This window comes from Pseudomonas sp. CBZ-4, assembly GCF_000346755.1.
Taxonomy (GTDB): Bacteria; Pseudomonadota; Gammaproteobacteria; order Pseudomonadales; family Pseudomonadaceae; genus Aquipseudomonas.
Genome location: NZ_ANNV01000009.1, coordinates 1 through 56,795, shown reverse-complemented (window position 1 = coordinate 56,795; position 56,795 = coordinate 1). Strand labels below are relative to the sequence as shown.

Sequence of the window (56,795 nt, the reverse complement as noted above, 5' to 3'; positions counted from 1 at the left end):
GGTAATTGAGGTTGCCGCAGTGGCCGCCCAGTGGGTAGACGGTCAAGCGATCGCCGAAGGTTTTACGCAGGAAACCGAGGTCGCCAGGGCCGAGGATCACGTCGTCGGCGTTGTGCATGACGGCGATTTTCTTGCTGCTGTGCAGGTAGTCCTTGAGGGCGTACAGGCTGACCTGGTCGACCAGTTGCAGCAGGCTGCCGCCGTCGGTGCGGGCACGCCACATCGGGATCACCTGTTCGGTGAGGTAGCAGTCGAAGTCACATTGCAGCGCGCGCTTGAGGAACGGCGTGAGGCTGGTGCTTTCGGTGATCGGGTACTTCGGCGGGATGATCAGGCCGCGACGGTTGATCAGGTCCGAGGTAAAGGCAATGTCGGCCGCCGAGAAGCGGAACGAAGTGCCGATCAGCATCGCCATCTGTTCGTTGGTCAGGTGCTGTTTGGACTGCTGGAAGTCGTAGAGCAGGGCGTCATTGAGGTCGATGTAGCCCTTCTGCTGGAAGTAGCGGGTCAGCTTGTTCAACACCAGTTCATAGAAGGTGGTGGTGTTGTTGATGCCCTTGACCTCGGTCTGCACCAGCTTGTCGAGGTTGGTGATCGAGGTGTAGAGGTTGACCGGCGGGTTCAGCAGCAAGACTTTCTTGAAGTTGAAGCTGCGCCGGGTTTCGTCCAGTTTGGCCACGAATGCCGCATCCAGGCCGCCGAGGCTGTAGCCGGTGAGGTAGAAGTCGGTCACCGGCAGTGAGGCGTTTTGCGCACGCACGGCTTGCATCACGCGGTACATGTCTTCGGCGTCTTCCTGGGTGATCCCCGGGGTGGCGAAGCGTGAGGCGGCGCTGATGAAGTCAAAGCTGGTGGGCGATGACAGTTGCACCACGTGGTAGCCGGCCTGGTAATACAGTTTTTTCAGGTATTCGTTGATGCTGCTGTCGAACCGCGCACCGGTGCCGGCGATCAGGAAGATCAGCGGCGCGGCGCGGTCTTGCTTGGCGATGCGGTAAGTGAGCTTCTTCACCGGCCAGAAGTTGTCGGGCAGGCTGAACTCGCGCTCGGGGCGCATCGTCAGGGTGTAGTCGGATTGGTTGATCTCGTCGTTGCTCGGCAATTTGGGCCGAAGGTCGGGCGGGGTGGTGGCGATGGTCGCTTCAAACGGGTTGGTCAAAGGGTAGCCATAGCTGGCTTGGTCGATATCGACCGCCAGTGCTGACGCACTCAGAAAAAGGCTGCCCAATAGGGCGGCACAGCGCAAGGAACGGAGCATGACTAAATCCCTAAGAGGAAACGTGCTAAATGAAGTTCGCAGGCTATGACCACCGCGCTGTCGCCGAAGTGCCATCACGCGGCACGAAATGTCGGAAAATAACGTCGGAATCGGGGTAATAGTAGCCAGACGATACACTTTGCCACGCGCTGATGGACACTAATTGTGTGTATGCGCCTTGCTAACGGCTACTGGGGCATTAAGCTGAGCGCCGTTTTTGCCTATCGGAGTGCCCCATGTCCCGTCGCTTGCCGTTGATTTTGCTGCTTATTGCCCTGCCGCTGTGGTTGGCTGCCAGTTATGGCGCGCGCTACGGTTTTATGGAGGATGGCAGTTGGGTGGGGATCTGTGCCGACGAAGCCGGGCGGTGGGAATGCCAGTTGCGTTCGAACCTGGGCTTGATGATCCACTTCAAGGTGCTGGGTTGGGTGGCGTTGGTTGCGTCGGTTGTCGCGTTTTTTGTGCCGGGCCGTGTGGGCTGGTGGCTGGCGGTGTTGGGGATGGTGTTCGGGTTGCCGGCGCTGGCGTTGTACAACACCGCGTTTGCGGTGTTTGCGCTGGTGATTGCGGGGTTGCGGTTGGTCAGGAAGCCTCGGGTTGCCTGATAGGGCCTCATCGCAGGCAAGCCAGCTCCCACACTTGACCGAGTACATCCTTTGGAATGCGCTCAAGTGTGGGAGCTGGCTCGCCTGCGATAGCGATCTTAAGCCTTGCGCACCCGCAAGCACCGCCACAAAGCCCCAACCATCAGCACGCTGACTACCGCCCAACCCCAGGCCTGCTGATTCAACAAGCCCTCACGGTACAACTGCGGCGCAACGCCGGCACCGATGATAAACGCCAGCAAGGCAATCTCCCGGCGCGGGCCGGTGACCGGGCGAACCAGGTACACCAAGGCCGGCAATACCAGTGCCGCACTCGGGAAGCTGCGATAACGCGGTTCGAACACCAACGCCAACATCATGACTGCCCCTGCGAAGCCAGCGATTGCCACCAGCCAGCCTGCACGCTGCTCCAGCCAGTTGAACGCCCGCTCGCGCCAGCCTTCGCGAGCACTCAAGGCCAGGGCGGCATGGGCCAGCACCAACAGGTTCAGCACCAGCAGCAAACCTGCCCACACCCATTCATCATTGAAGCGTGCGGTGATGCGGGTCAGTTCGGCCCAGCTGCCGATGGAACAGGCCGCCAACGCACCCAGCAGCGGCAGGGCCAGCGCGGCACGGGTGCTGCGCACGCGGCCGCCCAGCGCCAAGGTCCCCAGCAGGATCAACCCGCCCACGCCCAGCCACAACGGCCAGTACGGCACATTGGTCACCGGCCCGGCGAGGATGCCCTTGTCCTGGCGGTCTGCATCGAACAGGCCCCAATAGCCGCCGACCGCGCCTTCGCTGGCGCGTTTCCACGGCTGGTCGAAGGCTTCGATCAGGTTGTAGTGCCAGCCATTGGCTTCGGCCATGGCCACGAAGCCGCGCATGAACTTGGCTTCGTTTACGCGGCTGGGCACCGCGGTTTCACGCTGGCGGCCTTCGCTGGGCCAGCCGGTTTCGCCGATCAAGATGTCCTTGGGCGCGAACTTGGTGCCGAAGGTCTGGCGCACATCGCCTACGTGCTTGAGCGCCTGGTCGATCCCGGACGGGTCATCTTCCCAGTACGGCAGCAAGTGAATGGTCAGGAAGTCCACTGCCGGGGCGATTTCCGGGTGCTGCAGCCAGAATTCCCACACGTCGGCGTAGGTCACTGGCTGTTTGATCTGGCTTTTGACCGTCTGGATCAGCTTGACCAACTGCGTGGCCGTGACTTCCTTGCGCAGCAGCGCTTCGTTGCCGACGATCACCGACGTGACGACATCCGGATGGGCGTTGGCCGAGGCGATCAGTTCGTTGATTTCCTTTTCGGTGGCCACCGGGTCACTGCTGACCCAGGCACCGGCCATCACCTTCAAGCCGTGCTTGCGCGCCATGTCCGGCAAGGCTTCCAGGCCGGTCATGGAGTAGGTGCGGATACATTCGAAACGGGTGGCCAGCAAGGCCAGGTCGGCGTCCATGCGCTCCGGGCGCAGCTTGAAGGGCTGGTCGAACGGGGATTGGTCTTTATCGAAAGGTGTGTAGGACGCGCACTGCATTTTGTGCGAAGCACTGGCGACGTCGGGCAGCACCACCGGCCGGCCGAGGCTGTACCAGTAGCCAGCCAGGGCCAGCAGGCCAAGGATCAAGGCGAAGAAATAGGGCAGGGCAGGAAAGCGGGCAGTCGCGGGCATGGTCGGCTTATCTGGGGGAGCAAAGGCGCGCATCTTACCCGGATTTGTCCCGTCCCAGTGGGGCTGCATGATTTTGACATGCAAAGTTCGGGCGGGATTTTGACGCCAATTCCTGCAAAGCGTCCTGCTGGCGTTGTGATGTCGTTTCTTGCTCGGGTGAGGTCGCTGACAGAGCAGGTTCCAAGTCCCGGCAGGTTGATTATCCAAGTGTCAGCACTCCACTGATGCCGCAGCAGCCGGATCGATGCGCGTGAAGGGGGCGCGGCGCACCACATAACAACAGGTTGACGTCGCTCGGCATCCGTCGGGCGCAGCACTTTCGGGGAAGTACGATGAAGATGCGACGACTCTTGGGCGCAGCTGCCACTCTGGTAGTTGCGATGAGCTCCACACTGGCCAGCGCCGACAGCAAAACCCTGAGCATCGGCTACGTGGATGGCTGGTCCGACAGCGTTGCCACCACCCATGTGGCGGCAGAGGTGATCAAGGCCAAGCTCGGTTATGACGTGAAACTGCAAGCCGTCGCCACCGGGATCATGTGGCAAGGCGTGGCCACCGGCAAACTCGACGCCATGCTCTCCGCTTGGCTGCCGGTGACCCACGGTGAGTACTGGACCAAGAACAAGGACAAGGTGGTCGACTACGGCCCTAACTTCAAGGATGCGAAAATCGGCCTGATCGTGCCGGAGTACGTGAAAGCCAAATCCATCGAAGACCTCAAGACCGACACCACCTTCAAGAACAAAATCGTCGGCATCGACGCCGGTTCGGGCGTGATGCTCAAGACCGACGAAGCCATCAAGCAGTACGACCTCGACTACAAACTGCAAGCCAGTTCGGGCGCAGCGATGATCGCCGAACTGACCCGTGCCGAAGACAAGCAGGAATCCATTGCGGTCACCGGTTGGGTGCCGCACTGGATGTTCGCCAAGTGGAAACTGCGTTTCCTGGAAGATCCAAAAGGCGTGTATGGCGCTGCGGAAACCGTCAACAGCATCGGCAGCAAGGGCCTGGAGAAGAAAGCGCCGGAAGTTGCGGCGTTCCTGAAGAAATTCCAGTGGGCTTCCAAGGATGAAATCGGCGAAGTCATGCTGGCCATTCAAGAGGGCGCCAAGCCGGATGCGGCGGCCAAGGATTGGGTGGCCAAGCACCCAGAGCGTGTAGCCGAGTGGATCGGTAAATAACCTGTAGCAAGTACGCCACACACCTAATGTGGGAGCGGGCTTGCCCGCGATAGCAGTGTGTCAGTCGATAGATTCGGTACTGACACGCCGCCATCGCGGGCAAGCCCGCTCCCACATTACTTTTACCGTCTGTAAATCCTTCTGCGCTCTGACAATCCCTCGCTACACTCGATCTAAGACTAAGGTCGTCTGGAACCTCTACGGCAGCCGCATACAGTGGATACGTTCCAAAATAATAAAAAAGCTGTGCTGCGAGGATAAAAACAATGAACGACAGCATTTACCTCTCGATTCAAAACAGCCCGCGTTTCAAGGAGCTGGTGAGAAAAAGGGAACGATTCGCCTGGATTCTCTCGGCGATCATGCTCGGGCTTTACTCCGCTTTCATCCTGTTGATCGCCTACGGGCCACAAGTGCTGGGGGCCAAGATCAGCCCCGGTTCTTCGATTACCTGGGGCATTCCCCTGGGCGTCGGACTGATTGTGTCCGCCTTCATCCTGACCGGCATCTACGTGCGCCGGGCCAATGGCGAATTTGACGACCTGAACAATGCGATTCTCAAGGAGGCTGCGCAATGATCGGTCGTCTACTGGCACTACTCGGCGCTTCGTTCTTCGCTCCGGCCCTTTGGGCAGCGGACGCATTGACCGGTGAAGTGCACAAGCAACCCCTGAACGTGTCGGCCATCGTGATGTTTGTCGCGTTTGTCGGTGCCACCCTGTGCATCACTTACTGGGCGTCCAAGCGCAACAAGTCGGCGGCCGACTACTATGCGGCCGGTGGCAAGATCACCGGTTTCCAGAATGGCCTGGCGATTGCCGGTGACTACATGTCGGCGGCGTCCTTCCTGGGGATTTCCGCGCTGGTCTACACCTCCGGTTATGACGGCCTGATCTACTCGATCGGCTTCCTGGTGGGCTGGCCGATCATTCTGTTCCTGATCGCCGAGCGCCTGCGCAACCTGGGCAAGTACACCTTTGCCGACGTGGCGTCCTACCGTCTCGGGCAAACCCAGATCCGCAGCCTGTCGGCCTGTGGTTCCCTGGTGGTGGTGGCGTTCTACCTGATCGCGCAGATGGTTGGCGCGGGCAAGCTGATCCAGCTGCTGTTCGGCCTGGACTACCACGTTGCGGTGATCCTGGTGGGTATCCTGATGTGCATGTACGTGCTGTTCGGCGGCATGCTGGCGACCACCTGGGTACAGATCATCAAGGCGGTGTTGCTGTTGTCCGGTGCTTCGTTCATGGCGCTGATGGTGATGAAGCACGTCAACTTCGACTTCAACACACTGTTCTCCGAGGCAATCAAGGTTCACGCCAAAGGCGAGGCGATCATGAGCCCGGGTGGCTTGGTCAAAGATCCGATCTCGGCGTTCTCCCTGGGCCTGGCCCTGATGTTCGGTACCGCTGGCCTGCCTCACATCCTGATGCGCTTCTTCACCGTCAGCGACGCTAAAGAAGCCCGCAAGAGTGTGTTCTACGCCACGGGTTTCATCGGTTACTTCTATATCCTGACCTTTATCATCGGCTTCGGCGCGATCCTGCTGGTCAGCACCAACCCGGCGTTCAAGGATGCAGCAGGCGCCTTGCTCGGTGGCAACAACATGGCAGCGGTGCACCTGGCCAACGCGGTGGGTGGCAGTATCTTCCTGGGCTTCATCTCGGCCGTGGCGTTCGCCACCATCCTCGCGGTGGTTGCCGGCTTGACCCTGGCCGGTGCGTCGGCGGTGTCCCATGACCTGTACGCCAGCGTGATCAAGAAAGGCAAGGCCAACGAGAAAGATGAGATTCGTGTGTCGAAGATCACCACCGTAGCCTTGGGTGTATTGGCAATCGGCCTGGGTATCCTGTTCGAAAGCCAGAACATTGCGTTCATGGTGGGCCTGGCGTTCTCCATCGCGGCCAGCTGTAACTTCCCGGTGTTGCTGCTTTCCATGTACTGGAAAAACCTCACCACCCGTGGCGCCATGATTGGCGGCTGGCTGGGCTTGATCAGTGCCGTGGGCCTGATGATCCTTGGCCCGACCATCTGGGTCTCGATCCTGCACCATGAAAAAGCCATCTTCCCTTACGAGTACCCAGCGCTGTTCTCGATGATCATTGCGTTCGTCGGCATCTGGTTCTTCTCCATCACCGACAAGTCGGCGGCGGCAGAGAAAGAGCGTGCGCTGTACTTCCCGCAGTTTGTGCGTTCGCAGACTGGCCTGGGGGCGAGTGGGGCGGTTTCTCACTAAGGTTGTAGTTGGATAGAGAAATGCCCCGGTCGCAAGGCCGGGGTATTTTTTTGCCTGGGGTTCTGTGTTGTCTGGGCTGTCGCCATCGCAGGCAAGCCAGCTCCCACAGTCGACCGGGTACATCCCTTGGAATGCAGTCAAATGTGGGAGCTGGCTTGCCTGCGATGGCGGTGGAGCAGGCGACACAAACAAAAACGGCCTCCACTAAGGGAGGCCGTTTTCAGTGCAGCTAAGCGATGCTTACTTGCGATCTTCCAGCTTGGTGATGTCACGCGACTCGTAGCCGGTGTACAGCTGGCGCGGGCGGCCAATCTTGTACGGGCTGGAGAGCATTTCTTTCCAGTGGGAGATCCAGCCCACGGTCCGCGCCAGGGCGAAGATCACGGTGAACATGCTGGTTGGAATGCCGATTGCCTTGAGGATGATCCCCGAGTAGAAGTCGACGTTCGGGTACAGCGAGCGTTCGATGAAGTACGGGTCGGTCAGGGCGATCTCTTCCAGGCGCATGGCCAGTTCGAGTTGCGGATCGTTCTTGATGCCCAGCTCCTTCAACACTTCGTCGCAGGTCTTTTTCATCACGGTGGCGCGCGGGTCGCGGTTCTTGTAGACCCGGTGACCGAAGCCCATCAGCTTGAACGGGTCGTTCTTGTCCTTGGCCTTGGCGATGAACTTGTCGATGTTCGAGACATCGCCGATTTCATCGAGCATGGTCAATACGGCTTCGTTCGCACCGCCGTGGGCAGGGCCCCACAGTGCAGCGATACCGGCGGCGATACAGGCGAACGGGTTGGCACCCGAGGAACCTGCCAGGCGCACGGTGGAGGTCGATGCGTTCTGCTCGTGATCGGCGTGGAGGATGAAGATCTTGTCCATCGCTGCGGCCAGCACCGGGCTGATCGGTTTGATCTCGCACGGGGTGTTGAACATCATGTGCAGGAAGTTTTCCGCGTACGTCAGGTCGTTGCGCGGGTACATCATGGGTTGGCCCATGGAGTACTTGTAAACCATTGCGGCCAGGGTCGGCATCTTGGCAACCAGGCGGATCGCGGAAATTTCGCGATGCTGCGGGTTATTGATGTCGAGGGAGTCGTGATAGAAGGCCGACAGGGCGCCGACCACACCGCACATGACGGCCATCGGGTGGGCGTCGCGACGGAAGCCGTTGAAGAAGGTCTTCAACTGCTCGTGAACCATGGTGTGGTTCTTCACGGTGCTGACGAACTGGGCTTTCTGCTCGGCTGTTGGCAGTTCGCCATTTAGCAGCAGGTAGCAGGTTTCCAGGTAGTCCGATTTCTCGGCCAGTTGCTCGATCGGGTAGCCGCGATGCAGCAAAATGCCATTATCACCATCGATATAGGTGATCTTCGACTCGCAAGAGGCGGTCGACATGAAGCCTGGGTCGAATGTAAAACGGCCCGTGGCCGTCAGGCCCCGTACGTCGATAACATCGGGACCAACGGTGCCGGTTAAAATGGGCAGCTCGACGGGGGCTGCGCCCTCGATGATCAACTGCGCTTTTTTGTCAGCCATGTGGCCTCCTATTTATGCTTCAAATCATCAGACAGACCCCCCACGCAGGGCCCGCACCACTATATTGATATAAATCCAGATGTCAATTTGCCTAAAGTCTTGCACCAGAAGGCTTTAACCGTACTTTTTCCTCGAAATTGCCTGCCATTTACGCCTTTTATACCGCCAGCGCAATCAGCTATTAGGGTGAGGTGCGCGCGTTGTCATTAGTAACCTAACTGTCTATACTCGGCCACCGACCGCCAAGGGCTTTTGGGCTTGCTTTCATTGGGGGTCGCACTCCCTGGGTGGTGCTTACCTGACCAGTGCACTCCCCAACAACTTTGCCCTGATTGTTAGGGGCTCTTCAGTGTGAAAAAAAGCCGTGAATAGCCAACGACCTGTAAACCTAGACCTAAGGACCATCAAACTCCCCATCACCGGCGTTACGTCGTTCCTGCACCGTGTTTCCGGCATCATCCTGTTCCTGGGCTTGGGCATCATGCTTTATGCATTGAGCAAATCCCTGGGTTCCGAGGAAGGTTACGCCGAGGTGAAGGCATGCTTGACCAGCCCGCTGGCCAAGTTCGTAGCATGGGGCCTCCTGTCCGCTCTGCTGTATCACCTGGTAGCCGGTGTGCGCCACTTGATCATGGATGCGGGTATCGGTGAGACGCTGGAAGGCGGCCGCCTGGGCTCGAAAATCATCATCGCCATTTCCGTGGTGCTGATCGTTCTGGCAGGAGTTTGGATATGGTAACCAGCGTTACGAACCTTTCGCGTTCGGGCCTCTATGACTGGATGGCACAGCGTGTGTCTGCGGTCGTTCTCGCGGCTTATTTCATTTTCCTGATCGGATACCTCGTCGCAAATCCAGGCATCAGCTATGAGCAATGGCATGGCCTGTTTTCCCACAATGCGATGCGAATCTTCAGTCTGCTGGCCCTTGTAGCCCTGGGCGCACACGCCTGGGTTGGCATGTGGACCATCGCGACCGACTACCTGACGCCGATGGCGCTGGGCAAGTCCGCGACTGCAGTACGTTTTCTCTTCCAGGCAGTCTGCGGCGTCGCGATGTTCGCTTACTTCGTCTGGGGTGTGCAGATTCTTTGGGGTATCTGATTCATGGCTAACATTCCAACTATTTCATTCGACGCCATCATTATTGGTGGCGGCGGTGCTGGCATGCGCGCAGCGCTGCAGCTGGCCCAGGGCGGTCACAAGACTGCCGTGATCACCAAGGTGTTCCCGACCCGTTCCCACACCGTATCGGCCCAGGGTGGCATCACCTGCGCCATCGCCTCTGCCGATCCAAACGATGACTGGCGCTGGCACATGTACGATACCGTCAAGGGTTCCGACTATATCGGTGACCAGGACGCTATCGAATACATGTGTCAGGAAGGCCCGGCTGCGGTGTTCGAACTGGACCACATGGGTCTGCCGTTCTCCCGTACCGAACAAGGCCGTATCTACCAGCGTCCATTCGGCGGCCAGTCGAAGGATTACGGCAAAGGCGGGCAGGCTGCCCGTACGTGCGCCGCTTCCGACCGTACCGGTCACGCGCTGCTGCACACTCTTTATCAGGGCAACCTGAAAGCCGGTACTACGTTCCTGAACGAGTACTACGCTGTGGACCTGGTGAAGAACGCTGACGGTGCATTCGTCGGTGTGATCGCCATCTGCATCGAAACCGGTGAAACCACCTACATCCGCGCCAAGGCGACTGTGCTGGCGACTGGCGGTGCAGGCCGTATCTACGCGTCGACCACCAACGCCCTGATCAACACCGGTGACGGCGTCGGCATGGCCTTGCGTGCTGGCGTGCCGGTACAAGACATCGAAATGTGGCAGTTCCACCCGACCGGCATCGCCGGCGCCGGTGTACTGGTTACCGAAGGTTGCCGTGGAGAAGGTGGATACCTGATCAACAAGCACGGCGAGCGTTTCATGGAGCGTTATGCTCCGAACGCGAAAGACCTTGCTGGTCGTGACGTTGTTGCCCGTTCGATGGTTAAGGAAATCATCGCCGGCAACGGCTGTGGCCCGAACGGCGACCACGTGATGCTCAAGCTCGACCACCTGGGTGAGGAAGTGCTGCACAGCCGCCTGCCAGGTATCTGCGAGCTGTCCAAGACCTTTGCGCACGTTGACCCGGTGCTGGCTCCAGTGCCAGTGGTTCCAACCTGCCACTATATGATGGGCGGCGTGCCGACCAACATTCATGGCCAGGCGATCACCCAGAACGCCGAAGGCGTCGACGAGATCATCCACGGTCTGTTCGCCGTAGGCGAAGTGGCTTGCGTATCGGTACACGGTGCCAACCGCCTGGGCGGCAACTCGCTGCTCGACCTGGTGGTATTCGGCCGTGCTGCTGGCCTGCACCTGGAAAAAGCGCTGACTGACGGCATCGAATACGATGACGCCACCGACGCCAACATCGAAACCGCCCTGGCGCGCCTGAACGCTCTGAACGAGCGGACTGACGGCGAAGACGTGGCAACCCTGCGTCGCGAGCTGCAAAGCTGCATGCAGAACTACTTCGGTGTGTTCCGTACCGGCGAATACATGCAGAAGGGTATTGCCCAGTTGGCCGACCTGCGTACGCGCATCGCCAACGTCAAGATCAACGATAAGAGCCAGGCGTTCAACACCGCGCGTATCGAAGCCCTTGAGCTGCAAAACCTGTTGGAAGTGGCCGAAGCGACTGCCATCGCTGCCGAGGTTCGTAAAGAATCCCGTGGTGCCCACGCCCGTGAAGACTTTGAAGATCGCGACGACGAAAACTGGTTGTGCCACACCCTGTACTTCCCGGGTGACAAGCGCGTAACCAAGCGTGCCGTGAACTTCTCGCCGAAGACGGTGCCGACGTTTGAACCGAAGATTCGGACTTACTAAGGGTGGCTGCCATGTTGAAAGTCAGTGTTTATCGCTACAACCCTGATCAGGACGCCGCGCCGTTCATGCAGGAATTCCAGGTCGATACCGGTGGTAAAGACCTGATGGTGCTGGATGTATTGGCACTGATCAAAGAGCAGGACGAGGGTTTCTCGTATCGTCGCTCTTGCCGTGAAGGTGTGTGCGGTTCCGACGGCATGAACATCAACGGCAAAAACGGCCTGGCGTGCATCACGCCGCTGTCCGCCGTGGTCAAAGGCAACAAGCTGATCGTTCGTCCACTGCCAGGTTTGCCGGTTATCCGTGACCTGGTCGTCGATATGAGCATCTTCTACAAGCAATACGAGAAAGTTAAGCCGTTCCTGCAGAACGACACGCCGGCTCCGGCCATCGAACGTCTGCAGTCCCCGGAAGAGCGTGAGAAGCTTGACGGTCTGTACGAGTGCATCCTGTGCGCTTGCTGCTCGACCTCTTGCCCATCCTTCTGGTGGAACCCGGATAAATTCCTGGGTCCAGCTGCCCTGCTGCAAGCGTACCGCTTCCTGGCAGACAGCCGTGACACCAAGACCTCCGAGCGTCTGGCTTCACTGGATGACCCGTTCAGCGTATTCCGCTGCCGCGGGATCATGAACTGCGTCAACGTATGTCCCAAAGGCCTGAACCCGACTAAGGCCATTGGTCACATCCGTAACATGCTGCTGCAAAGCGGCGTGTAACCGACGTTGTAGCAAAGCAGGACCGTTGTGCCCGTAAATGCTACGGCGCAGGCTTCAACCGGCGCCGTAGTTTTAACTTGAGCAGCGACTTACAAAGCCGCAGCTCTTATTTTGAAGAAATGAGACAAGCAGGGGCATTCGGGTTGGTACCCGAACTATCAGCGTGATCCTAAGTGGCTTGTTTTGGTCGCTGCACTTGGCCTTTTGCAAGCAAACTCGGTGTTTTCGCCGGTGGTGTCCCCAAATCGAGGGTGACCAAGCATGCAAGAAAGCGTGATGCAGCGCATGTGGAACAGCGGCTATCTTTCAGGTGGTAACGCTGCCTATGTGGAAGAGCTTTATGAGCTCTACCTGCACGACCCTAACGCTGTGCCAGAAGAATGGCGCACCAAATTTCAGACGTTGTCTTCAGACGGCAACGCTGCCACCGATGTATCGCACGCAACAATTCGCGATCAATTTGTGCTGCTGGCAAAGAACCAGCGCCGCGCCCAACCGGTTTCCGCCGGCAGCGTGAGCAGTGAGCATGAGAAGAAGCAAGTTGAAGTACTGCGACTGATCCAGGCTTACCGGATGCGCGGCCACCAGGCGGCCCAGCTTGACCCGCTGGGGCTCTGGAAGCGTCCTGCACCTGCTGACCTGTCGATCAATCATTACGGCTTGACCAATGCCGATCTTGATACGACCTTCCGTGCCGGCGACCTGTTCATCGGCAAAGAGGAAGCGAGCCTACGCGAAATTCACGAAGCGTTGCAGCAGACATATTGCCGCACCATTGGCGCCGAGTTCACGCACATCACCGATTCCGAGCAACGCCACTGGTTCCAGCATCGTCTGGAAGGTGTGCGCGGCCGTCCGGTGTTGTCCGCTGACGTACGCAGCCATCTGCTTGAGCGCGTAACCGCTGCCGAAGGCCTGGAAAAATACCTGGGCACCAAATACCCGGGCACCAAGCGTTTCGGCCTGGAAGGCGGCGAAAGCCTGATCCCGATGCTCGACGAGCTGATCCAGCGTTCCGGTTCCTACGGCACCAAGGAAATCGTGATCGGCATGGCTCACCGTGGTCGCCTGAACGTGTTGGTCAACACCTTCGGCAAGAACCCGCGTGAACTGTTCGACGAGTTCGAAGGCAAGAAGAAGGTCGAGCTGGGTTCCGGTGACGTTAAATACCACCAGGGCTTCTCGTCCAACGTGATGACCACCGGCGGTGAAGTTCACCTGGCCATGGCCTTCAACCCATCCCACCTGGAAATCGTTTCTCCAGTGGTCGAGGGTTCGGTCCGTGCCCGCCAGGATCGTCGTAACGACGCTACCGGTGAAAAAGTCCTGCCGATTTCCATCCACGGTGACGCGGCATTCGCCGGTCAAGGCGTGGTCCTGGAAACGTTCCAGATGTCGCAGACCCGCGGCTTCAAGACCGGTGGCACGATTCACATCGTGATCAACAACCAGGTTGGCTTCACCATCAGCAACCCGCTGGACGCGCGCTCTACCGAGTACGCCACCGACGTGGCCAAGATGATCCAGGCGCCGATCCTCCATGTGAATGGTGATGATCCGGAAGCCGTGCTGTTCGTGACCCAGCTCGCCATTGACTACCGCATGCAGTTCAAGCGTGACGTGGTGATCGACCTGGTTTGCTACCGCCGTCGCGGTCACAACGAAGCGGATGAGCCTAGCGGCACCCAGCCGTTGATGTACCAGCAGATCACGAAGCAGCGCACCACCCGTGAGCTGTACGCCGAAAGCCTGACCAAGGCCGGCGTGGTTGACGATGCGCGTGTTCAGGCGAAGATCGACGAATACCGCAACGCCTTGGACAACGGCCTGCACGTCGTGAAGAGCCTGGTCAAAGAGCCGAACAAAGAGCTGTTCGTGGACTGGCGTCCGTACCTGGGTCACACCTGGACTGCGCGTCACGACACCTCGTTCGATCTGAAAACCTTGCAGGAACTGTCTGCCAAGCTGCTGGAAATTCCAGAAGGCTTCGTCGTACAGCGCCAGGTTGCCAAGATCTACGAAGACCGTCAGAAGATGCAAGCCGGCGGCCTGCCGATCAACTGGGGTTACGCCGAAACCATGGCGTACGCGACCCTGGCGTTCGAAGGTCACCCGATCCGCATGACCGGCCAGGACATCGGCCGTGGTACGTTCTCGCACCGTCACGCGGTATTGCACAACCAGAAAGACGCGGGCACCTACATCCCGTTGCAGAACCTGTACGAAGGCCAGCCACGTTTCGACCTGTACGATTCGTTCCTGTCCGAAGAAGCCGTACTGGCGTTCGAATACGGCTACTCGACCACCACGCCAAACGCGCTGGTGATCTGGGAAGCCCAGTTCGGCGACTTCGCCAACGGTGCCCAGGTGGTTATCGACCAGTTCATCACCAGCGGCGAACACAAGTGGGGCCGTCTGTGCGGTCTGACCATGTTGCTGCCACACGGTTATGAAGGTCAGGGTCCGGAGCACTCCTCGGCCCGTCTGGAGCGTTACCTGCAGCTGTGCGCCGAGCACAACATCCAGGTGTGCGTGCCGACTACCCCGGCCCAGATCTACCACTTGCTGCGTCGCCAGGTGATCCGCCCGCTGCGCAAGCCGCTGGTAGTGCTGACCCCGAAATCGCTGTTGCGTCACAAATTGGCCATCTCGACCCTGGAAGATCTGGCCGAAGGCTCGTTCCAGACCGTGATTCCAGAAATCGATGCATTGGATGCAGCCAAGGTGACTCGCCTGGTCCTGTGCAGCGGCAAGGTCTACTACGACCTGCTGGAAAAACGTCGTGCCGAAGGCCGCGAAGACATCGCCATCGTGCGTATCGAGCAGCTTTACCCGTTCCCGGAAGACGACCTGATGGAAGCCATCGCGGCTTACACCAACCTCACCAATGTGGTGTGGTGCCAGGAAGAACCGATGAACCAGGGCGCGTGGTACAGCAGCCAGCATCACCTGCGTCGCAGTATCGGCAACCACAAAGCAGGCCTGGGCCTGGAGTACGCCGGTCGTGATGCTTCTGCTGCACCTGCGTGTGGTTATGCGTCGATGCACGCCGAGCAGCAGGAAAAACTGCTGCAAGATGCTTTCACTGTTTAACGCCTTCGCGCTGACTGAAACCGAATTTTAAGGACACACAGATAATGGCTATCGAAATCAAAGCCCCGTCATTCCCGGAATCGGTTGCCGATGGCACCGTTGCCACCTGGCACAAGAAACCAGGCGAGGCCGTCAAGCGTGACGACCTGATCGTCGACATCGAGACCGACAAAGTCGTGCTGGAAGTGTTGGCCGAGGCTGACGGCGTACTGGGCGCAATCGTGGCTGAAGAGGGCGCTACCGTCCTGTCGAACCAGGTGCTGGGTTCGATCGAAGAGGGCAGCGCTGCTGCCGCTGCTCCAGCCGCCGCTGCACCGGCTGCTTCGGCTCCTGCTGCCGCTCCGGCTGCTGGCGCTGAAGACCCGATCGCTGCTCCAGCCGCGCGTCAACTGGCTGAAGAAAACGGCATCAACCTGGCTTCCATCAAAGGCACCGGCAAAGACGGCCGCGTGACCAAGGAAGACGTGGTTGCTGCTGTTGAAGCGAAGAAAAACGCTCCAGCCGCCGCACCGGCCAAGGCTGCTGCCCCGGCTGCCGCTGCGCCTGTGTTCGCTGCTGGCGACCGCACCGAGAAGCGCGTACCGATGACCCGCGTTCGTGCCACCGTGGCCAAGCGCCTGGTTGAAGCACAGTCGAACATGGCGATGCTGACCACCTTCAACGAAGTCGACATGACCGAAGTCATGGCCCTGCGTTCGAAGTACAAGGATCTGTTCGAGAAGTCCCACAACGGCGTGCGCCTGGGCTTCATGTCGTTCTTCGTGAAAGCGGCCACCGAAGCGCTGAAACGCTTCCCGGCCGTCAACGCTTCGATCGACGGCAGCGACATCGTTTATCACGGCTATGCAGATATCGGCGTTGCCGTGTCCAGCGACCGTGGCCTGGTAGTACCGGTTCTGCGTAACGCCGAGCTGATGAGCCTGGCTGAAATCGAAGGCGGCATCGCCGGCTACGGCAAGAAAGCCCGTGACGGCAAGCTGAGCATCGACGAGATGACCGGCGGTACGTTCACCATCACCAACGGTGGTACTTTCGGTTCGATGATGTCGACCCCGATCGTCAACCCGCCGCAAGCTGCGATCCTGGGCATGCACAACATCATCCAGCGTCCGATGGCCATCAACGGCCAAGTCGTGATCCGCCCGATGATGTACCTGGCACTGTCCTACGATCACCGCCTGATCGATGGTAAAGAAGCCGTGACGTTCCTGGTGACCATCAAGAACCTGCTGGAAGACCCGGCTCGCCTGCTGCTGGATATCTGATATAAGCAGCTGCAAGTTGCGAGCTACAAGCTGTAGGAAAAAGCAGCTTGGCTTGCGGCTTGCGGCTAAAAGCTTGTCGCAAATAGAGGATCTATTTTCATGACACAGAAATTTGACGTCGTAGTGATTGGTGCAGGCCCTGGCGGCTACGTTGCCGCGATCAAGGCCGCACAACTGGGCCTCTCGACTGCTTGCATCGAAAAATACACCGACAAGGAAGGCAAACTGGCGCTGGGCGGTACTTGCCTGAACGTCGGTTGCATTCCTTCCAAGGCGCTGCTGGACAGCTCCTGGAAATTCCACGAAGCCCAAGACGGCTTCGCGATCCACGGCATCAACCATGCTGGCGTGACCATGGACGTGCCAGCAATGGTCGGCCGTAAAGCCAACATCGTTAAGGGCCTGACTTCCGGCGTTGCGACCTTGTTCAAGGCCAACGGCGTGACTTCCCTGCAAGGCCACGGCAAGCTGCTGGCCGGCAAGAAAGTTGAAATCACCAAGCCAGACGGTTCGACCGAAATCATCGAAGCCGAGAACGTGATCCTGGCACCAGGTTCGCGCCCAATCGACATTCCACCGGCTCCAGTCGACAACAACGTGATCGTTGATTCGACCGGTGCCCTGGAATTCCAGGCTGTACCTAAGCGTCTGGGCGTGATCGGCGCTGGCGTGATCGGCCTGGAACTGGGTTCGGTATGGTCCCGCCTGGGCGCTGAAGTGACTGTTCTGGAAGCCCTGGACACGTTCCTGCTGGCTGCCGACACCGCTGTCTCCAAGGAAGCGCTGAAAACCCTGACCAAACAAGGCCTGGACATCAAACTGGGCGCTCGCGTGACCGGTTCGAAAGTCAACGGCGAAGAAGTTGTGGTCAACTACACCGACAAGGATGGCGAAAAAACCATCACTTTCGACAAGCTGATCGTAGCCGTTGGTCGCCGTCCAGTGACCACCGACCTGCTGGCCGCTGACAGCGGCGTGAGCCTCGACGAGCGCGGCTACGTGCACGTTGACGATCACTGCGCAACCTCCGTGCCTGGCGTCTACGCCATTGGTGACGTGGTTCGCGGCATGATGCTGGCGCACAAGGCTTCCGAAGAAGGCATCATGGTTGTCGAGCGCATCAAGGGCCACAAAACCCAGATGAACTACGACCTGATCCCATCGGTTATCTACACCCACCCGGAAATTGCATGGGTCGGCAAGAACGAACAGCAGTTGAAAGCTGAAGGCGTTGAAGTTAACGTCGGCACCTTCCCGTTTGCCGCTTCTGGCCGTGCCATGGCAGCGAACGACACCGGTGGTTTTGTCAAAGTCATCGCTGATGCCAAGACTGACCGCGTATTGGGCGTCCACGTGATTGGCCCGAGCGCTGCAGAACTGGTTCAGCAAGGCGCGATCGGTATGGAATTCGGCACCAGTGCCGAGGACCTGGGCATGATGGTCTTCTCCCATCCGACCCTGTCCGAAGCGTTGCACGAAGCGGCGTTGGCAGTGAATGGCGGCGCCATCCACATCGCCAACCGCAAGAAGCGCTAAGCGAGATAATAAGAAACCACGGCGGAGTTGCCCGTCGTGAGCCTTGCGCGCAAGACTCACCGCGGAATATCCGCTGGACGCAGCCTTGCGCAGCTTTACGGGCCTTGAGCCCCGCAAGTTGCGCAAGCAGCAGTCACAGGTGGCGCGGCACTCATAATGAGCGCAGCGCCGAATGCGCAGTACCTAACGAAGACGGTAAAAAGCATGAATCTTCACGAGTATCAGGGTAAGCAGCTGTTCGCTGAATACGGCCTGCCAGTATCCCAGGGTTTCGCAGTCGACACCCCGGAAGCAGCAGCAGAAGCTTGCGACAAAATCGGTGGTACCGAGTGGGTTGTCAAAGCCCAGGTCCACGCTGGTGGTCGCGGTAAAGCGGGCGGCGTTAAGCTGGTTCGCAGCAAAGAAGACGCCAAGGCCTTCGCACAGCAGTGGCTGGGCAAGCGTCTGGTGACTTACCAGACTGATGCCAATGGCCAGCCAGTCACCAAGATCCTGGTTGAATCGTGCACTGATATCGCTAAAGAGCTGTACCTGGGCGCTGTCGTTGACCGTTCGAGCCGTCGCATCGTGTTCATGGCTTCCACCGAAGGTGGCGTGGACATCGAGAAGATCGCCCATGACACCCCAGAAAAAATTCTGAAAGCCACTATCGATCCACTGGTTGGCGCTCAGCCATTCCAGGGTCGCGAGCTGGCTTTCCAGCTGGGTCTGGAAGGCAAGCAAGTTGCCCAGTTCGCCAAGATCTTCGTAGGTCTGGCCAAACTGTTCCAGGATCACGATCTGGCCCTGCTGGAAGTGAACCCGCTGGTGATCAAGGCTGACGGCGATCTGCATTGCCTCGACGCCAAGATCAACATCGACGCCAACGCCATGTACCGTCAGCCTAAGCTGAAGACTTTCCACGATCCGTCGCAAGACGATCCGCGCGAAGCGCACGCTGCCAAGTTCGAACTGAACTACGTAGCCCTGGAAGGTAACATCGGTTGCATGGTCAACGGTGCTGGCCTGGCCATGGGTACCATGGACATCGTCAACCTGCATGGCGGCAAACCAGCCAACTTCCTCGACGTGGGCGGTGGTGCTACCAAAGAACGCGTAACCGAAGCCTTCAAGATCATCCTGTCCGACTCCAACGTCGCTGCAGTACTGGTCAACATCTTCGGCGGCATCGTTCGTTGCGACATGATTGCCGAAGGCATCATCGGTGCAGTGAAAGAAGTCGGCGTGAAAATCCCGGTTGTTGTTCGCCTTGAAGGCAACAACGCTGAACTGGGCGCTAAAGTACTGGCAGAAAGCGGTTTGAACATCATCGCGGCTACCAGCCTGACCGACGCTGCTCAACAAGTTGTTAAAGCTGCGGAGGGCAAATAATGAGCGTCCTGATCAATAAAGACACCAAAGTTATCTGCCAGGGCATTACCGGTTCCCAAGGTAGTTTCCACACCCAGCAAGCCATCGAGTACGGCACCAAGATGGTTGGTGGTGTAACTCCTGGCAAAGGCGGCACCGAGCACCTGGGCCTGCCAGTGTTCAACACCGTGAAAGACGCTGTAGCTGCCACTGGCGCCACCGCCAGCGTGATCTACGTTCCAGCTCCTTTCTGCAAGGACTCGATCCTGGAAGCAGCCTTCGGCGGCATCAAGCTGATCGTTTGCATCACCGAAGGCATTCCTACCCTGGACATGCTGGACGCTAAAGTTAAGTGCGACGAGCTGGGCGTAGTCCTGATCGGCCCTAACTGCCCAGGCGTGATCACTCCAGGCGAATGCAAGATCGGCATCATGCCAGGTCACATTCACTTGCCAGGTAAAGTCGGTATCGTTTCCCGTTCCGGCACCCTGACCTACGAAGCTGTTAAGCAGACTACTGACGCCGGTTTCGGTCAGTCGACTTGCGTCGGCATCGGCGGTGACCCGATCCCAGGTTCGAACTTCATCGACATCCTGAAACTGTTCCAGGAAGACCCGAAGACCGAAGCGATCGTGATGATCGGTGAGATCGGCGGTTCGGCTGAAGAAGAAGCGGCTGCCTACATCAAGGCACACGTGACCAAGCCGGTTGTTTCCTACATCGCTGGTGTGACTGCCCCTGCTGGCAAGCGCATGGGCCATGCTGGCGCAATCATCTCTGGCGGCAAAGGCACTGCAGACGAGAAATTCGCTGCACTGCAAGACGCAGGCGTTAAAACCGTGCGTTCGCTGGCAGACATCGGCAAGGCCCTGGCCGAGCTGACTGGTTGGGCTGTCAAGTAAGCCTCGCGCTTAGCTGACGCGTTACCAAGCAAAGGCCACCTTCGGGTGGCCTTTGTGCTTTCTGGGTTTACCCATTTGTTGTGGGATCTACTCGGTCAAATGTGGGAGCTGGCTTGAACTTGCCTGCGATAGCGGTGTGTCAGCCAACACATTTGGCACAGACAGATCGCTATCGCAGGCAAGCCGGCTCCCACAGGGGAATGTATTGCCACGTTAAGTATGAAAACGCGACATTTGAATGTCGGTTATCGGACAGTGCGCCCCGCAACAGTGCGTTTGTCAGCCAAATTCTGTAACCTAGCCGCCTCTTTATGCGTGTGCCTCCCAAAAGGAAGCCCCGCGCTAGACCGGTCGGCCCCCATCAGGGCTGGCAGTATTTCCCTCATCCATAGGGAATCCCTCTCTAAATTCCGATTCAGTAGTGTGGTATTTCCCGAAATGAAAGTGTTGAAAAGCCAGGATATCCTGGCGTTGGGCTTTATGACCTTTGCCCTGTTCGTGGGCGCCGGCAACATCATCTTCCCGCCTATCGTTGGTTTGCAGTCCGGGCCTCATGTCTGGATGGCAGCGCTGGGCTTCCTGATCACCGCAGTGGGTTTGCCGGTGGTCACCGTGATCGCCCTGGCCAAGGTCGGCGGCGGCATGGACGCGTTGAGCAGCCCGATCGGCAAGATCGCCGGTGGCCTGCTCGCGGCGGCGGCGTATCTGGCGGTAGGGCCGCTGTTCGCCACCCCGCGTACCGCGACCGTGTCCTTTGAAGTGGGCCTGGCGCCGCTGACTGGCGAAAGCCCGCTGGCGCTGTTCCTCTACAGCTCGGTGTACTTCCTGGTGGTGTTCTTCGTTTCCCTGTACCCAGGTCGACTCCTGGATACCGTGGGTCGCTTCCTCGCCCCACTGAAGATCATCGCCTTGGCGATCCTCGGTATCGCTGCATTCGCCTTGCCGGCCGGTGACGTGGGTGTCGCTACCCCGGAATATGTGGCCGCGCCGTTTTCCCAAGGCTTTATCCAGGGCTACCTGACCATGGATACCCTGGGCGCCCTGGTGTTTGGCATCGTGATCGTCAATGCCATCCGCTCCCGTGGCGTCGAGTCGCCCAAGCTCATCACCCGTTACGCCATCATTGCGGGCTTGATTGCCGGCGTGGGCCTGGCCCTGGTGTACTTCAGCCTGTTCCGCCTGGGCTCGGGCAGCCATGCCGTTGCCGCCGGCGCGACCAACGGCGCAGCGGTGCTGCATGCTTACGTGCAGCACACCTTCGGTTCCCTGGGCAGCGGTTTCCTGGCCGTGTTGATCTCCCTGGCGTGCCTGGTCACTGCCGTAGGCCTGACCTGTGCCTGCGCCGAGTACTTCAGCCGTGTCCTGCCGCTTTCCTACAAGACTCTGGTGGTGATCCTGGCGCTGTTCTCGCTGTTCGTGTCCAACCTGGGCCTGACCAAGCTGATCGCGTTCTCGATCCCGGTACTGACGGCGATCTACCCGCCGTGCATCGTGCTGGTGGCCTTGAGCTTCTGCAAAGACTTCTGGAATGAACAGGGCCGCATTGTCGGCCCGGTGATGCTGGTGTCGTTCATCTTTGGTTGCATCGATGCGCTCAAAGGCGCTGGCCTGGCCGACTGGATGCCGGCGCAATTGGCGCATCTGCCGCTGAGCGAGCAGGGCCTGGCGTGGCTGGTGCCGTCGTTTTTGACCCTGGTGGTGGCGTTTGGGGTTGATCTGCTGCTCGGCAAGCGCAGTGAAGCGATCGCTTGATCGGCTAAAAGGCGCTACCGAAATGCCCCGTATCAATCGATACGGGGCATTTTTTTTGGTTGTCAGGCAGTGTCTTTTCGCTTGGGCTAACGTCGAACAGGTTAAGAAAATTTCAAGTTGAAACGCAGTCAGTGTGGGAGCTGGCTTGCCTGCGATAGCGGTATGCCAGTTAACTCAGCAGTGACTGAACAGACGCCATCGCAGGCAAGCCAGCTCCCCCATTGATCGCGCTCGTCATAGGGGCCCGCATGTCGTTCATCGAAACCAATCTGATCCACCTGCTTGCCGCGCTCTGGTTCGTCTTGTGCTGGGGCGGCTACACCCGTTATGCCACCTGGAAAGCACGGGACACGGCTTGCCTGGCCAGCGTGCTGCACCTGTATCGCGAAGACTGGATGCGCCGCATGCTGATGCGCGACAACCGCATCGCCGACGCCAGCGTGATCGGCAACCTGGAGCGGAACGCCTCGTTCTTCGCCTCCAGCACCTTGATCATCCTTGCCGGTATTCTCACCGTGCTCGGGGCCTCGGAGCGGGCGGTGTCGTTGCTGGCGGACATTCCCATGGTGCAGCAGGCGTCCCAGGGCATGTCGGAGATCAAGTTGCTGTGCCTGGCACTGGTGTTTGTCTACGCCTTCTTCACCTTCAGCTGGTGCATGCGCCAGTACAACTTCGCGGCCGTGCTGGTGGGTTCGGCACCGATGATCGGTGAGCGGCATGTGTCGGAGCAGGAGCGCAAGGCGTTCGCCCTGCGGGCGGCGCGGGTGATTTCCATGGCGGCCAACCAGTTCAACTTTGGCCTGCGCTCTTATTATTTTGGCATGACCATGTTGGCGTGGTTTGTCAGCCCCTGGTTGTTCATGTTGATGAGCAGCGGGGTGGTGTTGGTGCTTTACCGCCGGGAGTTTCATTCCGACGTATTGCAAGTGATGGTGTATACGCAGACCGACACGCCGCTGCCAGAGGCGGTAAAAGAGGCGGTTTAACTAACGCTTCAAGTAAAAACGGCAGACAAAGTAAAGCCCGCTATCTAAGCGGGCTTTCTTTTTGCAGCAGTGCTATTGCTAGCCGCGGTCTCAAGAACCGGTGGCTGGTGTAGCAGGTGCAGCTTCTTTTGCAGCGGCGGCGTTCGATTCAGCCTGAGCTTTGGCAGCTTCGGCGTTTTCTTTCGCAGCGTCGTTCACTTTATCCTGAGCCTTCGCCATGTCTTTCTGAGCTTGCTCGGAATGTGCAGCGGCGTCTTGGGCTTTGTCTTCGGATTTTTTGTCGCAGGCAGCGAGACCGAGGGCAGCAGCGAGCATCATGGAAATAGCTAAAGTCTTGCGCATGGGGTGTTTCTCCTTATTGAAGATATCTACTGGCCTTTCGAGCATGGGGCTCCGGCATTAGTTCCTTTTGTTTCACAGATATATAAACCGCTGACTTAAAGGAACTTTTGCCCGCGCCACCGATTTTGTCGATCCACACTAATAAGAGTCCCGAACGAATGACCGAAAACCCTTTGTTAGAGCGCGCGACGCGCTTTGTATCGGCCTTGCGCCATTGCCAGGTGTTGGGTATTACCGCTTATCACGCGAGCGGGGAGGGCATCACGTTGATCATGCCCTACGCCCCCCATCTCGTCGGTGATCCCAATACCGGTGTGATCCATGGTGGCGCCTTGACCTCCCTGATGGACACCGCCTGCGGCATGGCGACCTTATGTGTCTTGCCCGAGTTCGAGGTGTGCCCGACCCTCGACCTGCGTATCGACTACATGCACCCGGCCGAGCCCCATAAACCCGTGTTTGGCTTCGCCCAATGCTACCGCGTCACCACCGACGTGATTTTCACCCGTGGCTTCGCCTACCAGGACGATCCACAGCAGCCCATCGCCCATGTAGTGGGCACGTTCATGCGTATGGGCAAGCGTCTCAAGGGCACGCAAGGACTGGGCAGCGCGATCAAGGGAGAGCAGGCATGACACATCGATTCAAGACCCGCCTGGAACAGGCCCATGCGCGCGGCAACTACGACGAACTGCTGGGCCTGATCCCCTACGCCAAGCTGATCGGCATCGAATGCACCCGCCTCGGGGATGAGCTGCTGTTTCGCCTGCCGGCAAGCAAGGACAATATTGGTAACCCGATATTGCCGGCGCTCCACGGCGGGGTGATTGCCGGCTTTATGGAGCTGTCGGCGGCGCTGCACCTGCTGGTATTCACCGGTGCGCCGGGCCTGCCGAAAATCATCGACTTCTCCCTGGATTACCTGCGCGCCGGGCAGTTTCGCGACACTTACGCCAAATGCCAGGTGTGGCGCCAAGGCCGGCGGGTGGCGAATGTCGCGATCACCGCCTGGCAGAGCACGGCGGCGGAACCGATTGCCACGGCTCGCGCGCATTTCAAGATCGAGGAACCAAGCCGCCCTTGAAATCCTGGCCTTAGCCCCCAACTTGGATGACAACCCGCCGCCAATCATTGAGAACGCGGCCACTGCCATCCAATTGGAGTTTGATGACCATGAGCGTGGAAACTCAAAAGGAAACCCTGGGCTTCCAGACCGAGGTGAAGCAACTGCTGCACCTCATGATCCATTCGCTGTATTCCAACAAGGAAATCTTCCTTCGCGAATTGATCTCCAACGCCTCTGACGCTGTCGACAAATTACGTTTCGAAGCCCTGTCCAAGCCTGAGTTGCTGGAAGGCGGCGCCGAACTGAAAATCCGTGTGAGCTTCGACAAGGACGCCAAGACCGTCACCCTCGAAGACAGCGGCATCGGCATGAGCCGTGAAGACGCGATTACCCACCTGGGCACCATCGCCAAATCCGGCACCGCTGATTTCATGAAGAGCCTGTCGGGCGACCAGAAGAAAGATTCGCACCTGATCGGCCAGTTCGGCGTGGGCTTCTACTCGGCCTTTATCGTTGCCGACAGGGTTGAAGTGTTCAGCCGTCGCGCCGGCCTCGACGCCAGCCAGGGCGTGCACTGGTCGTCCAAAGGTGAGGGCGAATTTGAAATCGCCACTATCGACAAGGCTGACCGTGGCACCCGCATCGTGCTGCACCTCAAAGCCGCTGAAGATGAGTTCGCCGACGGCTACCGCCTGCGCAACATCATCAAGAAGTATTCCGACCATATCGCTTTGCCCATCGAGCTGCCGAAAGAACAGGCTGTTGCCGAAGGTGAAGAAAAACCTGCCCAGGAATGGGAAGTGATCAACCGCGCCAGCGCTCTGTGGACCCGTCCTCGTACCGAAGTCAAAGACGAGGAATACCAGGAGTTCTACAAGCACATCGCCCATGACTACGAGAACCCGCTGAGCTGGAGCCACAACAAGGTCGAAGGCAAGCTGGAATACAGCTCGCTGCTCTACGTACCGGCCCGCGCGCCGTTCGACCTGTACCAGCGTGAAGCGCCGAAGGGCCTCAAACTCTACGTGCAGCGCGTGTTCGTGATGGACCAGGCGGAATCCTTCCTGCCGCTGTACCTGCGCTTTATCAAAGGCGTGGTCGACTCCAATGACCTGTCGCTGAACGTGTCGCGGGAAATCCTGCAGAAAGACCCGATCATCGACTCCATGAAGTCGGCGCTGACCAAGCGCGTGCTCGACATGCTGGAAAAGCTGGCGAAGAACGAGCCTGAGCAATACAAGGGCTTCTGGAAAAACTTCGGTCAGGTCATGAAAGAAGGCCCGGCTGAAGATTTCGCCAACAAGGAAAAAATCGCCGGCCTGCTGCGCTTTGCTTCGACCCACGAAGAGGGCGGCGAGCAGGTGGTGTCCCTGGCCGAGTACCTGGCCCGCGCCAAGGAAGGTCAGGACAAGATCTACTACCTGACCGGCGAAACCTACGCCCAGGTCAAGAACAGCCCGCACCTGGAAGTCTTCCGCAAGAAAGGCATCGAAGTGCTGCTGCTGACCGACCGTATCGACGAGTGGCTGATGAGCTACCTCAGCGAGTTCGACGGCAAGTCGTTCGTCGACGTGGCCCGTGGTGACCTGGACCTGGGTAACCTGGACTCCGCAGAAGAGAAGAAGGAAGCCGAAGAAGTCGCCAAGGCCAAAGAAGGCCTGGTTGAACGAATCAAGACCGCCCTGGGCGATGCCGTCAGTGAAGTGCGGGTTTCCCACCGTCTGACCGATTCCCCGGCGATCCTGGCCATCGGCGAGCAGGACCTGGGCATGCAGATGCGCCAGATCCTCGAAGCCAGCGGGCAGAAGGTTCCAGATTCCAAGCCGATCTTCGAATTCAACCCGGCTCACCCGCTGATCGAGAAACTCGATGGCGAGCAGAGCGAAGAGCGGTTTGGCGACCTGTCGCACATCCTCTTCGACCAGGCGGCCCTGGCCGCTGGCGACAGCTTGAAGGACCCGGCCGCCTACGTGCGCCGCCTGAACAAGCTGTTGGTTGAACTGTCGGTCTGACACCGTTGTAGAAAAGCCCGCTTCGGCGGGCTTTTTCGTTCTCGTGCACCTCAACTGGAGTAAATGATGAGCCAAGTCACTGTGCGTTCCGTGGTCTATCAGCTTGATGGCCAGTCCTACGAAAGCCGCCTGGCGTTCGATGCCAGCCACCAGGGCCCGCTGCCGGGCCTGTTGATGGCGCCGAACTGGATGGGGGTGAGTGCGGGTGCCGAAGAGATCGCCAAGAGCGTGGCCAGTAAAGGCTACGTGGTGCTGATCGCCGACCTGTACGGGCAAACCGTGCGTCCGTCGAATGGCGATGAAGCCGGCGCGGCGATGATGCCGTTGAAGAATGACAATCCGGAACTGCTCAAGCGCATGCAGGCGGCCTTTGCACAACTGCAGGCCCAGGCCGAGGTGGATACGGCGAAGCTGGCGACCTTTGGTTTCTGCTTCGGTGGTTTCTGCTCGCTGGAGCTGGCGCGTACCGGTGCACCGCTGAAGGCTGCCGTATCGTTCCACGGCACCATCGACACCCAGAACCCGGCAGGTGCCAAGCACATCCAGGGGTCAGTGCTGGTGCTGCATGGCGCGTCCGATCCATTGGTGCCGAGAGAGCAACTGCCAGCGTTTGAAGCAGAAATGAACGCGGCTGGGGTGGATTGGCAATTGCTGAGCTACGGCGGCGCGGTGCATTCCTTCACCGACCCGCACGCCAATGTGCCGGGCAAGATGATGTACGACGCGAAGACGGCCAAGCGGGCGTTCAAGTCGATGCATGATTTGTTGGATGAAGTGTTCGCGGGCTGATTTTTCGGCGCCTGTACTGGCCTCATCGCAGGCAAGCCAGCTCCCACATTTGAATGCGTTCACAAATCAAAATGTGGGAGTGTTTCAGGGCTGATTTTTTTGGCCCTATTGCAGGCAAGCCAGCTCCCACATTTGAATGTGTTCACAAATCAAAATGTGGGAGCGGGCTTGCCCGCGATGGCTATCTCACCGGCAACTCAATCCTTTCAGATTCCCCCAGCACCGTCGGCCAATCCCCCGCCGCCCAACGCTGCCTTGCCTGCTCGATCACCGCCGGATCACTCGCCACGAAATTCCAATTGATCCGCCGCGGCCCATCCAATGGCGCACCGCCGAACACCACCAGATGGCACTCCGTCTCGGCAAACAGCGCCATCTCCTGACCCTGTGGCAACACCACCAGGCTGTGTACCTCCAGCGGCTCACCGTCCAGTTGCGCTTCGCCGTCCAGCACATACACCGCCCGTTCCTCATGCTCGTCAGGAATCAGCAGGGTGGTGGCCGTCTGCATCCGCACTTCGGCATACAGGGTCGGCGACAGCACCGGCACCGGTGACTTCAGGCAGAAGCCATTGCCCGCGATCAGGCGAACCTGTACCCCCAGGTTGTCACTGAGCGGCAGACTCGCCGCCGGGTGATGGCTGTAGTGGCCCGGCCCGGTCTCGTGATCCTTGGGCGACGCCAGCCATACTTGCAGGCCGTGCAGGCTGAATCCTGCGGCCTTGACGGCCTCGGGCGTGCGTTCGACGTGGGCAATCGCGCTGCCGGCGGTCATCCAGCTGACGTCGCCGGCCTGCACCACCTGGTCCGAACCCAGGCTGTCCTTGTGCTGCAAGGCGCCTTCGAACAGGTAGGTGAGGGTAGACAGGCCAATATGCGGGTGCTGGCGGATATTCATGCCGCTGCCCGGCGCATAGCGGGTTGGCAGCATATGGTCGAAAAACACGAAAGGCCCGACGCTGCGGCATTCGCGCGAGGGCAGCGGGCGCAGGATCGGCTGGCCTTCCACGTCTTCGGGGCGTGGGCGGATCACGGTAAGGGGGGTCATGGCAGGTCCCAGTCTGAGCGGGTTAGATGGCGTTGAGCATAACCCGCTCGCCGGGATGTTGCTGCTACTGGCTGAAGGCGCCTTCCGACAAGGTGGTGTCGATGCTGATCTCGGCGGTGGTCATCAGCTTGTGCACCGGGCAACGGTCGGCCACGCGATGCAGCTCGTCGCGCTGGGCATCGGTGAGCACGCCTTTGAGGGTCAGCTTGACGTTGAGCTTGTATTTGCCTTTTTGCTCTTCGGTGGCGTCGTGGGTGACTTCCACGGTCACGCCGGTGAGCGGGATGTCCTTTTTCTGCGCGTAGAGCTTCACGGTCAAGGCTTTGCAGGAGGCGAGGGCGGCGTCGAAGTAGTCGTGAGGGGAAGGCGCCGAGTCATCGCCACCCAGGCTCTTGGGCAGGTCGGTGAACAGCTCGTGGTGGTTGATATTCACGCTGTGGCGAAAGTTGTCGTGGTTGAGCGTATTGACGGTAACGGGCATGGCAAACCTCACAAGATGGGCAGGATGAAGGTCATGCAGTTATAGAGCATGGGCGCGTGCGGGTGTTCCCTGTTTTCTACAATCAGTTTCGTCGCGATTGTGCTAGGGGTTTATATCGCGTTTTCGTCTTACGCAAAGTGGCGCAAGGGCCGATACCTTCAAGAGCAGCCAGCTGCAAATGGATGCAGCGCATTTGGAAGGAACCAAGGCATGAGTATCAGAAGTCTGAATATCGCCCCGCGCGCCGGCCTGGGCTTTGGTGTGTTGGCGTTGATGGTGTTCGCGTTGGGCGGCTTCGCCCTGTTGCAGATGGCCAATATGCGCCAGCAGTCGGACCAGGTGGAGAACAACTGGCTACCCAGCGTGATGGCGGTGGGGGAGATGAGCCAGGACCTGTTGCGCGTGCGTGCGCTGACCCTGCGCCTGTTGCTCAACCGCGACCCCCAGGCGCTGGCACAGAACGAGCAGAAGCTCGGCGACCTCAAGAACGGCCTGCACCAGGCCCAGGGCTTGTACGAAGCGTTGATCGTGCTGCCCGAGGAGCGCACGCTGTTCGACCGCTTCAAGGCCCAGGAGCTGCAATACCTGCAACGTCAGGAGCAGGTGATGGGTTTTTCCAAGGCCGATCAACTGGACGATGCGATCAAGGTGGTCAACGGTGAGATGAATCGCCTTGCCGACGAAATGGCCGTCACCCTGCATGACCTGGTCAACCTCAACAAAACCAATGCCAACCTGGCCGCCAGCGTGGCGCAGAGTGTGTTCAGCCAGTCGCGCAGCTGGGTGGTGGGCATGATTGCCCTGACAGCGCTGATCACCATCGGCCTGGCCGTGTGGCTGACCCGCAGCATCGTGCTGCCCCTGGCGCAGTCGCTGAAAGTCGCCCAGGGCGTGGCCAGCGGCGATTTGACCGGCGAGATCAACATCACCGGCAAGGACGAGCCCGCGCGGTTGCAGCAAGCGCTCAAGGGCATGCAGGAACACCTGCGGGACACCATCCGGCAGATCGCCGAATCGTCGAACCAACTGGCCTCCGCCTCCGAGGAACTCAGCTGCGTGACCGAGGATGCCACCCGTGGCCTGCACCAGCAGAACCAGGAAATCGAGCAGGCGGCGACGGCGGTCAATCAGATGACGGCAGCGGTGGAGGAGGTGGCGAGCAACGCGGTGGCCACGTCCCAGGCGTCTCGCGAGTCCGACCGCATCGCCCAACAGGGGCGCGAGCAGGTGCAGCAGACGGTGGTGTCAATCGAGGCGCTGGCCTCGGATGTGACCGCCAACGCCACGCAGGTCGAGGACTTGGCGCAAAAGGTCTATGGCATCAGCAAGGTGTTGGATGTGATTCGTTCGATTGCCGAGCAGACCAACCTGTTGGCGCTCAACGCGGCCATCGAAGCGGCACGGGCCGGGGACGCCGGGCGCGGGTTTGCGGTGGTGGCCGATGAAGTGCGGGCGCTGGCCCATCGCACACAGCAGTCGACCCAGGAAATCGAGCTGATGATCAGCGGGATCCAGCAGGGCACCGATCAAGCGGTCAGTTCCATGCAGCACAGCAACACGCGGGCACACGCCACGCTGGATATCGCTAAATCGGCGGGGACAGCGTTGGAGGCGATTGCGTCAGCGTTTACCCTGATCAATGAGCGCAACCTGGTGATCGCCAGTGCGTCAGAGCAGCAGGCGGCGGTGGCGCGGGAGGTGGATCGCAACCTGATGAATATTCGTGATCTGGCGCATCAGACGTCTACCGGGGCGAACCAGACGAGTGCGGCGAGCCAGGAGTTGTCGCGGTTGGCGGTGGACTTGAACACCCTGGTGGCGCGGTTTTCGGTGTAGGGCGGGAGGGCCCCATCGCAGGCAAGCCAGCTCCCACCTTTGAATGTATTCACAAATCAAAATGTGGGAGCTGGCTTGCCTGCGATGCAGGCGACTCGGTCCAGAAACCTTCACCCGTAAAAAAGCCCCGAACCAGTCGGGGCTTTTTCATGCAATCAAGCGACAGGTCTTACTTGCCCTGCCAGCGTTTCAGCACCAGGGTGGCGTTGGTGCCACCGAAGCCGAAGCTGTTGCTCATCACGGTGTCGATCTTGGCGTTTTCAACGGTCTTGAGCTGGATCGGCATGTCAGCGACGGCCGGGTCCAGTTCATCGATGTTGGCCGAGCCGGCAATGAAATTGCCTTCCATCATCAGCAGGCAGTAGATCGCTTCGTGAACGCCGGCGGCGCCCAGGGAGTGACCCGACAGGCTCTTGGTGGAGCTGATGGCCGGGGCCTTGTCGCCGAATACCGCACGCACGCCTTCCATTTCCTTGGCGTCGCCGACCGGAGTCGAGGTGCCGTGGGTGTTCAGGTAGTCGATTGGGGTATCCACGGTGGACATTGCCATCTGCATGCAGCGGATGGCGCCTTCACCGCTTGGCGCAACCATGTCGTAGCCGTCGGAAGTGGCGCCGTAACCGACGATTTCCGCGTAGATCTTGGCACCACGGGCCAGAGCGTGTTCCAGCTCCTCGACCACCACCATGCCGCCACCGCCGGCGATGACAAAACCGTCACGCTTGGCGTCGTAGGCGCGGGAGGCCTTTTCCGGGGTTTCGTTGTACTGGGTGGACAGTGCGCCCATGGCGTCGAACAGGAACGATTGGCTCCAATGTTCTTCTTCACCGCCGCCGGCGAACACGATGTCCTGCTTGCCCAACTGGATCTGCTCAACCGCAGTACCGATGCAGTGAGCACTGGTGGCGCAGGCAGAGGAGATCGAGTAGTTCACGCCCTTGATGGCAAATGGCGTGGCCAGGCAGGCCGAAACGGTGCTGCCCATGGTCCGTGTGACACGGTACGGGCCAACGCGCTTCACGCCTTTTTCGCGCAGGATGTCCAGCGCTTCCATCTGGTTGAGGGTCGATGCGCCGCCCGAACCGGCGATCAGGCCGGTGCGTACGTTGGAAACCTGGTCTTCGCTCAGGCCGGAGTCGGCGATGGCGTCTTTCATGGCCAGGTAGGCGTAGGCGGCAGCGTGGCCGACGAAGCGATAGATCTTGCGATCGATCAGTTCTTCGAGGGGCAGGTCGATGGAGCCGGAAACCTGGCTACGCAGACCCATTTCGGCATATTCCGGGTTGAAGCGGATGCCAGGGCGACTTGCACGCAGGTTAGCGGTGACGGTCTCTTTGTCATTGCCCAGGCAAGAAACGATGCCCAGACCAGTGATAACGACGCGGCGCATGCGGATAACCCTTAAAAGTTGTCAGTGGAAGTGAATACGCCGACACGAAGGCCATCGGCAGTATAGATCTCGCGACCGTCGACGCTCACCGAACCATCGGCGATGGCCAGGTTCAGCTTGCCCTTGAGGACGCGCTTGATTTGAATGTTGTAGGTGACTTTCTTGGCGGTCGGCAGGACCTGGCCAAAGAACTTCACTTCGCCCGAACCCAGGGCGCGACCGCGACCCGGCAGGCCTTGCCAGCCGAGGAAGAAACCGACCAGCTGCCACATGGCGTCAAGGCCCAGGCAGCCTGGCATCACAGGGTCGCCTTCGAAATGGCAGGCAAAGAACCACAGGTCCGGGGTGATATCCAGCTCGGCGACCAATTCACCTTTGCCGTACTTGCCACCCTCTTCGCTGATATGGGTGATGCGATCCACCATCAGCATGTTCGGGGCGGGCAGTTGCGCGTTACCTGGGCCGAACAGCTCACCGCGACTGCAGCGCAGCAGGTCTTCCCGGGTAAAGGCGTTTTGTTTGGTCATGCGAGCTCCTCAATAATCCCATGCGGCAGGGTAGGGTAAATCTTCCCGAACCGACTGAAGCGTTACGCCTCATACCGGCAGCCTACACATAGACTATTGCGTTGTAGTGAAAGTCACAGCGGCAAGGCACTGAATGTACACTTGTTCACTGAAATTTTAAACCGGGCCTGTTTATCGGTCCGTTTGGGTGCCTAAGACTGCCGCACTTTCGTCTTTCACGCCAGTCGGAGTTGGCTGATGGCGCGGCGCTATTGCACCCAACGTTGCAGGATTTGCTGCAAATCCGTGCGTTTGAATGGCTTGGCCAGGTAATCGTTCATTCCGGCGGCCAGGCAAGCTTCGCGGTCACCCTGCAAGGCGTTGGCAGTGAGGGCGATGATTGGCAGGTCGGCGCAGCCCGGCAACTGGCGAATCTGCCGGGTCGCCTCGTAGCCATCGATCAGCGGCAATCGGCAGTCCATCAGGATCGCGGTGAAAATCAGGCTTTCGGCACTGCGGATCGCCTCGGCGCCGTCGATGGCCAGGCTGACTTCAAAGCCCAGGCTGCGCAGCATGGCCTCAACCACGGTGCGGTTGACCGGGTTGTCCTCCACCAGCAACACATGGCGGCCATCGCCGGCGCTGCTTTTGCCTTCGGCGTCGGCGGCGGTCAGCGGCAAGTATTGCTGGTCGATGGCCAGGGGGATTTCCAGGGTAAACACCGAACCACGGTTTTCTTCGCTTTGCGCGCGCAACGTGCCGCCCATGCGTTCGGCCAGGGTGCGGGCGATGGGCAGGCCCAGGCCGGTGCCGCCGTAGCGTCGGGAGATGGAGCTGTCGGCCTGCTGGAACGCGTCGAACATCAGCTCCAGGCGCTCGGCCGAAATGCCAATGCCGCTGTCACGCACGGTGCAGGTGAACCACAGCAGTTCGTGGTCGAGGGGTTGCCACTGCGGCTCGATGGTCACGTTGCCCTGCTCGGTGAACTTCAAGGCGTTGCCGATCAGGTTCACCAGGATTTGCCGGATGCGGGTCGGGTCACCCTGCACTTGCAGGGCGGCCATGCCTGGCGGAATCAGCAGCTCCAACACCAGCCCGCGCTGCACGGCACTGTGCTGGAAGGCCTGGGCGCAGCTGTTGATCAGGTCGGCCAGGTTGAACGGAATGTGCTCCAGCTCCAAGGCAGCCCGCTCGATGCGCGAGAAGTCGAGGATGTCGTTGATAACCTTGAGCAAATGCTCGGTGGACTCGGAGGCCAGCGCCGCGTATTCGGTCTGCTCCTCGGTCATCTCGGTGGTTTCCAGCAGCTGCAACATGCCCAGTACGCCGTTCATCGGCGTGCGCAGCTCATGGCTCATCATCGCCAGGAAATCCGACTTGGCATTGTTCGCCCGTTCCGCCTCTTCACGGGTCTGGATCAACTGGGCCATGGCCTGATGTTGCTCGCGGCTGGCCTGGTTGAGGCCCTCGGCCAGGTTGTTGATATGCCGCGACAGGTCGCCCAGCTCCGAGTCATCGACAATCGGCAGCGGTGTCTTGTAGTCGCCTTGCTGGATCGCCTTGACCGCGTGGCCCATGGCGCTGATCGGCTGCGACAGGCTCGCGGCCAGGCGCCGCGCCAGCAGAAAGGTAAACAGCAGGGCAAACAGCGCCAGGATGCCCGCCTTGAAGAGGATTTCCTGCTGGCGCTGGCTGAACGCATCGTTGGACATGCCGACGATCACCCGCCCCAGGTAATCCGCGCGGGGCGCCTTGGGTTCGTTGAGGTTGTCCTGGAAGAAATCATTGCCCAGCTGGATGTGTTGCAGGCGGATCGGTGCCTGGAAGACTTTGACCGACAGCGACCGGTCATGGGTTTCCGACGGTTGTTCGACATACACCAGGATGTTCTCGGCGCTGTCCTGGATCTCCAGGAAGCGCACATGGGGCGTCGCCAATGTCGCACGCAACAGGCTCTCCAGCACATCGTTGTTGCCGGAGATCACCCCGTATTCGGTGGCGGGCGCCAGCTGGTTGGCGATCAGTTGGCCAGTGTGGTCCAGTTCCTGGCGCAAATCCTGGATACGCACGAAGGTAAAGAAGCTGATCAACAGCAACGTCAGCAACAGCGCCGGGCCCAGGGTGATGAGCTGGGTGCGGGTGTTGATATCCCAACGACGACGCAGGGTCATGGGCGTTTTTCTCCTTCGGCCAGCCGGGCGGCGATGTGGGCTTCATCCACCTCTTCGAGCCCCAGCGAGCGTGCGACTTGCGGGTTGCCCGCGACTTTGAAGTGTTCCGGGTACAGCGTGCGGGGCCAGGTGGCCGGTGGCTGGTCGAGCAGGCGGTCGAGCACTGCCAGCCAATCGCTCTGGTCGCTGTAGGTGCTGGCCAGGCTGCCGGCGCGGACGAATCCGGCATTGGGCCCCACCAGCGGCAATTGCCGGGCGTAGCTGCTCAGCAGCAGGTTCTTCGCGGTTTTCGGGTTGTAGAGTTGCGGGTCGTCGAGGCCGAGCAGCACATCACTGCTCTTGAACAGGTTTTGCAACGGGCGGCTGTCGTTGGTGTTGTCCCACAGCTGCGGCACCACTTCCAGGCCCATGGGCGTGGCGTATTCAATCAGCTCTCGCAGCAGGAATTCGCTGTCGGCCGCGTAGAGCACACCGATGCGCCGGGCCTGGGGCAGGATGCTGGCGATCAGGTGCAACTGGCGCGCGAGCGGTGGGTCGCTCCACAGCAGGCTGATCCTCGCCGGCACGTGGCTGCCGAGGCGTTGCCGGGCTTGCAGGCGGCTGATGCGCAGCACCAGGGTCGGCGGGCCCTGGGTGTCTTGCAGGCGCCAGTCGAGGCTGGCCAGGTCCAGCAGGATCAAGCGCGTGCCGGACGGCAGGTGGCTCGGTGCAGGCAAGTCCTTGAGCGGGGCGAAGGTCACGTGGTCGTCCGGACGTTCCTTGGCCAGCGCCTCGGTGAAGGCTTGCACACCCGCGCTGCCTTCGGCCGCGGTCAGCAGGATCTCGGCACTCCAGGTCGGTGCGGTGAACAGCAGGCACAGCAACAGCAAGGCGCGCTGCCATGACCGTGGCGTGCAGACGTGGGTCATCCTTGACTGGGCGCCCATGTCAGAACTCTAGCTCCGCACTGAAATAGAGCACGTGACGCGAGTCGTAGTGGTTGTCGGCCCAGGTGGTGGGCTGGTTGTCGAGGCGTTGTTGCAACATGCCGGCCAGCTCCACGTTGGCTTTGCCCAGGGCAATGCGCTTGGCCACCCGCAGGTCGACCCGTTCGAAGCGATATTGGTTGAGCGCATCGTCGCCATAATAGAACAGCGCGCTGGACCAGCCCCGGCCCCATTCCCGCAGCCAGCCGGCCGAGCCACTGTTGCGCGCGGTCTGGGCCTTGTCCCTGGGGTTGCTGGTGGTGGCGTCGACGTAAGCATAGGTCAGCCGCAGGCGGTCGGCGTTGCTCATGCGCCAATCGAACTGGGATTCGGCGCCGGTAAACCGCGAGCTGTTGGCGTTGCTGGCAATGTACTGGTTATTGCGCAGCGGCGAACTGATCATCTCGGTGATCTCGTCGTAGAACAGCTTCACGTCCAGGTTCAGCCCGAGGTCGGCGAAGAAGCCGTTGTAGCCCAGTTCCCGCGAGCGCATCAGCTCTTTGTCGAGGTTGCCCGGGCCGCGTGTCACCACAAAGTACTGGCCGGTGTTCTGCCCGTAGGCTGGTGAACTGAGGTTGGTGACGCGGTAGCTCCAGTTGACGTTGTTCTCGAACATGTCCGGCGAGCGGATCGCCTCGGAATACACCGCGCGCAAACCGTGGCGCGGGTTGATCAGGTAGTTGACCGCGACTCGTGGCGTCAGCGAGCTGCCGCTCAGGTGGGTGTCTTCGAACATCGCCCCGCCCTGCAACAGCCAGTGCTCGCTGGCGCGCCATTCCAGTTGGCCGAACAGGCGCCAGGTGGTGTCGTCCAGGGTGCCGTTGAAGTAGGTGTCGGAGTCGGCGCGGTCATAGCGATAATTCACACCGCTGACCAGGCGCAGGCTGTCGGACAGGCTCAGGGTGTCCTGAATCTCCAGGTCGTAACGGCTTTCGCGGGTGCTTTGGTTGATGTCGCCGCACACGCTCTGGTGGGCACCGTCGCGCCACTGGTCCAGGACCTGGTTGCCCAGCGCTTGCTCGTCGGCGCTGCCCGGCGGCGCGACGCCCTGGCTGTAGCTGTCCATGTGCCGCGCCAGCTGTTCGGCGTAGTTGGGGTTGAGTTGCCACAATCGGGTCAGCTCGGGGCTGAACGAGACCTTGGCGTCGCAGGCCTTCCAGATCTGCTGGCGATCCCACTGTTGCGCCGAGCCCTGGATATACAGGCTGTGTTCGGGATTGAAATCGAAGTTCCAGCGCAGGGACGCGGCGTAGTCCTTGGCCGCGACGTCGGAATTGTTGCCACCTTCGGTAATCCCGGCGAATACCGGTGTGTAGGTATAGGGCCGCTGGTTGGTCCCTTCCTTCGCGTTGAGTTGCCAGTCGATGCTTTGCTGCGCGTTCAACGTCTGGCTCACGGCCAGGCTGAAGCGGTTGAGGCGGCGGCTGTCACGGCGGTCGGCGCCGGCGGCATCGCTGTCAAAGCCGTCGTCTTGTTGCCCCGACAGGGACAAACGCAAGTCGCCGGTGTCCCAGCGCACGCCCTGGCTGGCGTAGAAGTCGTTGATCCCGCGCCCACCGCGGATGACTTTCACCCGCGTGCCCTGGCTGTTGGCCGGCGAGCGCGTGAGGATATTGACCACCGCCATCAGCGCGTTGGCGCCGTAGCTCACGGTGTTCGGGCCACGGAACACCTCGATGCGCTCGATATCTTCCATGGCCACTGGAATGTCGCTCCAGTCCACGGTCGCCAGGCCCGCGCGGTACACCGAGCGCCCGTCGATCAACACCTGCATGCGCCGCGCATCGCTGGCACTGGTGCCGTGGTAGTTCACCGCCGCCTGATTGCCGGTGGTGTAGCCGACCATCATCCCCGGCACCAGGCGCAGCAGTTCGCTGATGTCCCGCGCGCCGCTGGCCTTGATCAACTCGCTGTCGATCACCGTCATGCTGCCCGGCACGGCGGCGGCCGATTGCTTGAGGCGCGTGGCGGTCAGTACCTGTGGCAGCGGTTGGCTGTCGAGGAACAGATCGTCGGCCAGCACCGTGCCGCTGCACAGCAGCATCAACAGCAGAGATGAACGGGGAGAGGGGCCCAAATGCACGGAACGGCCTTGATAATTGCGGATAGCCGCCCATGTTAACTGAGGTCGGGCCATTTGCCAGTCGTAGGACTTGCAATTACTTCACACAGACGTGGCATTTTCTGACAAACCCACGAATTGACGCGGGGGCTGGCCGCAAGCGGGTCGCTCCGTATAATGCGGCCATCGCCACTGGTATGGATTAACGGATTGCATATGACTGAACAGCGCCCTATTGCGGTCCTCGGAGGCGGAAGTTTTGGCACCGCCGTGGCTAACCTGCTGGCCGAAAACGGCCACGCGGTGCGCCAGTGGATGCGTGATCCCGAGCAGGCCGAGGCCATCCGGGTAAACCGCGAAAACCCTCGTTACCTTAAAGGCATCAAAATCCACGCGGCCGTCGAACCCGTGACGGACTTGCTGGCGACCCTGACGGACTGCGACCTGTGCTTCGTCGCGCTGCCGTCCAGCGCCCTACGCTCGGTCCTGGCGCCCCATGCCGAACGCCTGGCCGGCAAGCTGCTGGTCAGCCTGACCAAGGGCATCGAGGCGCAGACCTTTATGCTGATGAGTGAAATCCTCACCGAGATCGCGCCCCAGGCGCGCATTGGCGTGTTGTCCGGGCCGAACCTGGCGCGGGAAGTCGCCGAGCACGCGTTGACCGCCACGGTGATCGCCAGTGAAGACGAAGAGCTGTGCGAGCGGGTCCAGGCCGTGCTGCATGGCCGCACCTTCCGCGTCTACGCCAGTGGCGACCGCTTTGGTGTCGAACTGGGCGGCGCGTTGAAAAACGTCTACGCGATCATCGCCGGCATGGCGGTGGCGCTGGGCATGGGCGAAAACACCAAGAGCATGCTGATCACCCGTGCGCTGGCCGAGATGACCCGTTTTGCAGTGAACCAGGGCGCCAACCCGATGACCTTCCTCGGGCTGGCCGGCGTGGGCGACTTGATCGTCACCTGCTCGTCGCCGAAAAGCCGCAACTACCAGGTCGGTTTCGCCCTGGGCCAGGGCTTGAGCCTGGAAGACGCGGTGACGCGCCTGGGCGAAGTGGCCGAAGGCGTCAACACCCTCAAGGTGCTGAAGGCCAAGGCCCAGGAAGTCGGCGTGTATATGCCGTTGGTCGCCGGGTTGCACGCGATCCTGTTTGAAGGGCGCACCTTGAACCAGGTCATCGAGTTGTTGATGCGCGCCGAACCGAAAACCGATGTCGACTTTATTTCCACCAGTGGTTTCAACTGAGGAACGCGTCATGAACGATCCGAAAGCAGCGCCCAAGTACGAATCCATTGTGTTGCGCATCCTCTGGATGCTGGTGTTTGCCCTGGTGTGGCAGGTCGCGCAGTTCCTGCTCGGCGCCTTGGTGGTGGTGCAACTGATCTACCGCCTGGTGTACGGCGCGCCCAACCTGGGCCTGATGAACTTTGGCGACAGCCTCAGTCAGTTCCTCGCGCAGATCGGCCGCTTCGGCAGCTTCCACACCGAGCAAAAGCCGTGGCCGTTCGCCGATTGGCCAACCCCGCGCGCACCGGAGGGCGAAGCCGCCCACAGCGTGCCGCCGGCACCGCACCCGGTGCGCGATGAAGAGCCAAAACTGTGAAGCTGTGGATTCTGCGCCACGGTGAGGCCGAAGGGCATGCCCGCACGGATGCCGAGCGCAACCTCACCGAACATGGCCGTGGCGAAGTGTTGCGCAGTGCTGCGCACCTGATCGGCCAGCCCCTCAGTGCAATCATCGCCAGCCCCTATGTGCGGGCGCAGCAGACCGCACAACTGGTGCGCCAGGCCCTCGGTTTTGAACCGGAGATCCGCACGGTGCCGTGGCTGACCCCCGAGGGCAACCCGCTGCAAGTGCTGGAACAGCTCGACACCGATGACAACGTGCTGCTGGTCAGCCATCAGCCGTTGGTGGGCAGCCTGATCAGCTTTTTGCAGCATGGCCATCAGCGCCAACCGCAACCGATGCACACCGCGAGCCTCGCGGAACTGGAAGGGGATTTTCCGCTGGCGGGGCTGATGAGCCTGGTCAGCGTGAAGAGTCCGTAGGCTGGATCGCTGCTTTGTGTGTGCTATATAGTCAGCCAAGCAAGTGCTTGGTTGGCTATGATCGGACCACACAGGAGCGCGTCCCATGCCCGTCGCTTTTCGTTTGCCGTTGCAGGTCTTCTTTGAACGTGAAGCGCGCCATCCGCGCAAAACCTTTCTGGTCCAGCCTGTCGGCGGGGGCGAGGTGCACAGCCTCACCTGGGGCGATGTCGGCCACCAGGCCCGATGCGCCGCGCACTGGCTGCGTGCCCGTGAACTGCCCCGTGGTTCGCACATTGCCCTGATTTCGAAAAACTGCGCGCACTGGATCATCGCCGACCTGGCGATCTGGATGGCCGGGCATGTCTCGGTGCCCTTGTACCCCAACCTTACTGCCGACTCCGTCGCCCATGTGCTCAACCATTCCGAGGCGGCGCTGGTGTTTGTCGGCAAGCTCGACGATTGGCCGGCGATGGCGCCCGGTGTGCCCGCCGGTGTGCCGACCATCAGCCTGCCGCTGTGCCCGCCCGGCACGTTTGATTTCAGCTGGGCCGACCTGCAAGCCTGCTCGCCCATTCAAGACAACCCAGAGCCTGCGGCCGCGGATCTTGCGACCATCATCTACACCTCCGGCACCACCGGCCTGCCCAAGGGCGTGATGCACAGCTTCGGCGCCCTGGGTTTTGCCGCCACGCGCGGCACTGAAGTGTTTGGCCTGGGGGAGGGCGACCGGTTGTTGTCGTACCTGCCGCTGTGCCATGTGGCCGAGCGGATGTTTGTCGAGATGGCCGCGATCTATACCGGGCAAACCGTGTTTTTCGCCGAGAGCCTGGACACCTTTCTGACCGATCTGCGTCGGGCGCGGCCGACGGCGTTGTTTGGCGTGCCGCGCATCTGGACCAAATTCCAGCTGGGGGTCTACGCCAAGATCCCGCAAAAACGCCTCGATACCCTGTTGCGCCTGCCGTTTATCGGCAAGCGTGTGGGCCATAAAGTGCTCGCCGGCCTAGGGCTGGATGAATTGCGCATCGCCCTGTCCGGCGCGGCGCCGGTGCCCGAGGCGCTGCTGCGCTGGTATCAACGCCTGGGCCTGGATGTGCTGGAGGTGTACGGCATGACCGAAAGTTGCGGCTACTCCCATGTGTGCCGCCCCGGCCAGCAGACCATCGGCTGGATCGGCCTGCCATGCCCGGGGGTTGAAGTGCGCATCGACGCCTCGGGCGAAGTGCAGGTGCGCAGCGGTGCGACGATGCTCGGTTACTTCAAGGACCCCGCGAAGACCGCCGAGACCCTCATCGCCGATGGCTTCCTGCGCACCGGCGACAAGGGCGAGCAGGACGCCGATGGCCGCCTGCGCCTGACCGGACGGCTCAAGGAAATCTTCAAGACCAGCAAAGGCAAATACGTAGCCCCGGCGCCGATTGAAAACCGCCTGGCCGAACATGCGCACATCGAACAGGTGTGCGTGGTCGGCGATGGCCTCGGCGCGCCGATTGCGTTGTGTGTGCTATCGACGCTGGCGCACGACCGCCAAGCCCTGCAAGGCAGCCTTGAGCGCTGGCTGGAGGCGGTCAACCAGACGTTGGATAAACATGAGCGCCTGCGCCAATTGGTGGTGGTCAATGACAGCTGGGCGGTGGAAAACGGCTTCCTGACGCCGACCCTGAAGATCAAGCGCAACGTGATCGAATCGACTTACGGTGCATATTTGCAGACGTGGAGCGAGCGTTCCGAATCCGTTCTGTGGCAGGATTAGGCTCATCATAAAACCAACAAAGGACTATCCCATGGGCCTGTGGCGCACCCAACCGAACATCGAACAACTCAACGCGATCCAGAAAAACACCATCGGTGAACTGCTGGACATTCGCTTCGAAAGCTTCGACGACGAATCCCTGACCGCCAGCATGGTGGTCGATCATCGCACCCACCAGCCCTACGGCCTGCTGCACGGCGGCGCGTCGGTGGTGCTGGCGGAAAGTGTCGGCTCCATGGCGGCCTACCTGTGTATCGACGCCAGCAAGTTCTATTGCGTGGGCCTGGAGGTCAACGCCAACCACCTGCGCGGTGTGCGCAGCGGGCGGGTGACGGCGGTGGCGCGGGCGATTCATATCGGCCGCACCACCCAGGTGTGGGATATCCGCTTGACCAATGATGACGGCAAAGCCAGCTGCGTTTCGCGCCTGACCATGGCCGTGGTGCCGCTGGGCGAGCAGCCGCCGGCGCGATAGGCGTGGCGTGAGTGTCATCATTCCTGGCAGTTACAGTCATTGCTGTTGCGGCCAGGCGTGGTGACAATCGCTTTCTGTTTTTGTAGATGAGTCCGGTATGTCGCAGCACGTGTTTTTTGCCCACGCCAATGGTTTCCCTTCGGCTACGTACGGCAAGTTGTTTGCCGCCCTGGCCCCGGAATACGCCGTGGCTCATTTGCCGCAGCACGGTCACGACCCCAGGTTCCCGGTGGACGATAACTGGCAGAACCTGGTGGACGAGTTGATCCACCACCTGGAGCAGCAGCCGGAACCGGTGTGGGGCGTGGGCCATTCCCTCGGTGGCGTGCTGCATCTGCATGCGGCCATGCGTTGCCCACAGTTATATCGCGGCGTGGTGATGCTCGACTCGCCGGTGCTGACCCGTGCCGACCGCTGGGTGATCCGCGCCGCCAAGCGCCTGGGCTTTATCGACCGTCTGACCCCGGCCGGGCGCACCCTGGGCCGGCGTGAAGAGTTCCATGACCTGGACAGCGCGCGCAGCTACTTCGCCGGTAAAACCCTGTTTCGCGGTTTTGACCCGGAATGCTTCGACGCCTACCTGCAACACGGCCTTTACCCGGTGGGCGACCGCCTGCGCCTGCGCTTCGACCCGGCCACCGAAATCAGCATCTACCGCGGCGTGCCCCACACCAGCCCCGGTCAGGTGCGCCAGTTGAAAGTGCCGCTGGCGGTGGTGCGCGGCCGCCAGAGCCGGGTGGTGATGCGTCACCATGCCAGCGGCGTCGATCGCCTGCCGATGGGCGAAATGCTCACCATGCCCGGCGGCCATATGTTCCCCCTCGAACGCCCCCAGGACACCGCGACCTTGATCAAGAACCTGTTCTCCCGTTGGGCCGCCCGTGAGGGCAACTGCCCATGAGCGCGGCGGTGGAAGAAGTGCGCCTGAGCCTGCCCCATATAGAGTTGGCGGCTCACTTGTTCGGGCCCGAAGACGGTTTGCCGGTGATCGCCCTGCATGGCTGGCTGGACAACGCCAACAGCTTTGCGCGGCTGGCGCCAAAGCTTGAGGGCTTGCGCATCGTCGCCTTGGACATGGCGGGGCATGGGCATTCGGCGCATCGCCCTGCAGGGGCCGGTTATGCCTTGTGGGATTACGTCCACGACGTGCTGCACGTCGCCGAACAATTGGGCTGGAAACGTTTTGCATTACTTGGCCACTCACTGGGCGCCATCGTGTCCCTGGTGCTGGCCGGCGCGTTGCCGGAGCGCGTGACGTACCTGGGATTGATCGACGGCGTGATCCCGCCGACCGCCAGCGGCGAGAACGCCGCCGAGCGCCTGGGCATGGCGTTGCAGGCGCAATTGGACTTGCAGGACAAACGCAAGCCGGTCTACGCCACCCTGGAGCGTGCCGTGGAAGTGCGCATGAAAGGCCTGGTGGCGGTCAGTCGCGAAGCCGCCGAACTGCTGGCCCAGCGCGGTTTGATGCCGGTGCCGGGCGGTTACACCTGGCGTACCGACAGTCGCTTGACCCTGGCATCACCGATGCGCCTGACCGACGAACAAGCCATGGCCTTCGTGCGGCGGGTGGGTTGCCCTACGCAGTTGGTGGTCGCCGCCGACGGCATGCTGGCGAAACATCCAGAATTGCTTTCCCAACTGCCCTTCACCGTGACCACGCTGCCAGGCGGCCATCATTTGCACCTGAATGACGAGCCCGGCGCAGCTCTTGTTGCAGACTGTTTCAATCGCTTCTTCTCTGCGCCTTGACTTGGCGGGGTCAACTGCCGAGGCTGGGCGGATTGAAAGGGAGCCAACCATGAACCATCTCAACACTGCTATGACCTCCGCTGGCCACGGCGCGTTGATCCTATGAGCGTGCGTAACGGCTGTATCCGTATCCTCGGGCTAAGCCTGCTCAGCCCATTGGTGTTCGCCGCCGACGTGCCGGGAAGCCAGGACCTGCCGGCCGTGGCCCGGCAAGTCGACGCGCAAATCGTCGATTACCGCCCCGCCGAAGAAAAGGAACGCATCTACCCCATGGGCGCGATCCGCAAGATCAGCGGCCAGTTGCGCTACGAAGGCCAGGCCACCGCACGCGGCCAGGCCACGGCGATCACCTATGAGTTGCCCGCCGAGCACAGTTCCAGCACTGCGTTTACCGCGACGCGCGAGGCGTTGCAGGCCAAAGGCGCGCAGTTGCTGTTCTGGTGCAAAGCCCGTGATTGCGGCGAAAGCAGCCTGTGGGCCAACGAAATCTTCGGCAACGCCAAGCTGGTGGGCGCCGACAGTGAGCAGGAATACCTGCTGCTGCGCCTGGCCGAGCCGCAAGCGAACAGCCTGATCGCGCTCTACGCCATTACCCGTGGCAACCGCCGCGCCTACCTGCATGTGGAGCAGTTGGATGCCGGCGCGCCGCTGGGCGACCTGCTGCCCACCTCGGCCACGCTGCTGCGCGAGCTTAAAAGCACCGGCGAGCTGGACTTGCCGAAGTTGGCCGCCGAGCCGGATGACACCTGGCTGACCCTGATTTCCCGTGGGCTCAACCTCGACACCACCCTGCGTGTCAGCCTCGCCGGGCCGAATGCCGAAGCCTGGCGCCAGGCCTTGATCGACAAGGGCGTGCGTGCCGCGCGCCTGGAGACCGGCACCGGCGACACCAAGGGCTTGCACCTGCATCTGATACGCTAGGCGTTATCGGGCGAACGGCCCCGCGCCGTTCGCCTAAGCTGTCTTCCTAACGCCTTCTGCTAGAGATACCCCATGCTCAATAACGATCGCCTGCTGGTGCAAATCCTGCTGCTGGTGCTGTTTGGTGCCAGCTTCTGGGTCATGGCGCCGTTCTGGTCGGCGCTGTTCTGGGGCGCGGTGCTGGCGTTTGCCAGCTGGCCGCTGATGCGTTTGCTGACCCGTGCGCTGGGTGGCCGTGAATCGTTGGCCGCCGGCATCCTGACCCTGGGTTGGATGTTGCTGGTGGCGGTGCCGCTGGTGTGGCTGGGGTTCAACCTGGCGGATCATGTGCGCGATGCCGTGGCGCTGATCAAGGACATCCAGGTTGACGGCCTGCCCGAAGCGCCGACCTGGCTGGGTTCGATCCCGTTTGTTGGCGAGCGGCTGGTGGGCATGTGGGACACCATCGACCAGCAAGGCGCTGCGCTGATGGTCACGCTCAAACCCTACCTGGGCCAGGTCGGCAACTGGCTGCTGGCGCGCAGTGCGCAGATCGGCGGCGGCATCCTGGAACTGACCCTGAGCCTGGTGTTCGTGTTCTTTTTCTACCGTGACGGCCCGCGCCTGGCAATGTTCGTGCACCGCCTGCTGGAGCGCTTGATCGGTGACCGTGCCGGTTACTACATCGAACTGGTGGCGGGCACCGTGCAACGGGTGGTCAACGGCGTGATCGGCACAGCCGCCGCCCAGGCGCTGCTGGCGCTGATCGGCTTCCTGATCGCCGGCGTGCCGGGCGCGCTGGTGCTGGGGATCGTCACCTTCCTGCTCAGCCTGATCCCCATGGGGCCGCCGCTGGTGTGGATCCCGGCCACGGCCTGGCTGGCGTGGAAGGGCGACTACACCTACGCGGTGTTCCTGGGCGTGTGGGGCACGTTCATCATCAGCGGCGTCGACAACGTGCTCAAGCCGTACCTGATCAGCCGCGGCGGCAACCTGCCGCTGGTGATCGTGCTGCTCGGGGTGTTTGGCGGGTTGATTGCGTTCGGGTTTATCGGCTTGTTTATCGGCCCGACGTTGTTGGCGGTGGCGTATAGCTTGCTGATGGACTGGAGTGCGACCCAGGCCCAGGGCCGTCGGGAAGACAAACCCCTATAACTGAGCGAGTGGAGATCATTGTGGGAGCTGGCTTGCCTGCGATAGCGGTGGGTCAGCCACACACGCATCAACTGACAGTCTGCTATCGCAGGCAAGCCAGCTCCCACATGGAGCGGTGTCAGTCTGTTACGTTCGGGGTAGCCACATGACAGCAGTCAACCCGCCGCCTGGGGTTTCCTCCAGGCTCAGCTTCCCGCCCAAGCGCTCCGCCGCATCCTTGGAAATCGTCATGCCCAGGCCAACGCCACCGGAATTGCGGTTGCGCGAACCTTCCAGGCGAAAGAACGGTTCGAACACCGCCTCACGCTGATCCGCAGCAATCCCCGGGCCGTGGTCGATCACGCGGATGATCAGGGCCTCGCGGCTGTCCTCCAGTTCCACCCGCGCCGTGCCGGCATAGCGCAACGCGTTGTCGATCAGGTTGTTGAGGCACGAGCGCAAGGCCATCGGTTGTACCTGCAATGGCGCGCAGGTGCCGCCGTGTTGCACATCGGAGCCCTGGTCCTGGGCGTTCTCGCTCATGGACTCCACCAGCGCCTGCACGTCGAGCCAATGCCGGGTTTCGCTGGTGCGTTGTTCGTGCAGGTAGCTCAGGGTCGCGTCGAGCATGCCGATCATGTCGTTGAGGTCCTGGCGCATCTGGCCCTGCAGCTTGGGGTCTTCGATCTGTTCCAGGCGCAACTTGAGGCGCGACAGCGGCGTGCGCAGGTCATGGGAGACCGCGCCGAGCATGCGCGCACGCTGGCTGACCTGTTCGCGGATGCGCCGTTGCATCAGGTTGAAGGTCGAAGCGGCCTGTTTCGCCTCGCGCGGCCCGGATTCGTCGAGGGGCGGGCTGTCGAGGTCCAGGCTCAGGCGCTCGGCGGCTTCGCTGAGGCGCTGGATCGGCCGGCTCAGCAGCTTGGCGCCGTACCAGGCGGCGATGATCAGCGAGATGAACTGGAACGTCAGCGGCACCACCGGGCCGCCAAACCAAGGGCGACGGTGTTCCTTGTTCAACGGCACCATCCTGCCGTCCGGCTGCTCGACAAAGGTTTCCTGGGGCGGCGGCGGAGGGGGGCCGTAATAGCGGAACCAGGCGATGGCCAGCACGTGGGCGAGGATGATCGCCACCAGCAATACGCCGAACAGCCGCCCGAACAACGTATTGAAGGTGGCACGCATCAGCCGATATCCCGGGCGTCGAACAGGTAGCCTTCGCCGCGCACGGTCTTGATCAGTTGCGGTGCCTTGGGGTCATCGCCGAGTTTCTGGCGCAGGCGCGAGACCAGCAGGTCGATGCTGCGGTCGAAGGCTTCGATGGAGCGCCCACGGGCCGCATCCAGCAACTGTTCGCGGCTCAATACGCGGCGTGGCCGTTCGATAAACACCCACAGCAGGCGGAACTCGGCGTTGGACAGCGGCACCACCAGGCCATCGTCGGCCACCAGTTGGCGCAGCACGCTGTTCAGGCGCCAGTTGTCGAAGCGGATATTCGCGCGCTGCTCGGTGCGGTCATCGCGCACGCGGCGCAGGATGGTCTGGATGCGCGCCACCAGTTCACGCGGTTCGAACGGCTTGGACATGTAGTCGTCGGCGCCCAGTTCCAGGCCGATGATGCGGTCGGTGGGTTCGCAGCGGGCGGTGAGCATCAGGATCGGGATGTCCGACTCCCCGCGCAGCCAGCGGCACAGCGACAGGCCGTCTTCCCCCGGCAGCATGAGGTCGAGCACCACCACGTCGAAGGTTTCGGCCTGCATGGCCACGCGCATGGCGGCGCCGTCGGTGACGCCGGTGGCGAGGATGTTGAAGCGCGCCAGGTAGTCGATCAGCAGTTCGCGGATCGGCACGTCGTCATCGACAATCAGCGCGCGGGTGTTCCAGCGCTTTTCATCGGCGATCACCGAACCTTTGTGCTCGTCGTTCATAGAGACGGGAGGGGTATGCATAGTGCGATCATCTGCCTGGTTGTGACGGTCAGCATAGGCGCCCAGCCCCATGGCTGGAAGTGCTGGACGGTGGGTCGTGCGGGCGAGGCTAGCGGTGGGGCGTGTTGGGGGCATGTCGTGAATGTATCAGCTTTGAAATAATTGCCTGAAACACCCGTTGCCGTGCGCTCTGTCAGTATTTACCGATCATCGGATCCCGCAACGGCGCTGCTTGCGCTACAATCCGCGCCGATTTCGACTTGCCTGAGAGCCCATTCCAATGTCCGTCTGCCAGACTCCTATCATCGTCGCCCTGGATTACCCCACTCGTGACGCCGCACTGAAGCTGGCTGACCAGTTGGACCCGAAGCTTTGCCGGGTCAAGGTCGGCAAGGAACTGTTCACCAGCTGCGCCGCAGAAATTGTCGGCACCCTGCGTGACAAAGGCTTCGAAGTGTTCCTCGACCTGAAATTCCACGATATTCCCAACACCACCGCCATGGCCGTGAAAGCCGCGGCCGAGATGGGCGTGTGGATGGTCAACGTGCACTGCTCCGGTGGCCTGCGCATGATGACTGCCTGCCGTGAAGTGCTGGAACAGCGCAGCGGCCCGAAACCGCTGCTGATCGGTGTGACCGTGCTGACCAGCATGGAACGCGAAGACCTGGCCGGCATTGGCCTGGACATCGAGCCACAGGAACAAGTGTTGCGCCTGGCGGCGCTGGCGCAGAAAGCCGGCCTTGATGGCCTGGTGTGCTCGGCGTTGGAAGCCCAGGCGCTGAAGACCGCGCACCCGTCGCTGCAACTGGTGACCCCGGGGATTCGTCCGGCGGGCAGTGCGCAGGATGACCAGCGCCGAATCCTGACGCCGCGTCAGGCGCTGGATGCAGGTTCTGACTATCTGGTGATTGGTCGCCCGATCAGCCAGGCGGCGGACCCGGCCAAGGCGTTGGCGGCAGTGGTTGCCGAGATCGCCTGATATCTGGAGTCAGCACGGTTAAAAATGTGGGAGCGGGCTTGCCCGCGATGGCGCAGTGTCAGTTGATACATTCATAACTGATCCACCGCAATCGCGGGCAAGCCCGCTCCCACATTTAGCTCTCAAACATTCAGAACCAGGGTGTTTCAGTTCACTTTCAGCACCAACTTCCCAAAGTTCTCACCGTTGAACAGCTTCATCAGCGTCTCCGGGAACGTCTCCAGCCCCTCCACGATATCCTCCTTGCTCTTGAGCTTGCCCTGGGCCATCCAGCCACCCATTTCTTGTCCGGCGGCAGCGAAGTTGGCCGCGTGATCCATCACCACAAAACCTTCCATGCGCGCACGATTGACCAGCAATGACAGATAGTTGGCCGGGCCTTTCACCGCTTCCTTGTTGTTGTACTGGCTGATGGCACCGCAAATCACCACCCGCGCCTTCAGCGCGAGGCGGCTGAGCACCGCGTCGAGAATGTCGCCGCCGACGTTATCGAAATACACGTCCACGCCCTTGGGGCACTCGCGCTTGAGCGCGGCGGGCACGTCTTCGTTTTTGTAGTCGATGGCCGCGTCGAACCCCAGTTCATCCACGAGGAATTTGCACTTGTCGGCGCCGCCGGCAATACCCACCACGCGGCAGCCTTTGATCTTGGCGATCTGCCCGGCAATGCTGCCCACCGCACCGGCCGCGCCGGAAATGACCACGGTGTCGCCAGCCTTGGGCGCGCCGGTGTCCAGCAGGGCGAAATAGGCGGTCATGCCGGTCATGCCCAGTGCCGACAGGTAGCGCGGCAACGGCGCCAGTTTCGGATCAACCTTGTAGAAACCGCGCGGCTCACCGAGGAAGTAATCCTGCACGCCCAAGGCGCCGTTCACGTAGTCGCCGACGGCAAATTTGGGGTTGTTCGACGCAATCACTTCTCCCACGCCCAGCGCGCGCATCACTTCGCCGATGCCCACCGGTGGGATGTAGGACTTGCCTTCATTCATCCAGCCACGCATGGCCGGGTCGAGAGACAGGTATTCATTGCGCACCAGCACTTGGCCGTCCTGCGGCGTGCCCACCGGGACTTCCTGATAGGTGAAGGTGTCCCGCGTGGCGGCACCGACCGGGCGTTTGGCGAGCAGGAATTGGCGGTTGGTCTGGGCAGTCATGGCAGGGACTCTTTTAGAAATGAACCATGATTGATAGACCCAGAACGGCTTGCGAGCAAGGTTCACCGGCCAGTGCGAATGCCCATCGATAGACAAGGCTGATAGTCAGGCCGGTGGCTTTATCACTGTGATCCATGCAGCGCCAACTGGCCTTCTGATAGTGCTGACGCGCCCGTCGCTGCGTTGGCTAGACTCGGCCCACGGCAATTTCTCCCAAAGGACATCCCCCATGAGCATGACGTTTTCCGGCCAGGTCGCCCTGGTGACTGGTGCCGCCGCCGGTATTGGCCGCGCTACCGCGTTGGCGTTCGCCGCCGAAGGTTTGAAGGTGGTGGTTGCCGACCTCGACGCGGCGGGCGGCGAGGGCACTGTGGCGCTGATCCAGCAGGCGGGCGGTGAAGCGCTGTTTGTGCGCTGCAACGTCACCCTGGAAGCGGATGTGCAGCAACTGATGGCGCGCACAGTCGCCGCCTATGGTCGCCTGGACTACGCCTTCAACAATGCCGGCATCGAGATTGAAAAGGGCAAGCTGGCCGACGGCAGCCTGGATGAGTTCGACGCCATCATGGGCGTCAACGTCAAAGGCGTGTGGTTGTGCATGAAGTATCAACTGCCGCTGTTGCTGGCCCAGGGCGGCGGGGCGATCGTCAACACCGCGTCGGTGGCGGGGTTGGGTGCGGCGCCGAAGATGAGCATTTACGCGGCCTCCAAACATGCGGTGATCGGCCTGACCAAGTCGGCGGCCATCGAGTATGCAAAAAAGCACATCCGCGTGAATGCGGTATGCCCGGCGGTGATCGACACCGATATGTTCCGCCGCGCCTATGAAGCCGACCCGCGCAAGGCCGATTTCGCTGCGGCCATGCACCCGGTCGGGCGCATCGGCAAGGTCGAGGAAATCGCCGCCGCTGTGCTCTACCTGTGCAGTGACGGTGCCGCTTTTACTACCGGCCAGGCGTTGGCGGTGGACGGTGGCGCGACGGCCATCTAGGACCTGCAAACGCACCTCACCTGAAAAGGTTTGGGGCGCTGTGGGGTTTTTCCATAGCTGGCAAAACGCCGCGTCCTAATGTGTATCAGTAGGTAAATAACTCAATAAAATCAATACTTTAGTAAAACTTGGCGACCGGTCGTGATGGACTTCTGTGCTTAACTCTTGCGGGTTGAATAACAGACAGTGAAGTGAGTGGCTCATGGATTTAGGGATCGATCGACAAGCCCTTGTACCGGTGGTGCAACAGATCATCAGCGCGGTGGCGCAATGGATTCGCAAAAGCGGGGCGAGCCCTGGCACGCGTCTGCCCTCCATCCGCCAATTGGCCCTCGACAACCTGCTCAGCCAGTCCAGCGTCATCGAGGCCTTTGAGCGCATGGTGGCCCAGGGTCTTCTGGCCTCGAAGCCGGGCTCAGGCTTTGTTGTGGCCCAGCCCGCCGCCCACCACGAGCATCATTGGTATGAAGGTGCAGAACAAGATTGGGGGGCCTTTACCGACAGCCCGCTGGGCGAGCTGAAACTGGGTTGTGGTTGGCTGCCGGATGCCTGGCGCGAAAGCGATGACATCAGCTATGCGATCCGCGAAGTCAGCCGCACCGACACCGGTGGAGTGTTCAACTACAGCACGCCGCTGGGGTTGCCGGTGCTGCGCGAACAGTTGCTCAAGTGCCTGACCCGCATGCACGTGGCCAGCAGCCTCGACCGCATTCTCACCACCCAGGGTGCCAGCCAGGCCCAGGACCTGCTGATACGCACGCTGCTCAAGGCCGGCGACACGGTGGTGGTGGAAACCCCTGGCTACGGCAACCTCTATCGCCAGTTGGCCTTCCACGGCGTCAAGCTGCTGGAGGTGCCCCGTACCCGTGGCGGCCCGGACATCGCGGTGCTGGAGGCACTGTTGCAGGTGCATCGGCCCAAATGCCTGTTCATCAGCAGCCTGTACCACAACCCCACCGGCACCAGCCTGTGCCGCCCGGTGGCCGAGCGCTTGCTGCAACTGGCCCAGGCCAGAGATTTCCTGATCATTGAAGAAGACGTCTATGGCGACCTGCAACATGCCAGCTGCACGCGTCTGGCGGCGTTGCCCCATGATGATCGGGTGATCTACATCTCAAGCTTTTCCAAGACCCTGAGCAGCGCGCTGCGGGTGGGCTACCTCAGTGCCAGCACTGCGATCATCGCGCAGTTGGTCAACCTCAAGACCCTGACCGGCATCGGTACGTCCCGATTCGCCGAGGCGGTGGTGGCGACGCTGCTGGCCAACGGCACCTATCGCAAATGGGTGCAGCGCCTGCGCAAGCGCCTGAACACGCAAATGGCCGCCACCCTGCAATTGCTGGAGGACGAGGAGTGGGAGGTGTTTGCCGTGCCCGCTGGCGGCATGTTCCTGTGGGCACGCCCTGGGGTGGGGGATCGTGGGCGGTTGCCGGCCTGTGCCCGTCGACTGGGCGTGCTGCTGTCGCCGGGGGCGCTGTTCAGTCCGGCCGGGGAGCCCAGCGATTGGCTGCGGATCAATGTGGCCTATGCGGCTGATCAGCGTGCCTTGGCGTTGTTCCGCAGCATGGGGCCTGCCAGATCGACCTCGACCATTCTGAAAACGACGAGCATGTAGCTTTTTGCCATTATTGTGGCGCCAATGCCTTGTGTCGCTGGCCCGTGGTTGCGAATCTCGTTGCTGGTCAATCGGGCGGGCTGGCAGCTGCCCTTGCAAGAGGGTTCAAGTGCAATGATTTCAGGCGTGCAACGACGTTTCGCCAACCTCGGTATGGCGAAGAAACTGGGCTTGGGCTTCCTCTTGGTGCTGTTGCTGACGGCGCTGGTGGCGGCGATCGGGGTGTGGTCGCTGCAAACCGTTGGGCAGCGTTTCGCCGGCCTCAACAGCATGTCTTCGCTGAACAGCGGCTTGCTCAAGGTGCGCCTGATCGAGCAGGACTACGCGCTGCACGCCGACCCCAAGGCCGTCGACGCCTTGCACGCCAGCGTCGAGGCCTTGGCGGCCCTGGCGGCGAGCCTCAAGGCTCAGTCGCCAGCCAATGTGCCGGCCATGACTGATGTCGAGCAAGCCCTGGCCGCCTACCGCAAGGCGTTCGACGAGTTTGTCGAGCTGACCCAGACCAAGGACCTGGCGCTGGAAATGGCCAGTTGGTCGGTGTCCAGCGTGGCCAACAACCTTGACGTGTTGCAGGCTGGCCTGGCGGATGACGGCGCCTATGGCCTCAAGGAAAGCCAAGGCAAGGAGGGCGCGGAGTTTATCGAGCAGGCGGGGCAGGTCAGCCAGGTGTCGCGCCTGATGTTGCAGGCGATGAACGAGGCCCATGTGCGCCTGGATCAGAGCCGCAAGGGTGAAGAAGACAGCGGCGAGCAAGGCAAGATCGAGCAGGCCGACCAGGCGCTGGCCCAGGTCGAGCAATTGAAAACCGCGGTCAAGGACCCTGGCTACCAGACGGTGCTCAATGAGGTCTCCGGGCATATCGCCGCGTTCAGCGAGAAACTCGGTGAATACACCGGCCTGTTGGCGCAGGAAAAGGTTGTCTACAAACAGCTGCATGAGCGCGCCGAACAGGTGGTCAGCCGGGTCAACCAGGCCTATGCCGCCGAAGACCAGTCGATGCAGGCGCAACTGCAGAAAAGCACCTTGCTGATCATCGGCTCGTCCGCCCTGGCCCTGTTGGTGGGGTTGATTGCGGCGCTGGTGATCACGCGCTTGATCGTCGCACCGCTGCGCAGCGTGATCGCCGTCGCGCAGCAGATTGCGGCGGGTGATCTGAGCGGGCGGATGGAGGTCAGCCGGCGCGATGAAATCGGCCAGTTGATGCTGGCGATGCAGCAGATGGGCAATGGGTTGAGCCAGATGGTCAGCGGCTTGCAGGCGGGCATCGAGCAGTTGGCCAGTTCGGCGCAGTCGCTGTCCAGCGTCACCGAGCAGACCAATGTCGAGGTCAGTAGCCAGAGGGAAGAAACCGAGCAGGTGGCCACGGCGATGAACCAGATGACCGCCACCGTGCACGACGTGGCGCGCAATGCCGAGCAAGCCGCCCAGGCCGCGCAGACCGCCGACAGCAAGGTGGACAGCGGCCAGCAGGTGGTGCGCCAGAGTTTGCAGCGGATCGAGTTGCTCGCCAGCTCCAGTACCAGCGCCAGTGCCAGCATCGATAGCCTCAGTGCCGAAATCCAGAACATCGGCACGGTGCTGGGGGTGATCAAAAGCGTGGCCGAGCAAACCAACCTGCTGGCGCTCAATGCCGCTATCGAAGCCGCCCGTGCCGGGGAACAAGGCCGTGGTTTTGCGGTGGTGGCCGATGAAGTGCGGGCGCTGGCCAAGCGCACTCAACAATCCACCGAAGAAATCGAGCGACTGGTCAGCACCTTGCGCAGCGCGGCGCAGTCGTCGGTGCAGCAGATCCAGCACAGTGGCGAGTTGGTGAAGCTGGCGGTCAGCGATGCGTTGGAAACCGAAAGCGCCCTGGGCAGCATCGCCACGGCGGTGTCGTTGATCCAGCAGATGAACCAGCAGATTGCCGCAGCGGCCGAGGAACAAAGCTCGGTGGCCGAAGAGATCAACCGCAGTGTCACCAGCATTCGCGCCAGCGCCGATCAGTCGGCGTTGAGCATGCAGGGCAATGCCGCGTCGAGCATCCAGTTGGCGCAGTTGGGCACGGAACTCAAGGGTATGGTCGGGCACTTCCGCCTGTGATCGCTACACGCCGGTAGCGACCCAGGAGGAGGGCGGTCAGGCGTGGTTGGCGAGGAAGGTCAGCAGCGCCTCATTGACGAAGTCCGGGTTCTCCCGGGCGCTGATATGCCCCGCGTCGGGGATCAGGATCAGGCTGCAACCGATCAGCTCGGCCATTTCCCGGGACTCGGCGGGTGGCCGGGGTTTGTCCTGCTCGCCGCACATCACCAGGGTGGTGTCGGCGTCCAGGCGCGGCAGTTGGTCCAGTACATCCTCGCGGCTGAAGATCAGGCGGCCCAATGGCACGATGCTTTGCAGCAGGCGCTCGCGGGGAAAGCCCTGCAGTGCCTGGCGAAAATCCTGATACAGCGCGGACTCGCGGTCGACCTCCGCGCGGAAGAAGATTGGTGCGATCACATCCAGCAACGGCTCGGGAATGGCGCCGGCGTCTTCGATCATCTTGAACAGCGAAAAGTAGTACTGGCGCGTGGCTTCGGGCTCGGCGCCGAGGTGGGTGTCCATCAGCACCAGGCTGTTGACGCGCTCGGGCGCCAGCAGCGCCAGGCGTGCGCCCCACATGCCGCCGACCGACAGGCCCACCAGGTTGACCTGGGCGATGTCCAGGTGGTCGAGCAGCGCCAGGGCCTGGCGGGCAAGGTCATCGAGGGATCGGGTGCGGGTGGGCAGCGGGCCCGATTCGCCGTGGCCCCACAGCTCGGGGACGATGACGCGGTATTGTTGCGACAGGGCTTCGATCTGCGGCGTCCACATGGTGTGGTCCCACAGGTAGCTCGACCCCAGCAGCACGGCGGGGCCGCGGCCTTGGTCGATATAGTGCAACGGTTGTCCATCTATCACGGTGACAGGCATAGCAGGCCTCTGACTTCACGGAGTGAGGGGCACTTTTTTACGCGAGAAGGGGGCGGGGCGATAGGTGCAAAGTGATGGCATGTGGCGAACCGGGTTCGCCACAGGGGAGCGGGGACGATCAGTCGTAGATGACTTTCTTTTTCCACTCGGCGTCGGCGTCGACCACCTTCAGGCCTTCGGTCAGTTCGTTGACCTCGTCCTCGGCCGGCTTGCTGTTGGTCAATACCGTGGAGTTGGCGCGGGCCAGTTGTGACTCCAGCAATTGCAGTTGCGCGGCGTAGATCACCGGCTCCGGCTGTTTGCGCAGGTACTGCACGCCGCGTTCGAACGCCAGGCGCGCCTGGCCTGGCTGGCCCTGTTGCAGGGCATGCTGGCCGAGGTTGTTGAAGAACTCGATGTGCAGCAGCACGAGGATGTGGCGGATTTCCTTGATCCAGTGCTTGGCTTCGTTGGTCGGCAGGAAACCATCCTGGGCGGCGCGGGTGACCTGGCCGTGCAGGGCTTCGAGCAGGAAGCGCACGTCCTTGGCCTTGGCTTCGGTCTGGATCGGTGCCGGTGGGTTGTTCACCGGGATCGATTCGCCCTGGGCTATCAATGCGTTCAGTTCGGTGATGCGGGCCTTGAGCGCTGCGCTGGTCTTGTTGAGGTTGAGCAGGCGCTGGTTGACGTTGAGCTCCAGGCGGGTCATCAGCAGCTTGAGCGCCGGGTTCATCAACTGGCCAGGGAACGTCTCGGTGATTTCACCGCAGCGACGCAGGCGATCATTGAGCTCGATCACGGTGCGCTGCTTTTCCAGTTTGTTGTTTTCCACCACGTGGTTCATGTAGCCAATGGCGATCAGGATTACGATCCCGGCTATTACCAGCAGGGTGATCAGGAGTGGTGTCACCGGTGTGACCTCTTTGTAGGGTTTGCAGTGGAGTGTAGTGATTGGGGCATCTGGCGGATAGGACTGATCGACCAGTTGCCCGGGTAGATTCTTCTATATAGGTCATCCTTCCCTGCATAGATGCACATTGCCATCATTTGCTGCGGCGAACTATAACGCCTTGTCGTGCGCCAGAATATAGGCGCCAAGGCGCAGACGGGCAGATTGCCTTCACTCGCCTGGAAAGCAGGGCGAAGTCATTGATTTTAATAAATTTATCCTTGGGGGTTGACGACCTTTCAATCCATCCATAGAATGCGCGCCACTTAACGCGGAAAGCACACAGCGAAACGCAGTTAGGCAGTGAAGTTGTACGTGTGTCCCCTTCGTCTAGTGGCCTAGGACACCGCCCTTTCACGGCGGTAACAGGGGTTCGAGTCCCCTAGGGGACGCCATTTTGCGGGAATAGCTCAGTTGGTAGAGCACGACCTTGCCAAGGTCGGGGTCGCGAGTTCGAGTCTCGTTTCCCGCTCCAAATTTAAGCAGTGTTGCCCTCGGGTGGCACTGAGTGAAACCAGGGCATGATCTTCGGATCTAATCTCTGGACACTGAAATACACACCATGTGTTTCAGTTGTGTGTCCCCTTCGTCTAGTGGCCTAGGACACCGCCCTTTCACGG

At 61.0% G+C, this 56,795-nt stretch carries 49 protein-coding genes, 2 tRNA genes and 1 pseudogene (1 of these 52 running past the window's edge); 36 read left to right on the top strand and 16 right to left on the bottom strand.

Going from position 1 to position 56,795, the window contains the following annotated elements:
* Positions 1–1,258, bottom strand: the 5' portion of a protein-coding gene (locus B348_RS0101205) for a serine protein kinase PrkA (protein ID WP_017734345.1). 41 nt of this gene lie to the left of the window's left edge; only the first 1,258 of its 1,299 coding nucleotides appear in the window; it begins with the start codon at positions 1,256–1,258; the stop codon falls past the left edge of the window.
* A gap of 236 nt (positions 1,259–1,494) precedes the next feature.
* On the opposite strand from B348_RS0101205, the gene B348_RS0101200 reads away from it, so the two are divergent.
* A complete protein-coding gene (locus B348_RS0101200) occupies positions 1,495–1,863 on the top strand; it encodes a hypothetical protein (protein WP_017734344.1) in 369 nt (122 codons plus the stop codon).
* Between the two features lie 98 nt (positions 1,864–1,961).
* On the opposite strand, the gene B348_RS0101195 is transcribed toward B348_RS0101200, so the two are convergent.
* The gene (locus tag B348_RS0101195; RefSeq protein WP_017734343.1) at positions 1,962–3,515 is read right to left on the bottom strand and encodes a glycosyl hydrolase family 17 protein; all 1,554 of its coding nucleotides are present in this window, start codon (positions 3,513–3,515) and stop codon (positions 1,962–1,964) included.
* 332 nt (positions 3,516–3,847) lie between these two features.
* On the opposite strand from B348_RS0101195, the gene B348_RS0101190 reads away from it, so the two are divergent.
* The 3 genes from B348_RS0101190 to B348_RS0101180 all read left to right on the top strand — a co-directional run bounded on the left by B348_RS0101190 (position 3,848) and on the right by B348_RS0101180 (position 6,932).
* On the top strand, positions 3,848–4,699 hold the full coding sequence (locus B348_RS0101190; protein ID WP_026136465.1) for a glycine betaine ABC transporter substrate-binding protein: 852 nt from the start codon (positions 3,848–3,850) through the stop codon (positions 4,697–4,699).
* 266 nt (positions 4,700–4,965) lie between these two features.
* Positions 4,966–5,277 (top strand): DUF485 domain-containing protein, encoded by a 312-nt coding sequence (locus tag B348_RS0101185; protein WP_003190001.1) that lies wholly within the window; start codon positions 4,966–4,968, stop codon positions 5,275–5,277.
* Complete coding sequence (locus tag B348_RS0101180; protein ID WP_017734341.1) at positions 5,274–6,932, top strand: cation acetate symporter; 1,659 nt, start codon at positions 5,274–5,276, stop codon at positions 6,930–6,932. The genes B348_RS0101185 and B348_RS0101180 overlap by 4 nt, the downstream gene beginning before the upstream one ends.
* 240 nt (positions 6,933–7,172) lie before the next feature.
* On the opposite strand, the gene gltA is transcribed toward B348_RS0101180, so the two are convergent.
* Complete coding sequence (gltA, locus tag B348_RS0101175) at positions 7,173–8,462, bottom strand: citrate synthase (protein WP_017734340.1); 1,290 nt, start codon at positions 8,460–8,462, stop codon at positions 7,173–7,175.
* A 364-nt stretch (positions 8,463–8,826) separates the two neighbouring features.
* On the opposite strand from gltA, the gene sdhC reads away from it, so the two are divergent.
* The 11 genes from sdhC (at position 8,827) to B348_RS0101120 (ending at position 22,939) form a co-directional block, all read left to right on the top strand.
* Positions 8,827–9,201 carry a succinate dehydrogenase, cytochrome b556 subunit gene (gene sdhC, locus B348_RS0101170; protein WP_016979564.1) on the top strand — a complete coding sequence of 125 codons (375 nt, stop codon included), beginning with the start codon at positions 8,827–8,829 and terminating at the stop codon, positions 9,199–9,201.
* Positions 9,195–9,563 carry a succinate dehydrogenase, hydrophobic membrane anchor protein gene (sdhD, locus tag B348_RS0101165; protein ID WP_016974690.1) on the top strand — a complete coding sequence of 123 codons (369 nt, stop codon included), beginning with the start codon at positions 9,195–9,197 and terminating at the stop codon, positions 9,561–9,563. The genes sdhC and sdhD overlap by 7 nt, the downstream gene beginning before the upstream one ends.
* Before the next feature lie 3 nt (positions 9,564–9,566).
* Positions 9,567–11,339, top strand: coding sequence for a succinate dehydrogenase flavoprotein subunit (gene sdhA, locus B348_RS0101160; RefSeq protein ID WP_026136464.1), 1,773 nt, complete (start codon positions 9,567–9,569; stop codon positions 11,337–11,339).
* Between the two features lie 11 nt (positions 11,340–11,350).
* Positions 11,351–12,055 carry a succinate dehydrogenase iron-sulfur subunit gene (locus tag B348_RS0101155; protein WP_003172807.1) on the top strand — a complete coding sequence of 235 codons (705 nt, stop codon included), beginning with the start codon at positions 11,351–11,353 and terminating at the stop codon, positions 12,053–12,055.
* 261 nt (positions 12,056–12,316) lie between these two features.
* Positions 12,317–15,148 carry a 2-oxoglutarate dehydrogenase E1 component gene (locus tag B348_RS0101150; RefSeq protein ID WP_017734336.1) on the top strand — a complete coding sequence of 944 codons (2,832 nt, stop codon included), beginning with the start codon at positions 12,317–12,319 and terminating at the stop codon, positions 15,146–15,148.
* A gap of 44 nt (positions 15,149–15,192) precedes the next feature.
* Positions 15,193–16,413: a 2-oxoglutarate dehydrogenase complex dihydrolipoyllysine-residue succinyltransferase gene (gene odhB / locus B348_RS0101145; RefSeq protein WP_017734335.1), complete on the top strand. Its 1,221-nt coding sequence runs from the start codon at positions 15,193–15,195 to the stop codon at positions 16,411–16,413.
* A gap of 99 nt (positions 16,414–16,512) precedes the next feature.
* Positions 16,513–17,949: a dihydrolipoyl dehydrogenase gene (gene lpdA, locus B348_RS0101140; protein ID WP_017734334.1), complete on the top strand. Its 1,437-nt coding sequence runs from the start codon at positions 16,513–16,515 to the stop codon at positions 17,947–17,949.
* Positions 17,950–18,153: 204 nt separating this feature from the next.
* Positions 18,154–19,320: an ADP-forming succinate--CoA ligase subunit beta gene (sucC, locus tag B348_RS0101135; protein WP_017734333.1), complete on the top strand. Its 1,167-nt coding sequence runs from the start codon at positions 18,154–18,156 to the stop codon at positions 19,318–19,320.
* Positions 19,320–20,201 carry a succinate--CoA ligase subunit alpha gene (gene sucD / locus B348_RS0101130; RefSeq protein ID WP_003172813.1) on the top strand — a complete coding sequence of 294 codons (882 nt, stop codon included), beginning with the start codon at positions 19,320–19,322 and terminating at the stop codon, positions 20,199–20,201. The genes sucC and sucD overlap by 1 nt, the downstream gene beginning before the upstream one ends.
* Before the next feature lie 438 nt (positions 20,202–20,639).
* The gene (gene brnQ, locus B348_RS0101125; protein ID WP_017734332.1) at positions 20,640–21,953 is read left to right on the top strand and encodes a branched-chain amino acid transport system II carrier protein; all 1,314 of its coding nucleotides are present in this window, start codon (positions 20,640–20,642) and stop codon (positions 21,951–21,953) included.
* Between the two features lie 248 nt (positions 21,954–22,201).
* Positions 22,202–22,939, top strand: coding sequence for a DUF599 domain-containing protein (locus B348_RS0101120; RefSeq protein ID WP_017734331.1), 738 nt, complete (start codon positions 22,202–22,204; stop codon positions 22,937–22,939).
* A 90-nt stretch (positions 22,940–23,029) separates the two neighbouring features.
* Here B348_RS0101120 and B348_RS0101115 read toward each other — a convergent pair whose 3' ends face one another.
* Entirely contained in the window at positions 23,030–23,281 is a 252-nt protein-coding gene (locus tag B348_RS0101115) for a hypothetical protein (RefSeq protein ID WP_026136463.1), read from the bottom strand.
* A 158-nt stretch (positions 23,282–23,439) separates the two neighbouring features.
* Between B348_RS0101115 and B348_RS0101110 the strand changes: the two genes are divergently transcribed.
* The 4 genes from B348_RS0101110 to B348_RS0101095 all read left to right on the top strand — a co-directional run bounded on the left by B348_RS0101110 (position 23,440) and on the right by B348_RS0101095 (position 27,148).
* Positions 23,440–23,916 carry a PaaI family thioesterase gene (locus B348_RS0101110; protein ID WP_017734329.1) on the top strand — a complete coding sequence of 159 codons (477 nt, stop codon included), beginning with the start codon at positions 23,440–23,442 and terminating at the stop codon, positions 23,914–23,916.
* Complete coding sequence (locus B348_RS0101105) at positions 23,913–24,365, top strand: PaaI family thioesterase (protein WP_017734328.1); 453 nt, start codon at positions 23,913–23,915, stop codon at positions 24,363–24,365. Before B348_RS0101110 ends, B348_RS0101105 begins: the two co-directional genes overlap by 4 nt.
* An 89-nt stretch (positions 24,366–24,454) precedes the next feature.
* Positions 24,455–26,359, top strand: coding sequence for a molecular chaperone HtpG (gene htpG, locus B348_RS0101100; RefSeq protein ID WP_026136462.1), 1,905 nt, complete (start codon positions 24,455–24,457; stop codon positions 26,357–26,359).
* A gap of 66 nt (positions 26,360–26,425) precedes the next feature.
* Positions 26,426–27,148, top strand: coding sequence for a dienelactone hydrolase family protein (locus tag B348_RS0101095; RefSeq protein ID WP_017734326.1), 723 nt, complete (start codon positions 26,426–26,428; stop codon positions 27,146–27,148).
* A gap of 181 nt (positions 27,149–27,329) precedes the next feature.
* Here B348_RS0101095 and B348_RS0101090 read toward each other — a convergent pair whose 3' ends face one another.
* Positions 27,330–28,196: a pirin family protein gene (locus B348_RS0101090; RefSeq protein WP_017734325.1), complete on the bottom strand. Its 867-nt coding sequence runs from the start codon at positions 28,194–28,196 to the stop codon at positions 27,330–27,332.
* 64 nt (positions 28,197–28,260) lie between these two features.
* The gene (locus tag B348_RS0101085; RefSeq protein WP_017734324.1) at positions 28,261–28,677 is read right to left on the bottom strand and encodes an OsmC family protein; all 417 of its coding nucleotides are present in this window, start codon (positions 28,675–28,677) and stop codon (positions 28,261–28,263) included.
* Between the two features lie 210 nt (positions 28,678–28,887).
* Here B348_RS0101085 and B348_RS0101080 point away from each other — a divergent pair, with 210 nt between their 5' ends.
* Positions 28,888–30,513, top strand: coding sequence for a methyl-accepting chemotaxis protein (locus B348_RS0101080; protein WP_017734323.1), 1,626 nt, complete (start codon positions 28,888–28,890; stop codon positions 30,511–30,513).
* Positions 30,514–30,682: 169 nt separating this feature from the next.
* On the opposite strand, the gene fabB is transcribed toward B348_RS0101080, so the two are convergent.
* The 5 genes from fabB to B348_RS0101055 all read right to left on the bottom strand — a co-directional run bounded on the left by fabB (position 30,683) and on the right by B348_RS0101055 (position 37,628).
* The gene (gene fabB / locus B348_RS0101075; RefSeq protein ID WP_017734322.1) at positions 30,683–31,903 is read right to left on the bottom strand and encodes a beta-ketoacyl-ACP synthase I; all 1,221 of its coding nucleotides are present in this window, start codon (positions 31,901–31,903) and stop codon (positions 30,683–30,685) included.
* A gap of 11 nt (positions 31,904–31,914) precedes the next feature.
* Complete coding sequence (gene fabA, locus B348_RS0101070; RefSeq protein WP_017734321.1) at positions 31,915–32,430, bottom strand: 3-hydroxyacyl-[acyl-carrier-protein] dehydratase FabA; 516 nt, start codon at positions 32,428–32,430, stop codon at positions 31,915–31,917.
* 248 nt (positions 32,431–32,678) lie between these two features.
* The gene (locus B348_RS0101065; protein WP_017734320.1) at positions 32,679–34,580 is read right to left on the bottom strand and encodes an ATP-binding protein; all 1,902 of its coding nucleotides are present in this window, start codon (positions 34,578–34,580) and stop codon (positions 32,679–32,681) included.
* The gene (locus B348_RS0101060; RefSeq protein WP_026136461.1) at positions 34,577–35,506 is read right to left on the bottom strand and encodes an ABC transporter substrate-binding protein; all 930 of its coding nucleotides are present in this window, start codon (positions 35,504–35,506) and stop codon (positions 34,577–34,579) included. Before B348_RS0101060 ends, B348_RS0101065 begins: the two co-directional genes overlap by 4 nt.
* 1 nt (position 35,507) lies before the next feature.
* Positions 35,508–37,628 (bottom strand): TonB-dependent receptor plug domain-containing protein, encoded by a 2,121-nt coding sequence (locus B348_RS0101055; RefSeq protein WP_371105850.1) that lies wholly within the window; start codon positions 37,626–37,628, stop codon positions 35,508–35,510.
* 195 nt (positions 37,629–37,823) lie between these two features.
* Between B348_RS0101055 and B348_RS0101050 the strand changes: the two genes are divergently transcribed.
* The 9 genes from B348_RS0101050 to B348_RS0101010 all read left to right on the top strand — a co-directional run bounded on the left by B348_RS0101050 (position 37,824) and on the right by B348_RS0101010 (position 45,670).
* Positions 37,824–38,849, top strand: a complete 1,026-nt coding sequence (locus tag B348_RS0101050; protein WP_017734317.1) for an NAD(P)H-dependent glycerol-3-phosphate dehydrogenase — start codon at positions 37,824–37,826, stop codon at positions 38,847–38,849.
* A 10-nt stretch (positions 38,850–38,859) separates the two neighbouring features.
* Positions 38,860–39,207, top strand: coding sequence for a DUF4389 domain-containing protein (locus tag B348_RS0101045; RefSeq protein WP_017734316.1), 348 nt, complete (start codon positions 38,860–38,862; stop codon positions 39,205–39,207).
* Positions 39,204–39,653: a phosphohistidine phosphatase SixA gene (sixA, locus tag B348_RS0101040; RefSeq protein ID WP_017734315.1), complete on the top strand. Its 450-nt coding sequence runs from the start codon at positions 39,204–39,206 to the stop codon at positions 39,651–39,653. The genes B348_RS0101045 and sixA overlap by 4 nt, the downstream gene beginning before the upstream one ends.
* Positions 39,654–39,738: 85 nt before the next feature.
* A complete protein-coding gene (locus tag B348_RS0101035; protein WP_017734314.1) occupies positions 39,739–41,388 on the top strand; it encodes an AMP-binding protein in 1,650 nt (549 codons plus the stop codon).
* 31 nt (positions 41,389–41,419) lie between these two features.
* Positions 41,420–41,863 carry a hotdog fold thioesterase gene (locus tag B348_RS0101030; protein WP_017734313.1) on the top strand — a complete coding sequence of 148 codons (444 nt, stop codon included), beginning with the start codon at positions 41,420–41,422 and terminating at the stop codon, positions 41,861–41,863.
* 97 nt (positions 41,864–41,960) lie between these two features.
* On the top strand, positions 41,961–42,764 hold the full coding sequence (locus tag B348_RS0101025) for an alpha/beta fold hydrolase (RefSeq protein WP_017734312.1): 804 nt from the start codon (positions 41,961–41,963) through the stop codon (positions 42,762–42,764).
* The gene (locus tag B348_RS0101020; protein WP_017734311.1) at positions 42,761–43,615 is read left to right on the top strand and encodes an alpha/beta hydrolase; all 855 of its coding nucleotides are present in this window, start codon (positions 42,761–42,763) and stop codon (positions 43,613–43,615) included. The genes B348_RS0101025 and B348_RS0101020 overlap by 4 nt, the downstream gene beginning before the upstream one ends.
* Positions 43,616–43,717: 102 nt before the next feature.
* Entirely contained in the window at positions 43,718–44,536 is an 819-nt protein-coding gene (locus B348_RS0101015; RefSeq protein WP_017734310.1) for a DUF4892 domain-containing protein, read from the top strand.
* A 72-nt stretch (positions 44,537–44,608) separates the two neighbouring features.
* Positions 44,609–45,670: an AI-2E family transporter gene (locus B348_RS0101010; RefSeq protein ID WP_017734309.1), complete on the top strand. Its 1,062-nt coding sequence runs from the start codon at positions 44,609–44,611 to the stop codon at positions 45,668–45,670.
* 126 nt (positions 45,671–45,796) lie between these two features.
* On the opposite strand, the gene B348_RS0101005 is transcribed toward B348_RS0101010, so the two are convergent.
* Positions 45,797–46,834 carry a HAMP domain-containing sensor histidine kinase gene (locus B348_RS0101005; RefSeq protein WP_017734308.1) on the bottom strand — a complete coding sequence of 346 codons (1,038 nt, stop codon included), beginning with the start codon at positions 46,832–46,834 and terminating at the stop codon, positions 45,797–45,799.
* Positions 46,834–47,598, bottom strand: a complete 765-nt coding sequence (locus B348_RS0101000; protein WP_032864664.1) for a response regulator — start codon at positions 47,596–47,598, stop codon at positions 46,834–46,836. Before B348_RS0101000 ends, B348_RS0101005 begins: the two co-directional genes overlap by 1 nt.
* 259 nt (positions 47,599–47,857) lie before the next feature.
* Between B348_RS0101000 and pyrF the strand changes: the two genes are divergently transcribed.
* Positions 47,858–48,556 carry an orotidine-5'-phosphate decarboxylase gene (gene pyrF, locus B348_RS0100995; protein WP_017734306.1) on the top strand — a complete coding sequence of 233 codons (699 nt, stop codon included), beginning with the start codon at positions 47,858–47,860 and terminating at the stop codon, positions 48,554–48,556.
* Positions 48,557–48,702: 146 nt separating this feature from the next.
* Here the strand turns inward: pyrF and B348_RS0100990 are convergent, their stop codons facing one another.
* Positions 48,703–49,710, bottom strand: coding sequence for an NADP-dependent oxidoreductase (locus B348_RS0100990; RefSeq protein ID WP_017734305.1), 1,008 nt, complete (start codon positions 49,708–49,710; stop codon positions 48,703–48,705).
* Between the two features lie 229 nt (positions 49,711–49,939).
* Here B348_RS0100990 and B348_RS0100985 point away from each other — a divergent pair, with 229 nt between their 5' ends.
* The 4 genes and pseudogenes from B348_RS0100985 (at position 49,940) to B348_RS1000000132115 (ending at position 54,398) form a co-directional block, all read left to right on the top strand.
* Positions 49,940–50,701: an SDR family oxidoreductase gene (locus B348_RS0100985; RefSeq protein ID WP_017734304.1), complete on the top strand. Its 762-nt coding sequence runs from the start codon at positions 49,940–49,942 to the stop codon at positions 50,699–50,701.
* Positions 50,702–50,903: 202 nt separating this feature from the next.
* The gene (locus tag B348_RS0100980; protein ID WP_017734303.1) at positions 50,904–52,316 is read left to right on the top strand and encodes a PLP-dependent aminotransferase family protein; all 1,413 of its coding nucleotides are present in this window, start codon (positions 50,904–50,906) and stop codon (positions 52,314–52,316) included.
* A gap of 24 nt (positions 52,317–52,340) precedes the next feature.
* Positions 52,341–53,540: pseudogene (locus B348_RS1000000132120) on the top strand (HAMP domain-containing protein); the annotation flags it as partial.
* Positions 53,517–54,398, top strand: a complete 882-nt coding sequence (locus B348_RS1000000132115; protein WP_371105851.1) for a methyl-accepting chemotaxis protein — start codon at positions 53,517–53,519, stop codon at positions 54,396–54,398. The pseudogene B348_RS1000000132120 and the gene B348_RS1000000132115, both read left to right, overlap by 24 nt.
* A gap of 36 nt (positions 54,399–54,434) precedes the next feature.
* Here B348_RS1000000132115 and B348_RS0100970 read toward each other — a convergent pair whose 3' ends face one another.
* Both B348_RS0100970 and B348_RS0100965 read right to left on the bottom strand, forming a co-directional pair.
* A complete protein-coding gene (locus B348_RS0100970; RefSeq protein ID WP_026136459.1) occupies positions 54,435–55,247 on the bottom strand; it encodes an alpha/beta fold hydrolase in 813 nt (270 codons plus the stop codon).
* A 118-nt stretch (positions 55,248–55,365) separates the two neighbouring features.
* Positions 55,366–56,136, bottom strand: a complete 771-nt coding sequence (locus B348_RS0100965; protein ID WP_017734300.1) for a hypothetical protein — start codon at positions 56,134–56,136, stop codon at positions 55,366–55,368.
* A gap of 358 nt (positions 56,137–56,494) precedes the next feature.
* Here B348_RS0100965 and B348_RS0100960 point away from each other — a divergent pair.
* Together B348_RS0100960 and B348_RS0100955 are read left to right on the top strand one after the other, a co-directional pair.
* A tRNA-Glu gene (locus B348_RS0100960) sits at positions 56,495–56,570 on the top strand.
* Between the two features lie 4 nt (positions 56,571–56,574).
* Positions 56,575–56,650 (top strand) — tRNA-Gly (locus B348_RS0100955).
* The last annotated feature ends 145 nt before the right edge of the window (positions 56,651–56,795 follow it).

Coding starts and splice junctions, on each gene's coding strand:
- B348_RS0101080 (WP_017734323.1), top strand. CDS start 28,888: ATGAGTATCAGAAGTCTGAATATCGCCCCGCGCGCCGGCCTGGGCTTT.
- fabB (WP_017734322.1), bottom strand. CDS start 31,903: ATGCGCCGCGTCGTTATCACTGGTCTGGGCATCGTTTCTTGCCTGGGC.
- B348_RS0101050 (WP_017734317.1), top strand. CDS start 37,824: ATGACTGAACAGCGCCCTATTGCGGTCCTCGGAGGCGGAAGTTTTGGC.
- gltA (WP_017734340.1), bottom strand. CDS start 8,462: ATGGCTGACAAAAAAGCGCAGTTGATCATCGAGGGCGCAGCCCCCGTC.
- B348_RS0101030 (WP_017734313.1), top strand. CDS start 41,420: ATGGGCCTGTGGCGCACCCAACCGAACATCGAACAACTCAACGCGATC.
- htpG (WP_026136462.1), top strand. CDS start 24,455: ATGAGCGTGGAAACTCAAAAGGAAACCCTGGGCTTCCAGACCGAGGTG.
- B348_RS0101105 (WP_017734328.1), top strand. CDS start 23,913: ATGACACATCGATTCAAGACCCGCCTGGAACAGGCCCATGCGCGCGGC.
- B348_RS0101150 (WP_017734336.1), top strand. CDS start 12,317: ATGCAAGAAAGCGTGATGCAGCGCATGTGGAACAGCGGCTATCTTTCA.
- B348_RS0100985 (WP_017734304.1), top strand. CDS start 49,940: ATGAGCATGACGTTTTCCGGCCAGGTCGCCCTGGTGACTGGTGCCGCC.
- fabA (WP_017734321.1), bottom strand. CDS start 32,430: ATGACCAAACAAAACGCCTTTACCCGGGAAGACCTGCTGCGCTGCAGT.
- B348_RS0101025 (WP_017734312.1), top strand. CDS start 41,961: ATGTCGCAGCACGTGTTTTTTGCCCACGCCAATGGTTTCCCTTCGGCT.
- B348_RS0101020 (WP_017734311.1), top strand. CDS start 42,761: ATGAGCGCGGCGGTGGAAGAAGTGCGCCTGAGCCTGCCCCATATAGAG.
- lpdA (WP_017734334.1), top strand. CDS start 16,513: ATGACACAGAAATTTGACGTCGTAGTGATTGGTGCAGGCCCTGGCGGC.
- B348_RS0101060 (WP_026136461.1), bottom strand. CDS start 35,506: ATGGGCGCCCAGTCAAGGATGACCCACGTCTGCACGCCACGGTCATGG.
- brnQ (WP_017734332.1), top strand. CDS start 20,640: ATGAAAGTGTTGAAAAGCCAGGATATCCTGGCGTTGGGCTTTATGACC.
- B348_RS0101085 (WP_017734324.1), bottom strand. CDS start 28,677: ATGCCCGTTACCGTCAATACGCTCAACCACGACAACTTTCGCCACAGC.
- sdhD (WP_016974690.1), top strand. CDS start 9,195: ATGGTAACCAGCGTTACGAACCTTTCGCGTTCGGGCCTCTATGACTGG.
- pyrF (WP_017734306.1), top strand. CDS start 47,858: ATGTCCGTCTGCCAGACTCCTATCATCGTCGCCCTGGATTACCCCACT.
- sucD (WP_003172813.1), top strand. CDS start 19,320: ATGAGCGTCCTGATCAATAAAGACACCAAAGTTATCTGCCAGGGCATT.
- B348_RS0101090 (WP_017734325.1), bottom strand. CDS start 28,196: ATGACCCCCCTTACCGTGATCCGCCCACGCCCCGAAGACGTGGAAGGC.
- B348_RS0101115 (WP_026136463.1), bottom strand. CDS start 23,281: ATGCGCAAGACTTTAGCTATTTCCATGATGCTCGCTGCTGCCCTCGGT.
- B348_RS0101045 (WP_017734316.1), top strand. CDS start 38,860: ATGAACGATCCGAAAGCAGCGCCCAAGTACGAATCCATTGTGTTGCGC.
- B348_RS0101065 (WP_017734320.1), bottom strand. CDS start 34,580: ATGACCCTGCGTCGTCGTTGGGATATCAACACCCGCACCCAGCTCATC.
- sucC (WP_017734333.1), top strand. CDS start 18,154: ATGAATCTTCACGAGTATCAGGGTAAGCAGCTGTTCGCTGAATACGGC.
- B348_RS0101015 (WP_017734310.1), top strand. CDS start 43,718: ATGAGCGTGCGTAACGGCTGTATCCGTATCCTCGGGCTAAGCCTGCTC.
- B348_RS0101005 (WP_017734308.1), bottom strand. CDS start 46,834: ATGCGTGCCACCTTCAATACGTTGTTCGGGCGGCTGTTCGGCGTATTG.
- B348_RS0101110 (WP_017734329.1), top strand. CDS start 23,440: ATGACCGAAAACCCTTTGTTAGAGCGCGCGACGCGCTTTGTATCGGCC.
- sdhA (WP_026136464.1), top strand. CDS start 9,567: ATGGCTAACATTCCAACTATTTCATTCGACGCCATCATTATTGGTGGC.
- B348_RS1000000132115 (WP_371105851.1), top strand. CDS start 53,517: ATGCTGGCGATGCAGCAGATGGGCAATGGGTTGAGCCAGATGGTCAGC.
- B348_RS0100990 (WP_017734305.1), bottom strand. CDS start 49,710: ATGACTGCCCAGACCAACCGCCAATTCCTGCTCGCCAAACGCCCGGTC.
- B348_RS0101000 (WP_032864664.1), bottom strand. CDS start 47,598: ATGCATACCCCTCCCGTCTCTATGAACGACGAGCACAAAGGTTCGGTG.
- B348_RS0101120 (WP_017734331.1), top strand. CDS start 22,202: ATGTCGTTCATCGAAACCAATCTGATCCACCTGCTTGCCGCGCTCTGG.
- B348_RS0101180 (WP_017734341.1), top strand. CDS start 5,274: ATGATCGGTCGTCTACTGGCACTACTCGGCGCTTCGTTCTTCGCTCCG.
- odhB (WP_017734335.1), top strand. CDS start 15,193: ATGGCTATCGAAATCAAAGCCCCGTCATTCCCGGAATCGGTTGCCGAT.
- B348_RS0101035 (WP_017734314.1), top strand. CDS start 39,739: ATGCCCGTCGCTTTTCGTTTGCCGTTGCAGGTCTTCTTTGAACGTGAA.
- B348_RS0101155 (WP_003172807.1), top strand. CDS start 11,351: ATGTTGAAAGTCAGTGTTTATCGCTACAACCCTGATCAGGACGCCGCG.
- B348_RS0101185 (WP_003190001.1), top strand. CDS start 4,966: ATGAACGACAGCATTTACCTCTCGATTCAAAACAGCCCGCGTTTCAAG.
- B348_RS0100970 (WP_026136459.1), bottom strand. CDS start 55,247: ATGCCTGTCACCGTGATAGATGGACAACCGTTGCACTATATCGACCAA.
- B348_RS0101095 (WP_017734326.1), top strand. CDS start 26,426: ATGAGCCAAGTCACTGTGCGTTCCGTGGTCTATCAGCTTGATGGCCAG.
- B348_RS0101200 (WP_017734344.1), top strand. CDS start 1,495: ATGTCCCGTCGCTTGCCGTTGATTTTGCTGCTTATTGCCCTGCCGCTG.
- B348_RS0101195 (WP_017734343.1), bottom strand. CDS start 3,515: ATGCCCGCGACTGCCCGCTTTCCTGCCCTGCCCTATTTCTTCGCCTTG.
- B348_RS0101190 (WP_026136465.1), top strand. CDS start 3,848: ATGAAGATGCGACGACTCTTGGGCGCAGCTGCCACTCTGGTAGTTGCG.
- B348_RS0100980 (WP_017734303.1), top strand. CDS start 50,904: ATGGATTTAGGGATCGATCGACAAGCCCTTGTACCGGTGGTGCAACAG.
- B348_RS0101010 (WP_017734309.1), top strand. CDS start 44,609: ATGCTCAATAACGATCGCCTGCTGGTGCAAATCCTGCTGCTGGTGCTG.